Origin of the sequence: Streptosporangium sp. NBC_01469 (assembly GCF_036227305.1) — a bacterium.
In the GTDB taxonomy this organism is placed as follows: domain Bacteria; phylum Actinomycetota; class Actinomycetes; order Streptosporangiales; family Streptosporangiaceae; genus Streptosporangium.
The window spans coordinates 1264385-1322055 of the sequence record NZ_CP109465.1; the positions used below are offsets into that span (position 1 = coordinate 1264385).

At 70.2% G+C, this 57671-nt stretch carries 46 protein-coding genes and 1 riboswitch (2 of these 47 running past the window's edge); of the genes, 18 read left to right on the forward strand and 28 right to left on the reverse strand.

The features are described from left to right. The 3 genes from OG587_RS05705 to OG587_RS05715 form a co-directional block, all read right to left on the reverse strand. Window positions 1-927 carry the start of an L-aspartate oxidase gene (locus tag OG587_RS05705; protein ID WP_329087543.1) on the reverse strand. Its footprint begins 1626 nt before the window's first position, so the window shows 927 of its 2553 coding nt (coding positions 1-927); it begins with the start codon at window positions 925-927; its stop codon lies beyond the left edge, outside the window. A 732-nt stretch (window positions 928-1659) separates the two neighbouring features. Further along, window positions 1660-2487, reverse strand: coding sequence for a pantoate--beta-alanine ligase (panC, locus tag OG587_RS05710; RefSeq protein ID WP_443075608.1), 828 nt, complete (start codon window positions 2485-2487; stop codon window positions 1660-1662). 229 nt (window positions 2488-2716) lie between these two features. Beyond that, window positions 2717-3607 carry a Rossmann-like and DUF2520 domain-containing protein gene (locus tag OG587_RS05715; protein ID WP_329087545.1) on the reverse strand — a complete coding sequence of 297 codons (891 nt, stop codon included), beginning with the start codon at window positions 3605-3607 and terminating at the stop codon, window positions 2717-2719. A 322-nt stretch (window positions 3608-3929) separates the two neighbouring features. Here OG587_RS05715 and OG587_RS05720 point away from each other — a divergent pair, with 322 nt between their 5' ends. Then, window positions 3930-4895, forward strand: coding sequence for an SAM-dependent methyltransferase (locus OG587_RS05720; protein WP_329087547.1), 966 nt, complete (start codon window positions 3930-3932; stop codon window positions 4893-4895). Between the two features lie 155 nt (window positions 4896-5050). Here OG587_RS05720 and OG587_RS05725 read toward each other — a convergent pair whose 3' ends face one another. Continuing rightward, on the reverse strand, window positions 5051-6250 hold the full coding sequence (locus OG587_RS05725; protein ID WP_329087548.1) for a cytochrome P450: 1200 nt from the start codon (window positions 6248-6250) through the stop codon (window positions 5051-5053). Window positions 6251-6270: 20 nt separating this feature from the next. Then, a complete protein-coding gene (locus tag OG587_RS05730) occupies window positions 6271-7137 on the reverse strand; it encodes a TerC family protein (RefSeq protein WP_329087550.1) in 867 nt (288 codons plus the stop codon). 232 nt (window positions 7138-7369) lie between these two features. Further along, window positions 7370-7485: riboswitch (SAM riboswitch) on the forward strand. Window positions 7486-7537: 52 nt separating this feature from the next. Here OG587_RS05730 and OG587_RS05735 point away from each other — a divergent pair. From OG587_RS05735 to OG587_RS05745, 3 genes are all read left to right on the forward strand, one after another. Beyond that, complete coding sequence (locus OG587_RS05735; RefSeq protein ID WP_443075476.1) at window positions 7538-8881, forward strand: aminotransferase class V-fold PLP-dependent enzyme; 1344 nt, start codon at window positions 7538-7540, stop codon at window positions 8879-8881. 17 nt (window positions 8882-8898) lie between these two features. Further along, the gene (locus tag OG587_RS05740; protein WP_329087552.1) at window positions 8899-10083 is read left to right on the forward strand and encodes an NADH-quinone oxidoreductase subunit D; all 1185 of its coding nucleotides are present in this window, start codon (window positions 8899-8901) and stop codon (window positions 10081-10083) included. Between the two features lie 134 nt (window positions 10084-10217). Then, window positions 10218-11330 carry an acyltransferase family protein gene (locus OG587_RS05745; RefSeq protein ID WP_329087554.1) on the forward strand — a complete coding sequence of 371 codons (1113 nt, stop codon included), beginning with the start codon at window positions 10218-10220 and terminating at the stop codon, window positions 11328-11330. Between the two features lie 150 nt (window positions 11331-11480). Here the strand turns inward: OG587_RS05745 and OG587_RS05750 are convergent, their stop codons facing one another. The 11 genes from OG587_RS05750 to dacB form a co-directional block, all read right to left on the reverse strand. Continuing rightward, window positions 11481-11933, reverse strand: a complete 453-nt coding sequence (locus OG587_RS05750; protein ID WP_329087556.1) for a DUF3180 domain-containing protein — start codon at window positions 11931-11933, stop codon at window positions 11481-11483. Next, window positions 11930-12427 (reverse strand): 2-amino-4-hydroxy-6-hydroxymethyldihydropteridine diphosphokinase, encoded by a 498-nt coding sequence (gene folK, locus OG587_RS05755; protein ID WP_329087558.1) that lies wholly within the window; start codon window positions 12425-12427, stop codon window positions 11930-11932. The genes OG587_RS05750 and folK overlap by 4 nt, the downstream gene beginning before the upstream one ends. After that, window positions 12424-12837: a dihydroneopterin aldolase gene (gene folB / locus OG587_RS05760; protein WP_329093748.1), complete on the reverse strand. Its 414-nt coding sequence runs from the start codon at window positions 12835-12837 to the stop codon at window positions 12424-12426. Before folB ends, folK begins: the two co-directional genes overlap by 4 nt. A 260-nt stretch (window positions 12838-13097) precedes the next feature. Next, window positions 13098-13538, reverse strand: a complete 441-nt coding sequence (locus OG587_RS05765) for a nuclear transport factor 2 family protein (RefSeq protein WP_329087560.1) — start codon at window positions 13536-13538, stop codon at window positions 13098-13100. Beyond that, complete coding sequence (gene folP / locus OG587_RS05770; protein ID WP_329087562.1) at window positions 13535-14386, reverse strand: dihydropteroate synthase; 852 nt, start codon at window positions 14384-14386, stop codon at window positions 13535-13537. The genes OG587_RS05765 and folP overlap by 4 nt, the downstream gene beginning before the upstream one ends. A 560-nt stretch (window positions 14387-14946) precedes the next feature. Then, window positions 14947-15531 (reverse strand): GTP cyclohydrolase I FolE, encoded by a 585-nt coding sequence (folE, locus tag OG587_RS05775; protein WP_329087565.1) that lies wholly within the window; start codon window positions 15529-15531, stop codon window positions 14947-14949. A 2-nt stretch (window positions 15532-15533) separates the two neighbouring features. Beyond that, complete coding sequence (ftsH, locus tag OG587_RS05780; RefSeq protein ID WP_329087567.1) at window positions 15534-17540, reverse strand: ATP-dependent zinc metalloprotease FtsH; 2007 nt, start codon at window positions 17538-17540, stop codon at window positions 15534-15536. Window positions 17541-17820: 280 nt separating this feature from the next. Next, the gene (gene hpt / locus OG587_RS05785) at window positions 17821-18378 is read right to left on the reverse strand and encodes a hypoxanthine phosphoribosyltransferase (RefSeq protein WP_329087569.1); all 558 of its coding nucleotides are present in this window, start codon (window positions 18376-18378) and stop codon (window positions 17821-17823) included. A gap of 12 nt (window positions 18379-18390) precedes the next feature. Next, the gene (tilS, locus tag OG587_RS05790; protein ID WP_329087571.1) at window positions 18391-19404 is read right to left on the reverse strand and encodes a tRNA lysidine(34) synthetase TilS; all 1014 of its coding nucleotides are present in this window, start codon (window positions 19402-19404) and stop codon (window positions 18391-18393) included. 137 nt (window positions 19405-19541) lie between these two features. Continuing rightward, window positions 19542-20630 (reverse strand): zinc-dependent metalloprotease, encoded by a 1089-nt coding sequence (locus OG587_RS05795; RefSeq protein ID WP_329087572.1) that lies wholly within the window; start codon window positions 20628-20630, stop codon window positions 19542-19544. A gap of 51 nt (window positions 20631-20681) precedes the next feature. Then, a complete protein-coding gene (gene dacB / locus OG587_RS05800; protein WP_329087574.1) occupies window positions 20682-22049 on the reverse strand; it encodes a D-alanyl-D-alanine carboxypeptidase/D-alanyl-D-alanine endopeptidase in 1368 nt (455 codons plus the stop codon). Window positions 22050-22171: 122 nt separating this feature from the next. Between dacB and OG587_RS05805 the strand changes: the two genes are divergently transcribed. Continuing rightward, window positions 22172-22669 (forward strand): inorganic diphosphatase, encoded by a 498-nt coding sequence (locus OG587_RS05805; RefSeq protein WP_329087576.1) that lies wholly within the window; start codon window positions 22172-22174, stop codon window positions 22667-22669. Window positions 22670-22751: 82 nt separating this feature from the next. Here OG587_RS05805 and OG587_RS05810 read toward each other — a convergent pair whose 3' ends face one another. The 7 genes from OG587_RS05810 to OG587_RS05840 form a co-directional block, all read right to left on the reverse strand. After that, window positions 22752-24041, reverse strand: coding sequence for a C40 family peptidase (locus OG587_RS05810; protein WP_329087578.1), 1290 nt, complete (start codon window positions 24039-24041; stop codon window positions 22752-22754). Between the two features lie 723 nt (window positions 24042-24764). Then, on the reverse strand, window positions 24765-26609 hold the full coding sequence (locus OG587_RS05815) for a hypothetical protein (RefSeq protein WP_329087580.1): 1845 nt from the start codon (window positions 26607-26609) through the stop codon (window positions 24765-24767). A gap of 555 nt (window positions 26610-27164) precedes the next feature. Continuing rightward, window positions 27165-27983: a hypothetical protein gene (locus OG587_RS05820; protein ID WP_329087582.1), complete on the reverse strand. Its 819-nt coding sequence runs from the start codon at window positions 27981-27983 to the stop codon at window positions 27165-27167. 63 nt (window positions 27984-28046) lie between these two features. Beyond that, a complete protein-coding gene (locus tag OG587_RS05825; protein ID WP_329087583.1) occupies window positions 28047-29657 on the reverse strand; it encodes an ABC-F family ATP-binding cassette domain-containing protein in 1611 nt (536 codons plus the stop codon). 105 nt (window positions 29658-29762) lie between these two features. Continuing rightward, window positions 29763-30167: an AAA family ATPase gene (locus OG587_RS47045; protein ID WP_443075477.1), complete on the reverse strand. Its 405-nt coding sequence runs from the start codon at window positions 30165-30167 to the stop codon at window positions 29763-29765. Between the two features lie 73 nt (window positions 30168-30240). After that, window positions 30241-30753, reverse strand: a complete 513-nt coding sequence (locus OG587_RS05835; RefSeq protein WP_329087585.1) for a sigma factor-like helix-turn-helix DNA-binding protein — start codon at window positions 30751-30753, stop codon at window positions 30241-30243. A gap of 760 nt (window positions 30754-31513) precedes the next feature. Further along, complete coding sequence (locus tag OG587_RS05840; protein WP_329087587.1) at window positions 31514-32761, reverse strand: HAD-IA family hydrolase; 1248 nt, start codon at window positions 32759-32761, stop codon at window positions 31514-31516. Window positions 32762-33599: 838 nt separating this feature from the next. Between OG587_RS05840 and OG587_RS05845 the strand changes: the two genes are divergently transcribed. From OG587_RS05845 to OG587_RS05870, 6 genes are all read left to right on the forward strand, one after another. Continuing rightward, the gene (locus OG587_RS05845; protein ID WP_329087589.1) at window positions 33600-34193 is read left to right on the forward strand and encodes a hypothetical protein; all 594 of its coding nucleotides are present in this window, start codon (window positions 33600-33602) and stop codon (window positions 34191-34193) included. 5 nt (window positions 34194-34198) lie between these two features. After that, window positions 34199-34654 carry a hypothetical protein gene (locus tag OG587_RS05850; RefSeq protein WP_329087591.1) on the forward strand — a complete coding sequence of 152 codons (456 nt, stop codon included), beginning with the start codon at window positions 34199-34201 and terminating at the stop codon, window positions 34652-34654. 289 nt (window positions 34655-34943) lie between these two features. Then, window positions 34944-36797 carry an ABC transporter ATP-binding protein gene (locus OG587_RS05855; protein ID WP_329087593.1) on the forward strand — a complete coding sequence of 618 codons (1854 nt, stop codon included), beginning with the start codon at window positions 34944-34946 and terminating at the stop codon, window positions 36795-36797. Continuing rightward, the gene (locus OG587_RS05860) at window positions 36797-38623 is read left to right on the forward strand and encodes an ABC transporter ATP-binding protein (RefSeq protein WP_329087595.1); all 1827 of its coding nucleotides are present in this window, start codon (window positions 36797-36799) and stop codon (window positions 38621-38623) included. The genes OG587_RS05855 and OG587_RS05860 overlap by 1 nt, the downstream gene beginning before the upstream one ends. Window positions 38624-38821: 198 nt before the next feature. After that, entirely contained in the window at window positions 38822-39301 is a 480-nt protein-coding gene (locus OG587_RS05865; RefSeq protein WP_329087596.1) for a hypothetical protein, read from the forward strand. After that, window positions 39298-40224: an oxidoreductase gene (locus OG587_RS05870; protein ID WP_329087597.1), complete on the forward strand. Its 927-nt coding sequence runs from the start codon at window positions 39298-39300 to the stop codon at window positions 40222-40224. The genes OG587_RS05865 and OG587_RS05870 overlap by 4 nt, the downstream gene beginning before the upstream one ends. 259 nt (window positions 40225-40483) lie before the next feature. On the opposite strand, the gene OG587_RS05875 is transcribed toward OG587_RS05870, so the two are convergent. Both OG587_RS05875 and OG587_RS05880 read right to left on the reverse strand, forming a co-directional pair. Then, the gene (locus OG587_RS05875; RefSeq protein WP_329087600.1) at window positions 40484-40759 is read right to left on the reverse strand and encodes a GNAT family N-acetyltransferase; all 276 of its coding nucleotides are present in this window, start codon (window positions 40757-40759) and stop codon (window positions 40484-40486) included. A gap of 2 nt (window positions 40760-40761) precedes the next feature. Continuing rightward, window positions 40762-41319, reverse strand: coding sequence for a hypothetical protein (locus OG587_RS05880; RefSeq protein WP_329087602.1), 558 nt, complete (start codon window positions 41317-41319; stop codon window positions 40762-40764). Window positions 41320-41676: 357 nt separating this feature from the next. Between OG587_RS05880 and OG587_RS05885 the strand changes: the two genes are divergently transcribed. Further along, window positions 41677-45003 (forward strand): tetratricopeptide repeat protein, encoded by a 3327-nt coding sequence (locus OG587_RS05885; RefSeq protein WP_329087603.1) that lies wholly within the window; start codon window positions 41677-41679, stop codon window positions 45001-45003. Between the two features lie 239 nt (window positions 45004-45242). On the opposite strand, the gene OG587_RS05890 is transcribed toward OG587_RS05885, so the two are convergent. Next, window positions 45243-45563: a hypothetical protein gene (locus OG587_RS05890; RefSeq protein ID WP_329087605.1), complete on the reverse strand. Its 321-nt coding sequence runs from the start codon at window positions 45561-45563 to the stop codon at window positions 45243-45245. After that, entirely contained in the window at window positions 45560-46612 is a 1053-nt protein-coding gene (locus tag OG587_RS05895) for a hypothetical protein (RefSeq protein WP_329087607.1), read from the reverse strand. The genes OG587_RS05890 and OG587_RS05895 overlap by 4 nt, the downstream gene beginning before the upstream one ends. Window positions 46613-46784: 172 nt before the next feature. Here OG587_RS05895 and OG587_RS05900 point away from each other — a divergent pair, with 172 nt between their 5' ends. The 4 genes from OG587_RS05900 to OG587_RS05915 all read left to right on the forward strand — a co-directional run bounded on the left by OG587_RS05900 (window position 46785) and on the right by OG587_RS05915 (window position 48687). Next, window positions 46785-47039, forward strand: a complete 255-nt coding sequence (locus OG587_RS05900) for a winged helix-turn-helix domain-containing protein (RefSeq protein WP_329087609.1) — start codon at window positions 46785-46787, stop codon at window positions 47037-47039. A 249-nt stretch (window positions 47040-47288) separates the two neighbouring features. After that, entirely contained in the window at window positions 47289-48149 is an 861-nt protein-coding gene (locus OG587_RS05905) for a helix-turn-helix domain-containing protein (protein ID WP_329087610.1), read from the forward strand. Further along, complete coding sequence (locus OG587_RS05910; protein ID WP_329087611.1) at window positions 48136-48339, forward strand: DUF397 domain-containing protein; 204 nt, start codon at window positions 48136-48138, stop codon at window positions 48337-48339. Before OG587_RS05905 ends, OG587_RS05910 begins: the two co-directional genes overlap by 14 nt. A 144-nt stretch (window positions 48340-48483) precedes the next feature. Continuing rightward, on the forward strand, window positions 48484-48687 hold the full coding sequence (locus OG587_RS05915; protein WP_329087613.1) for a DUF397 domain-containing protein: 204 nt from the start codon (window positions 48484-48486) through the stop codon (window positions 48685-48687). A gap of 634 nt (window positions 48688-49321) precedes the next feature. Here the strand turns inward: OG587_RS05915 and OG587_RS05920 are convergent. Then, window positions 49322-51649, reverse strand: coding sequence for a transglycosylase domain-containing protein (locus OG587_RS05920; RefSeq protein ID WP_329087614.1), 2328 nt, complete (start codon window positions 51647-51649; stop codon window positions 49322-49324). A 291-nt stretch (window positions 51650-51940) separates the two neighbouring features. Between OG587_RS05920 and OG587_RS05925 the strand changes: the two genes are divergently transcribed. After that, on the forward strand, window positions 51941-55210 hold the full coding sequence (locus tag OG587_RS05925) for an AfsR/SARP family transcriptional regulator (RefSeq protein ID WP_329087617.1): 3270 nt from the start codon (window positions 51941-51943) through the stop codon (window positions 55208-55210). Between the two features lie 1552 nt (window positions 55211-56762). Then, window positions 56763-57671: the 5' portion of a hypothetical protein gene (locus OG587_RS05930; RefSeq protein WP_329087619.1), read on the forward strand. Its footprint extends 522 nt past the window's final position; only the first 909 of its 1431 coding nucleotides appear in the window; the start codon lies at window positions 56763-56765; its stop codon lies beyond the right edge, outside the window.

A 57671-nucleotide genomic window follows, 5' to 3' on the forward strand; every position in this document is an offset into this window, starting at 1 on the left:
CATGATCGCCTTGGCCACGACGTCGCGGGGGGCGAGGTCGGCGAGCTCGTGAACGTCCCGCATGAACCGGGTGCCGTCCGCGTCGACCAGCACGGCTCCCTCGCCCCTGACCGCCTCGGAGACCAGCGGCTGCTGGCCGGTGGAGTTCTCGCCGAGCCACAGGACGGTCGGGTGGAACTGAACGAACTCCAGGTCCCTGACGACGGCGCCCGCGCGCAGCGCGAGCGCCACCCCGTCGCCGGTGGAGACGACGGGGTTGGTGGTGGCGGCGTAGACCTGGCCCATGCCGCCGGTGGCCAGCACCACGGCCCCCGCCGTGACCGCGCCCACCCCGTCGCGCTCGCCCTCGCCCATGACGTGCAGGGTCACCCCCGCGGTACGGCCCTCGGCGTCCTTGAGGAGGTCGAGGACGAGCGCGTGCTCGATCACCTCGATGCCCGACTCCACGACGGCCTTGACGAGCGCCCTCTGCACCTCGGCCCCGGTGGCGTCGCCGCCCGCGTGCACGATGCGGTCGCGCCGGTGGCCGCCCTCCCTGGTGAGCTGGAGGGCCCCCGAGTCGTCGGTGTCGAACCGGGCGCCCACCGCGATCAGGCCGCGCAGCGCGTCGGGTCCCTCGGTCACCAGGATCCGGACGGCCTCCTCGTCGCAGAGGCCCACTCCGGCGACGAGCGTGTCGGAGAGGTGTTCCTCGGGGGTGTCCCGAGGGTCGAGCACGGCGGCGATCCCGCCCTGGGCCCAGCGGGTGGAGCCGGACGACAGGACGTCCTTGGTGACGACCAGGACCTTCGCCCCGGGGTCGAGGGCGGCGTAGCGCAGCGCCAGGGTGAGGCCGGCGACGCCGGAGCCCACCACGACCACGTCCGCCCGTACCGTCCAGCCCGGAGCGGGAGCGGTCAACCTCTGGGGAATGGCCGGGATGCTCATAGCCGCCTCCTCGCGGGGATCATTAGAGGCCGTTCATTTCGTCAGTGTGACGATAACGCCCTCCGGAAAGCGGCTGTTCCCCGGGGTGGGACATTTCACCCGAACCCTGAAATCACGGCAGTTCGGGGCCGTACATGGCGGCTCACCGCCGATCACCACCACCGGCCGCTCATCGATCACCGCTCGCCACCGGCCACTCATAGGTCGCCGCTCATCGGCCACCGCTCATGGGGCGCCGCTCATCGGCCACCGCTCATAGGTCGCCGCTCATCGATCACCGTTCATCGATCACCGCTCATGGGGCGCCGCTCATAGGTCGCCGCTCATCGGCCACCGCTCATAGGTCGCCGCTCATAGGTCGCCGCTCATCGATCGCCGCTCATCGATCACCGTTCATGGGGCGCCGCTCATAGGTCGCCGCTCATCGATCGCCGCTCATCGATCACCGTTCATGGGGCGCCGTTCATGGGGCGCCGTTCATGGGGCGCCGCTCATAGGTCGCCGCTCATCGATCGCCGCTCATCGATCACCGTTCATGGGGCGCCGTTCATGGGGCGCCGTTCATGGGGCGCCGTTCATGGGGCGCCGTTCATGGGGCGCCGTTCATGGGGCGCCGTTCATGGGGCGCCGTTCATGGGGCGCCGTTCATGGGGCGCCGTTCATGGGGCGCCGTTCACCACCGGCCGCTCGCCGCTCACCGGCTCCCGTCAGCGAGCGGCGAGCGGCCGGGAGTCAGCGGACGCCGAGCGTCACGTTGTCGATCAACCTGGTGGACCCCACCCTCGCGGCCACCGCGAGGATCGCCTCGCCCGCGTAGTCGTCGCCGACCTCCGCGAAGGTCGCGGGGTCGACCAGGACCAGGTAGTCGACCGCCAGCGACGGCTCGGCCTCCAGGACGGCGAGCGCGGCCCCGCGGATCTCCGCGGGCGCGCGCCGCCCGGACCCCGCCTCCAGGGCGCGGGACAGGGCCAGGGCCGCCACCCGGCCGTCCGGCGACAGGTAGCGGTTGCGGCTGGACAGCGCCAGGCCGTCCGGCTCGCGGACCGTGGGCCCCCCGACGATCGAGACCGGCAGGTTCAGGTCGGCGACCATCCGGCGGATCATCGCGAGTTGCTGGGCGTCCTTCTGCCCGAACACCGCCACGTCCGGCTGGACCAGGTTGAACAGCTTCAGCACCACGGTCAGCACGCCGTCGAGGTGGCCGGGCCTGAACTCCCCCTCGACGACCGAGCCCATCTCGCCCGCGGACACGCCGACCTGCCTGTCCGGCAGGTACATGTCCTTGACCGAGGGGGCGAACACCACGCCCACCCCCTCGGCCTCGCAGACTTCGAGGTCGGCGTCGAACGTCCGGGGATAGCGGGAGTAATCCTCGGTGGGCCCGAACTGGAGCGGGTTCACGAAGATGCTCACCGCCACGTGCGCGGCCCTCTCGCGGGCCAGCCGGATGAGCGAGCGGTGCCCCTCGTGCAGCGCGCCCATGGTCGGCACGAGCGCCAGCGCGCTCCCTCCCGAGGAGGCGCCCGCGCCGATCCCCAGGACCTCGCGGGCCTTGAGCAGCCCTGCGCGGTCGTCCGCCACGATCACTGGAACCTCCCGGGGGTGCTCCGGCTCCCGGGCCGGAGAGGAATGACGTTCATCGGAGTCCGCCGGTTCCCTTCGCCGGACGGACTCGGCTCATCGGATCAGCTAACCGGATCGGCTCGCCGGGGCGGGCACCGGGTCGGAACGGGAGCCCCGGGCCCGTGTGCCGCCGCCTCCCGGGCCGATCTCACAAGCCCCGGGTCCTTCAGGTCCATATGTTGCCGCCCAGGGCGTCCAGGAGGCGCTCGGCGGCCTCGGGCTTGAGCAGCCCGGCCGCCAGTGCCCGGTCGGCGGTGAGCCTGGCGAGCGCCACGTAGGCGTCCGCCGCCTCGGGAGCGGCGAGGATCAGCGCGTCCACGTGCCTGCGGACGGTTCCCGCGTCGCCGCGCACCACCGGGCCGGTCAGCCCGGCGATGCCGAGCCTCAGCACGTTCTCCAGGGCCGCGCCGAGCAGCGGGCCGAGCATCCTGCCCGGCTGCTCCACGCCGATCCTGCCCAGCAGCTCCGAGGACTCCGCGATGAGCGTCACCATGTGGTTGGCCGCCCCCGCCAGGGCCGCGTGGTAGAGCGGCCGGTCCTCGTCGGCGATCCAGACCGGCTCGCCCTCCATCTCGATGACGAGGGCCTCGGCCACCGGGCGGAGCGCGTCCGGAGCGGTCACCCCGTACGAGATCCCGGTGAGGCGGCGCAGGTCGTCGTCGCGGCCGGTGAAGGTCATCACGGGGTGCAGCGCGAGCGGCAGCGCCCCGGCCTTGATCGCCGGGTTCAGCACCGCCAGGCCGTACGCGCCGCTGGTGTGGGCCACCAGCCTGCCGCGGAGATCGGCGCCGGTCTCGACCAGGCCGGAGACCAGGCCGGGCAGCACGTCGTCGGGGACCGTCAGCAGGACGAGGTCCGCGCCGGCCACCACGTCCTCGGGCCGGGTGGGGACGAGCCCGAGCCGCTCGACCGCCCGCTCCCTGGAGGCGTCGGAGACGCCGCTCGTCGCGACCACCCGGTGCCCCGCCCTGACGAGCGCGGCGCCGAGCGCCGAACCGACCCTGCCCGCTCCAACCACTCCGACGGCCAGCCGTGCCGGGCGATCGACTGCGTCCATGACGTCCCGTCCTTCGACCATGTGGGGCTCCGTGCCCGATTGACCAGCGTAACGGGCCATGCCATCGCAACCACGGCAAGACGCGTGTTCGGTAACGGAGGCGGGGTTCTCCGCGAGATGCCCGGATCGGGCACACCGGGAGCGTACGGGACCCGCCGGAGAGCCCGCGGGCCCGGCCCGCACGGCGGTTCGGGCGGCGGCGCGCCGACGCGGCGTCGACAACGATCGTGCGAATCGGTGACAGAATGGAGTCATGTACTCACTCGAAGCGTCAGCGCGAGTTGATCTCGTTCCCCCGCCCCGGCGGGTAGCGTCTGAGAGCGTGTGGCTCACCTGGCGTGCCGCGATGGAGCAGGCGCTCTACGGCGAGAGCGGCTTCTATCTCCGGGAGCGGCCCTCCAGCCATTTCCGGACCTCGGTCGGCGCCTCCCCCGTCTTCGCCGAGGCCGTGCTGCGCGAGCTGACCGCGATCGACGAGGCGCTGGGCGGCCCCGAGGTGCTCGACCTGGTCGACATCGGCGCCGGCGAGGGCGGGCTGGCGGCCGGTGTGCTCGCCGCGGCGCCGCCCGCGCTCCGGTCGAGGCTGCGGGTGACCGCGGTCGACCTGGCGCCCCGGCCGCCGGCGCTGCCGGAGGAGATCGTCTGGGCGAGGGCCGCGCCGGACGGGATCCACGGGCTGGTGATCGCCAACGAGTGGCTCGACAACGTGCCCGTCGACATCGCGGAGCAGACGGCCGACGGCCCCCGGCTGGTCCTGGTCAACGTCACGGACGGTGAGGAGCGCCTCGGCGGCAGCCCCTCCGAGGCGGATCTCGCGTGGCTGGCCCGCTGGTGGCGGATGCGGGCCCCCGGCGAGCGGGCCGAGATCGGCAGGCCACGCGACAGGGCCTGGGCCTCGGTGATCCTGCGACTGGCGCGCGGCCGGGCGATCGCGATCGACTACGCCCACATCCTCGACGACCGGCCGCCGTACGGCACGCTGGCCGGATACCGCGACGGGGCGATGGTCGCGCCGGTGCCCGACGGCTCGTGCGACATCACCGCCCACGTGGCGCTCGACGCCTGCGCGGCCTCGGGCGAGAGCGCCGGGGCCGTCACGACGGCGCTGACCACGCAGCGCGAGGCGTTGCGCGCCCTCGGCGTCACCGGGAGCCGCCCGCCGGTCGAGCAGGCCGCAAGCGACCCTCGCGGCTACCTTCAGGCCCTCGCGAGGGCCTCGGAGGAGGCGGAGCTCATCGCCGCCGGAGGGCTCGGCGGGTTCGGCTGGCTCTCCCAGAGCCGTCCCTGACCCGCCGAACCGCTGACGTCGTTTCGGTGGGGCCCGCGTTCCGGTGACGTCGTTCCGGTGGGGCCCGCGATCCGGTGGGGCCCGCGATCCGGGCGGCGGGCCGTCCGGTCAGGTGTGACCTCCGGCCGGGCCGGTTCTCAGACCCGCATCCGTTCTCAGACCCGTATTTGGAGGGACTCCAGACCCCGGATGACGTAGCCCGGCCCCCAGGAGGGCTCGGCGACGAGCTCCATCTTCGGCGCCTTGCGCAGCAGGGCGCCGAACGACTCGATCAGCTCTACCCTGGCCAGCGGTGCCCCGAGGCAGAAGTGGATGCCGGCGCCGAAGGAGATGTGCGGGTTGTCGACCCGGCCCACGTCCAGGCGGGCGGGGTCGGCGAAGACCTCGGGGTCGCGGTTGGCCGAGCCGAACAGCAGCGCCACCTCGGTGCCGCGCGGGATGTCGATCCCGCCCACCGAGATGTCCTCCAGCACCCAGCGCTCGAACATCTGCAGCGGGGTGTCCCAGCGCATCAGCTCCTCGACCGCCGTGGGCAGCAGGGTGTGGTCGGCGCGGAGCCGGTCCAGCTCGGCCGGGTTGCGGAACAGCGACCACCAGCCGTTCCCGGTGACGTTGACGGTGGCCTCGTGCCCGGCGTTGAGCAGCAGCACGCAGGTGCCGACCAGCTCCTCCTCGGTGAGCGTGTCACCCTCGTCTGCCACCAGGGCGAGCGCGCTGATCAGGTCGTCACCGGGGTCGGCCCTGCGGGCGCGGGCCAGCTCGACGAGGTAGGCGGAGAACTCCTCGGCCGCCCGCACGGCCGTGCGCTGGGCCTCGACCGACGGCTGGAGCTCGTACATGCCGCAGATGTCGGCCGACCAGGGCCGCAGCAGGTGCCGGTCGGCCTCGGGCACGCCGAGCATCTCGGCGATCACGGTGACCGGGAGCGGCTCGGCGACCTCGGCGATCAGGTCTCCTCCGCCGCGCTCGACGAAGACGTCCACCAGTTCCTCGGCCATGCGGGCGACCTTGGGACGGAGCGCCTGGACCATGCGGGGGGTGAACGCCTTCGAGACCAGCCGCCGGAGCCTGGTGTGCACCGGCGGCTCGACGTCGAGCATCCCCGCCCTGATCACCCGCCAGAACGGGTCCTGGAACTCGGGGTCGTCCGGCCTGCCGAACTCCCGGTGCGAGGCCACGTGCAGGTAGGAACGGCCGAGCCTGCGGTCCCGCAGCAGCGCGTTGACGTCGGCGTGCCTGGCCACCAGCCACTGGCCGGTCGGCTCGAAGAAGCTGACCGGCCGCTCCCGCCTCAGCTCGTCGTAGACGTCATAGGGGTGGGCGACGAATTCCGGATTCCAAGGATCAAAGCGCACTTAAGCATCGTAATCCCGGCCTAGGAGTCGGCCCGCTTGTCCGGATTTCCCCTTTCAGCTGGTTCGTCCGCCTGGGTCGCCGAAGCTCCCCGGCCCACCGGGGGCTCCGGGGTCTCCGGGCTCTCGGAACCGGCCTTGTCCCCGGTCTCGTAGCGGGAACGCAGCTCGACCGGCTTCCGCCTGCCCGCCTTGCCCCGCACCCGGATGTTCAGCAGCTCCACCAGCAGCGAGAACGCCATCGCGAAGTAGATGTAGCCCTTGGAGATGTGCTGCTCGAATCCCTCGGCGATGAGCACGACGCCGACCAGCACCAGGAAGGACAGGGCGAGCATCTTGATGCTCGGGTGCCGGTCCACGAAGCGGCTGATCGGCCCGGAGGCGACCAGCATCACGATGACCGAGACGATGACGGCCGCGATCATGACGCCCAGCTCGTCGACCATGCCGACTGCGGTGATCACCGAGTCGAGCGAGAAGACGACGTCGAGGATCATGATCTGGATGATCACCGAGGTGAAGGACGAGGCGACCTTGCCCTCGGAGTGGTGGGACTCCCCCTCCAGGCTGCCGTGCATCTCGTGGACGCTCTTGCCCAGCAGGAACAGGCCGCCGAGTATCAGGATCAGGTCGCGCCCCGATATCCCCTGCCCGAAGACCTCGAACATCGGCTCCGTGAGCCTCACCACCCACGACAGCGCCAGCAGCAGGAGGAGGCGGCTGATCAGGGCGACGGCGAGGCCCAGCTTGCGGGCCCTGTCGCGCTGCGCGGGCGGGAGCTTGCCCACCAGGATCGAGATGAAGATGATGTTGTCGATTCCCAGGACGATCTCCAGGGCGACGAGGGTGAAGAACCCTATCCATATCTCCGGGTTGGTCACCCAGTCCATTGCTTTCTCCTTCGTCGGTCGGCGCTTGGACACACCGTCGGCCAACTGCCCGAACGCTTCTTCGGCTGACTGCCAGGACGACCGGGGGACGCTCCGAGTTCCTGCTCTCTCATCACGCTTCGCTTTCAATCCGCCGGGCGCTCCCGGGAGCGCCCGCTCCGGCCCCGATACCGGGTTGATCACGTTTCGGACTTGCGGGGCACCGCGGGGCGTCGGTTATAGTTCCCACGTAGGTCATGAGTGCCAGTGACAAGCCCCGGCTCGCTGGCCGGCAACCCTCGCGTCCGCGGCGGGGTGCCCCGGGTGAGGACCTGGTCCGGCACGAGGTGTGTCGGGCAAGCGCGGGCTCCAGGCACCTATGCCATGGGTTGGGGTCCGATGACCTCGAAGGAGCCATGGCGTGTCCACCCTGACGATCTTCTCCCCCGCGAACCCCGCGAACCCCGTCGCCCCGACCACCACCACCACCGCCGCCTCCGCCGTCCCGGTGACCGTCCCCGAGACCCGCGCGTCCGGTGACCGGCCGATCCCGGCCGTGCTCGGCTCGGACCTGGAGGTCCCGGTCAGGGGCGGCAGGCTCGTCCGCTACGCCAACCTCGACTACGCCGCGAGCGCCCCCTGTCTGGAGCCGGTGAGCGCCGCCGTCGCCGCCGCGCTCCCGGCCTACTCCAGCGTCCACCGCGGCGCCGGGTACGCGTCCCAGCTGACCACGGCCCGCTACGAGCAGGCCAGGCACACGGTGCGCGCCTTCGTCGGCGCCCGCCCCGACGACTCGGTGATCTTCACCCGCAACACCACGGACGCGACCAACCTGCTGGCCCGCAGCCTGCCCGAGGGCACCACCGCCGTGGTCTTCGACACCGAGCACCACGCCTCGCTGCTGCCCTGGGACAAGGTCGTGCGGCTGGCCGCCCCCGCCTTCCCCGGCGAGGCCGTCCGCGCCGTCGACGACGCCCTCACCTCGATCGACGGCCCCAAGCTGCTGGTCGTGACCGCCGCCTCCAACGTCACCGGGGAGCTCTGGCCGATCGCCGCTCTGGCCCACATCGCCCACCGGCACGGAGCCCGCGTCCTCGTCGACGCCGCGCAGCTCGTCCCGCACCGCCGCCTCAACCTGACGGCGCTCGACCTGGACTACGTGGTCTTCTCCGGCCACAAGCTCTACGCGCCGTTCGGCACGGGCGCGCTGATCGGCCGTTCCGACTGGCTGGCCGAAGCCGAGCCGTACCTGCGGGGCGGCGGCGCGGTGAAGGCCGTGAACGACGACGACACCGAGTGGCACGACGACCCCGAGGCGCGGCACGAGGCCGGAACCCCGAACGTGCTGGGCGCCGTCGCGCTCGCCGCGGCCTGCGACGCCCTGACCGCCACCGGCTGGACCCCGCTGGTCCGCGAGGAGGAGCGCCTCCTCGGACGCCTGCGCGCGGGCCTCGCCTCCGTCCCCGGCGTCCACGAGCTCTCCCTGTGGGGCCCGGACCACCCGCGCGTCGGCATCGTCTCCTTCGTGGTGGACGGCTTCACCGCCCGCGAGGTCGCCGAGGCCCTGTCCGGCGACTACGGCATCGGCGTCCGCGACGGCAAGTTCTGCGCCCACCCCTTCGTACGGCACCTGCTGGGCGCCAAGGACGGCGGCTGCGACGACGTCACCGCCTCCGCCGTCCGCGCCTCCATCGGCATCGGCACCACCTCCGAGCACGTCGACCGGCTGATCGGCGCCCTGCGGGATCTTGCCTCGCGCGGCTGACGTGACAGCATGGCCCTATGACTGAAGGCGCGCCCCGTGAGCTGAGCGTGGGGCTGGGGGCTGGAGCCGAAGCCGTGCGGGGGGCGGACGGCAAGGAGCTCGCGACCGAGGACATGATCCTCAACATCGGGCCGCAGCACCCGTCCACACACGGTGTGCTGCGGCTGCGGCTCACGCTGGACGGCGAACGGATCAGCTCGGCCGAGCCGATCGTGGGCTACATGCACCGGGGCGCCGAGAAGCTCTTCGAGGTGCGCGACTACCGGCAGATCATCGTGCTGGCCAACCGGCACGACTGGCTGTCGGCGTTCGCCAACGAGCTGGGCGTCGTGCTCGCGGTGGAGCGGATGCTCGGCATGGAGGTGCCGGTCAGGGCCGTCTGGACCCGCACGCTGATGGCCGAGCTCAACCGGGTGCTCAGCCACCTGATGTTCCTCGGGTCCTACCCGCTGGAGCTCGGCGCGATCACCCCGGTCTTCTACGCGTTCCGGGAGCGCGAGACCCTCCAGGCCGTGATGGAGGAGATCTCCGGCGGGCGCATGCACTACATGTTCAACCGGGTCGGCGGCCTGAAGGAGGAGCTCCCCGAGGGGTGGACGGGCCGGGTCGCCCAGGCCGTGGCCGACGTGCGGCGACGGCTGCCCGACATCGAGAACCTGATCGCCGGGAACGAGATCTTCCTCGCCCGCACGCGCGGGGTGGGCGTCCTCGACCGCGAGACGATCATGCAGTACGGCGTGAGCGGCCCGATCGCCCGCGCCTCCGGCGTCGACGTCGACCTGCGCAGGGACGAGCCGTACCTCGCCTACGGGGAGCTGCCGGTGAAGGTCGTCACCCGGTCCGCGGGAGACTGCCACGCCCGGTTCGAGGTGCTGCTGGAACAGGTGAAGGTCTCCCTCGACCTGGCCGACGCCTGCGTGGAACGGCTCCTCGAACTACCCCCTGGGCCGATCAACCAGCGCCTGCCCAAGGTGCTGAAGGTTCCCGAGGGCCACACCTACGCCTGGACGGAGAGCCCGCTGGGCCTCAACGGCTACTACCTGGTCTCGCGCGGGGAGAAGACGCCGTGGCGGATGAAGCTCCGCTCGGCCTCCTTCAACAACGTCCAGGTGCTGCGTGAGATGCTTCCCGGCCACCTGGTCTCGGACATGGTGGCCATCCTGGGCTCGATGTTCTTCGTCGTCGGCGACATCGACAAGTAAGGCACGGTTGGAACCGCATGATCGAACCCGGTGGAGACCAGGAGAGGGCGACCCCCTCGGCGCTCCCCACACCCCCCACACCCCCCGCACCCCCCTCCCCGGAAACCTCCGGGCCCCCCGCCGAAGCGGATTCCGTGCCGTCCGAGGCTCCTCCGGTCGCGAGCGGGGCACAGCGGGACCGGTACGTCGACTGGCTGCGCGCGTTCAGCCTGATCGTCGTGGTCGTCTGGCACTGGGCGTTCACGATCCTGCAGTGGGGGCCGGGCGGCCCCTCGCCGACGAGCCCGCTGGGCTTCACCTCGGGACTGTGGATCCTGACGTGGCTGCTGCAGGTGCTGCCGCTCTTCTTCTACGTGGGCGGGTACGTCCACCTGCTGTCGTGGAACCGGGCCCGCGAGCGCGGGGTCGGCATCGGCACCTTCGTGTCGCGGCGCATCCGGAGCCTCGCGATCCCCGCGCTGGCGCTGGCCGGGACCTGGATCGTGTTCGGCGTGATCGTGACGCGGGCGTTCGGGGTCGACTGGATGGACCGCGTGGTCCTGCTCGTCATCAGCCCGCTCTGGTTCATCGGCGTCTACCTCGTGCTGATCGCCCTGCTGCCGATCTCGCTCTGGCTGCACCGGCACTACGACGTGCTGGCCCTGATCTGGCTGGCGGGGGCGGCGCTCGTCGTCGACGTGCTGCGGCTGCGCTACGGGTACGAGGCCGCGGGCTGGCTCAACATGATCATCGTCTGGGGACTGGCCCACCAGGCCGGATTCTTCTACGACCGGGTGGTGGCGCTTCCCCGCCGCTTCGACGTCGCCATCCTGTGGACCGGGCTGTTCGCCCTCTTCGGCCTGGTCTACTCGGGCATCTACCCGGGCTCGATGGTGGGCGTTCCCGGCGACAAGCTGTCCAACATGGCGCCGCCCACCTTCGTCATCGTGGCGCTGCTGATCTTCCAGATCGGCCTGGTGGAGGTGCTGAGGCCGTCCATGGAACGCCTGCTCGCACGCCCCAGGTGGCAGCGCGTGAACGAGACGGTGAACCGGTTCGCGCTCCCGCTGTTCCTGTTTCACACGACCGGCATGGCGATCTGGGTGGCGCTGACCTGGTGGCTGGCGGGCGGCGGGCCCGGCGAGAGGGTGCGGCCTGACCTGTTCTGGTGGCTGGAGCGCCCCCTGGCCGTCGCCGGGGCGCTGGTCTGCACGCTCCCGGTCATCATGCTCTTCGGACGCCAGTGGACGGTGAGGCGGCGACGCTAGCGCGGCGGCACCTCGGCGGGGGACGCCGAAGGCCGATGAACGCCGAGAGCCGTGCACCCCGAGAGCCGTGGACCCCCGAGGCGGCCGACATCGGGCGCGCGCCTCGGCGACGGACGGCGAGGGCGTGACGCCGCCGCGGGGCGCGGCGCCTCAGCGATCGTCGTCCGCGGAGTCCTTGGGCACCTTGCAGCAGTGCTCCAGGTACAGGGCCGAGCAGATCAGCAGCACGCACACCATCAACGACCCGCCGGTGATGAAGAAGTCGCGGCGGGGGACCTCCTGCTCCAGAAGCTCCGCCGTGTAGAGGGTGAACCCGGCGAAGATCCCGCCGAAGACCGCCCCGCCGTACGCGGAGGCCTTGGCCAGGGCGGCCAGGCGGGCCACGGCCAGGGGCTCGACGGGCTTGGTGTCGGGCCTGCGCTCGATCCTGGCCTTCGTCATCCAGCCGCTGTAGAACTCGCCGATCGCCAGCAGCAGCACCGTCGGGATCGCCGTCCACGGCACGGTCGGCAGGGACGAGTAGAGCGGCTTGAGCATCGCCCAGGTGAGGATCCCGGCCACGACGAGGAGCCCGATGAGAACACCGGGACGGGTTGGCTTCACGCGGGCCTCTGGAGGGTCAGGTCGGGGCGCGGCCGTACGTAGCCCTGGTCGAGACCGGCCAGCAGGTCGGCCACCCGACGCCCGGAGAGGACGGCCTCGGGGTCGGCCCGCACCCAGGGGACCAGCACGAACGCGCGCTCGTGCGCCCTGGGGTGCGGCAGGGTGAGGTCGGGGTCGTCCATGACGACATCCCCCACGGTGATCAGGTCGACGTCCAGCGTGCGCGCTCCCCAGCGCTCCACCCGGACCCTGCCGAAGGCGTTCTCCACACCTTGAGCACGATCGAGGAGCTCCCGGGGTTCCAGCGCGCTCTCGGCGATCACCACCGCGTTGAGATAGGCGCCCTGCTCGGGGCCGCCGACCGGATCGGTCTCGTAGACCGGCGACACCGCGACGAACGTGAGTTCCGGCTTCTCGAAGAGGGTGTCGAGCGCGCCCCGCAGGGTGTCGAACCGGTCGCCCAGATTGCTGCCGAGCGCCAGGACCACCCTCATGCCCGACGCCGGGTGATCGTCACGATCACGTCGTCGAACGGCAGCGGGATCGGCGCGGCGGGCTTGTGCACGCTCACCTCCGCCACCTGGACGAGCTCGCGGGCCAGGCAGACGTCGGCCAGGCGCTGGGCCAGGGTCTCGATCAGGTCGACCGGCTCGCCCCCCACGACCCCCGCCAGCTCCTCGGCGAGCTCGCCGTAGTGAACGGTCCTGGTGAGGTCGTCCCCGGCCGCCGCCGGCGCCGTGTCGAGGAACAGGGTGACGTCGACGACGAACTCCTGGCCGAGCTCCCGCTCCGCCGCCAGCACGCCGTGCCGCCCGCGCACCCGCAGCCCCTTCAGGCTGATCCGGTCGGCCGTGCCCGGTGGCGGGCCGTACGCCGCGTCCCCGGACGAGCCCGGGGCCTCCAGCGGATCCCGGAGCGAGCCCCCGGCCGGGCCGCCGACCGGCTCGTCGGCCGGATCGCCGATCAGGTCGCTGACGCCGTCGTCGATCCGCAGGGGCGTCTCGGCGTGGATCCGGGACGCGCCACCGGGCCGCCCCCCGCCCGCCACGGAATCGTCACGCCCACCGGACCGTCCGTCCGCCACGGAGCCGACGCCCCCACCGGGCCGTTCGCCGGCCGCCGGGAGACCGCCGCCCCCGCCGGACCGTTCACCGGTGCGTTCGCTCACGCGGTTTCCTCTTCCTCGTCCTCGTCGTCACCCTGCAGCACGGGCGAGCCGTGGTGCAGCCAGAGCCGCCACCCCGCCGACGTCCGCACGAAGGTGTTGCTCGCGACCACCTTGCCCGCCGCGAAGCTGGAATCACCTTCGTCGCCCGCGGTGAGGATGTTCTCCTCGCAGGTGAGGATGGCGACGTCGCCCAGGACCATGACGCGGACGTCGGTCAGCACGAACTGGATGTAGGGCGTGTTGGCCATGATGAGCGCCCACGAGCGCAGCACCTCCTGCCGGCCGTTCACGATCGGCCAGCCGGGGTGGACGCAGCTCACCTGCTCGCCCTCGATGTCCTCGGCCCAGATCTCGGTCATCCGGTCGAGGTCGGCGTCCTCGATGGCGGTGTAGAACGCCTGATTGACCGTCTCGACGGCGGTGGTGTCGACGCTCATGATCTCGCTCCCTGAACTGCGGCAGCCACACGGACGGCGTCCGCGTTCGGGCGGACGTCGTGCACGCGCACACACCAGGCCCCCGCCTGCGCGGCGAGCGCCGTCACGGCGAGCGTGGCATCGTCACTACGACTGAAAGGGCGCGGCGCGCCGTCCGGGCCGGCCAGGAGGCGACCCAGGAAGCGTTTCCGCGAGGCCCCGACGAGCAGCGGGTAGCCCAGCTCTCCGAGCCGGTCGATACCCGCGATCAGAGCCCAGTTGTGTTCGGGGTTCTTGGAGAAGCCCAGCCCCGGGTCGAGCACGATCTGCTCCTCCGACACCCCCTCGGCCAGCACGGAGGCGACCCGCTTGGCGAGCTCCTCGCGCACCTCGGTCACCACGTCGCCGTACACGGCCCTGCGGTCCATGGCGTGACTGTGCCCCCGCCAGTGCATCACCACGTACGGCACCCCGGAGGCGGCCACGACCCTCGGCATCGCCGGGTCGGCCAGCCCTCCGCTGACGTCGTTGACCAGTTTCGCCCCGGCCTCCACGGCCATCTGGGCGACCTCGGCCCGCATGGTGTCGACGCTGACGATGACGCCCTCGCGGCTCAGCTCCCGGATGACCGGCTCGACCCTGGCCAGCTCCTCCTCCAGCGGCACCCGCGCGGCGCCGGGCCTGGTGGACTCGCCGCCCACGTCGACGATGTCGGCGCCCTGCTCGACCAGCTCCAGGCCGTGACGCACGGCCACCGCCGGGTCGAACCACCGGCCGCCGTCGGAGAAGGAGTCGGGAGTCACGTTGACCACGCCCATCACGAGGCACCGGCCCGCGTCCGGCAACCCGGGCACACTCCACGTAGTCATGGCGACAAGCCTAGGCGTTGTGCACCGTACGCCCGTCTCGTGGGTCCGGCTTGCGCCATAACGAATCCGCACACCCGTCACAGGGCGGACGGCCTTCGGTCGGTGTCCCGCCCGGGACGTCTGGCTGGCATGCGTTCTCCTCCACTCGGAGTCGGCGGCTCCGCGGGCCCCTCGGGCGTGCCCGCCGCGATCCGAGAACCGGAGAGAACCCGGTCGGGGCTCCCGGCCCCGCCGGGTGTGGCGATATTAGCCCGGCCAAGGTCACCCCGGGGGACTTTCCCCGCGCCACAGCCCTTTCCGGCCACAGGCCCGGTCACAGGCCCGGTCACGGATCCGACTGCGGGCCATGTCACAGCCCCCCTGTCACAGGTCCGGCCACAGGTCCGGCCACAGGTCCGGCCACGGACTCGGTCACAGGTCCGGTCATGGATCCGACCGCGGGCCCGGTCATGGGCCCGGTCATCACCCTCCAGAACGCGGAAACCCCGTCCGGGCCGCCGATGGGCGGTCCGGGCGGGGTGCGGGCCCGTACGGGCTCTCGAAGGCACGCGAGAGGACGATCAGCGGATGATGAGGGCCATCGCCTCGGCGCGGGTCCTGTCACTGTTGCGGAAGTCTCCGCGCACGGCCGAGGTGATCGTCTTGGCACCGGGCTTGCGGACGCCCCGCATGGTCATGCAGAGGTGCTCGCACTCGATCACGACGATGACCCCCCGCGGCTCCAGCACGTTCATGAGCGCGTCGGCGATCTGGGAGGTCATCCTCTCCTGCACCTGGGGACGCCTGGCGTACACGTCGACGAGGCGGGCGAGCTTGGACAGGCCGGTGACCTGCCCCTTCGCGTTCGGGATGTAGCCGACGTGGGCGACGCCGTGGAACGGCACGAGGTGGTGCTCGCAGGTCGAGTAGACCTCGATGTCGCGGACGAGCACCATCTCGTCGTGGTCCACGTCGAAGACCGTGGTCAGGACCTCCTCCGGGGTCTGCCCCAGCCCGGCGAACTGCTCTGCGTAGGCTCGGGCGACCCTGGCCGGGGTGGCCTGGAGGCCGTCGCGGTCGGGATCCTCACCGATGGCGATGAGGATCTCGCGGACGGCGTTCTCCAGCCGGACCGTGTCGACCTGGAGCGGCTTGGCACCCGCCACGCTCAGTTCACGTCCTTGGGCGAGACGTCGGGGTGACCCGTGCCCGCCGGAAGGGCGCCGTTGCCACCGGCCTGCTCGCCCGTGGGGAGCGCGCCGTTGCCGGACTGCTCCTTGCGGGACAGGATCGGCGGGCGGTTGGAGGGCAGCCGCTTGCCGTAGCCGGAGTAGGAGGGCCTCTTCTCCTTGACGACGACCGGGGCGAAGATCTGCAGGACCTGGTCGCGGGAGAGGGTTTCCTTCTCCATCAGCTCCAGCACCAGGTTGTCGAGCACGTCGCGGTACTCGACGAGGATCTCCCAGGCCTGGTCGTGGCCGGACTCGATGAGGCGGCGGACCTCCTCGTCGATCGTGGAGGCGATCTTCTCGGAGTAGTCGCGCTCGTGGCCCATCTCGCGGCCGAGGAAGACCTCGCCGTTGCCGCTGCCGAACTTTCGGGCGCCGAGCTGCTCGCTCATGCCGTACTCGGTGACCATGCGGCGGGCGATGGAGGTGGCCTTCTCGATGTCGTTGGAGGCGCCGGTGGTGGGCTCGTGGAAGACGAGCTCCTCCGCCGTACGGCCGCCGAGGAGCATCGCGAGCTGGTCCAGCATCTCCGAGCGGGTCGCGAGGAACTTGTCCTCCATCGGCAGCGTCATCGTGTAACCGAGGGCGCGTCCGCGGGACAGGATCGTGATCTTGTGGACCGGGTCGGAGTTGGGCAGCGCGTGCGCGACCAGGGCGTGCCCGCCCTCGTGGTACGCGATGATCTTCTTTTCCTGGTCCGACATGACGCGCGACTTGCGCTCGGGACCGGCCATCACGCGGTCGATGGACTCCTCGAGCAGCTCCATCGTGATCAGCTTCTGGTCGGCCCGCGCGGTGAGCAGCGCGGCCTCGTTGATCACGTTGGCCAGGTCGGCACCGGTGAAACCGGGCGTCCGGCGGGCGATGATGTCGAGGTCGACGCCCTCGGCGAAGGGCTTGCCGCGGCCGTGCACCTTGAGGATGCCCTTGCGGCCCTCCAGGTCGGGGCGGTCGACGGTGACCTGGCGGTCGAAACGACCGGGACGCAGCAGCGCCGGGTCGAGGATGTCGGGCCGGTTGGTCGCGGCGATCAGGATCACGCCGCCCTTGACGTCGAAGCCGTCCATCTCGACGAGGAGCTGGTTCAGCGTCTGCTCGCGCTCGTCGTGACCGCCGCCGAGACCGGCGCCGCGGTGGCGGCCCACCGCGTCGATCTCGTCGATGAAGATGATCGCCGGAGCGTTCGCCTTGGCCTGCTCGAACAGGTCGCGGACCCGGGAGGCGCCGACGCCGACGAACATCTCGACGAAGTCGGAACCGGAGATGGAGTAGAACGGCACCCCGGCCTCACCGGCGACGGCCCTGGCGAGCAGGGTCTTGCCGGTTCCGGGCGGGCCGTAGAGCAGGACGCCCTTGGGGATCTTGGCGCCGATCGCCTGGAACTTCGCCGGGGCCTGTAGGAACTCCTTGATCTCCTGGAGCTCCTCGATGGCCTCGTCGGCACCCGCGACGTCGGCGAAAGTGGTCTTCGGGGTGTCCTTGGTGATGAGTTTGGCCTTCGACTTACCGAAGTTCATCACCCGGGAGCCGCCGCCCTGCATCTGATTCATGATGAACAGGAAGATCAGCACGATGATGACGATCGGCAGGAAGCTCACCAGGAGCCCGAGAAGGAAGTTCTCCTTGGGAACGTCGACGTTGTATCCGCCGGGCAGCTTGTTGGCCGCCTTGGCCGCCTGGAGTTTGTCGGCGAGCTGCACGCCCTGACCCGTCACCCACGAGGAGTAGTAGAGCTTCTTGTCGGTCAGAGTGACCTCGATGCGCTGATCCTTGTCGATGATCTTTGCATTGGAGACCTTGCCCTCGTCGATCCAGCTGACGATCTGGGAGGTGTCTCGCCTCTCGAAGTTGCCCTCACCGCCCCACATGGTGGTGACGAGAAGGAGCAGAACGACGATGCCCAGGATCCACAGCAGTGGCCCACGTGTAAATCGCTTGAGATCCATCCGATGCGGAACCCCGGCGGGCCCGTCCCTTCCTGACCAGAGCCTGGCAACCCCGGGCGAACCCGGGGTTCGCGGTATCCCTAACCGCTCCAACTGACTACCCAGAGACGGCGAGAGGCCACCTCTTCGGTTGTCCGAAGGTACACCGGCGTGGCGCACGGGGTCACCGCGCGGACAGACCGGCTTTGCCCTACCAACGTACGTCAGGTAGGTCCGTGTTCCCCGCCGCTATGGGCAATGTCGCGTTTGTGAATGACACACTTCGCGCAGGGCGTACTTTTCAGCCCGCTCCGTATACGTGGGGGGCGAGAGTCCCGATGAAGGGAAGGTTGCGGTAGCGCTCGGCGTAGTCGAGGCCGTAACCGATCACGAACTCGTTGGGGATGTCGAAGCCGACGTACTTCACGTCGATCGGCACCTTGATCGCGTCCGGCTTGCGCAGCGCGGCGCAGATCTCCACCGAGGCGGGGCTGCGCGACTTCAGGTTGTGGACCAGCCACGACAGGGTCAGGCCCGAGTCGATGATGTCCTCGACGACCAGCACGTGGCGTCCGGCGATGTCGGTGTCGAGGTCCTTGAGAACGCGCACGACGCCCGACGACCTGGTGCCCGCCCCGTAGGACGAGACGGCCATCCAGTCCATCTGCACGGGCAGGTGGAGGGCTCTCGCCAGGTCCGCCATCACCATGACCGCGCCCTTGAGCACGCCCACGATCAGCAGGTCCTTGCCCGCGTAGTCCTCGTCGATCCGGCTCGCGAGCTCCTTGATCTTGGCTTGGAGCTCATCCTCGGGAATGAGGACCTTCGAGAGGTCCCGGCCCATGTCGGCTGCGTCCACCTGGGATTTTCCTTACGAAACGGGGCTGGCTGGCTGTCTGGCGAGTATCAGGGTGCCATACCGACGAACCGCACCCACCCCCCCGGGCACCTCTACGCGCCGCTGCCCCCGCCACGCCGTGACCAGACGGTCGACCTGGAGGACGTGCGAGGCCGCGAGCGTGCCCGGCGGCGCCCCCGCGTCGATCGCCGCCCTCCGCAACACCCGCCGCCGCACGGCGGCGGGAAGATCCTCCAGGTCCCGTACGGCCACCGTCACCGTCGTGATATCGCTAAGAGCGCAATCCCTGACGGCGACGCGGGTGTAGACCTCCCCGGCCCAGGCGTCGAGCGCGTCGGCGTCGTCGCGGCACAGGGACGCGGTCCTGGCGAGCGCCTCGGCGACACCGGGGCCGAGCTCGCCCTCCAGGGCGGGCAGCAGCCGCTCTCGGACCCGGACCCGGGTGTACCTCGGGTCGAGATTGTGCGGGTCGTCCCACGGGACCAGGCCGAGCGCCGCGCAGGCCGCCACGGTCGTCGCGCGGCCGAGTTCGAGCAGCGGCCGCCGGTAGATCCCGGCCCGCGCGGGCATCCCGGCCAGCGACCGGGTGCCGCTCCCCCTGGCCAGCCCGAGCAGCACGGTCTCCGCCTGGTCGTCCCTGGTGTGCCCGAGCAGCACGGCCGCCGCCCCGAGGCGCTCCGCCGCCTCGGACAGGGCCGCGTACCTGGCCTGCCTGGCCGCCGCCTCAGGCCCGCCCGAGACGCCGACGGAGACGGGCAGCGCCTCGGCGAGGTCGAGCCCCAGTCCGGTCGCGAGTCGCACGACGTCACCCGCGCGGTCGCCGGAACCCTCCTGCAGGCCGTGGTCGACGCTGAGCAGGCCGGCGCGGAGCCCGGCGCGGGGCGCCGTGAAGCCCAGCGCGGCGGCCAGGGCCAGGGAGTCGGCGCCGCCGCTGCACGCGGCCAGCACGAGAGCGCCCGGCTCCAGGTCGCCCAGCGCGAGGCGTACGGCGCGTCGGACATCGGCGACGGCGGGATGCGGACCCATGCCCGCCATTGTCCGGCCTCGAACGGGACGGCGGCGCGACCGCCTCGGCGGGACCGGCCGGAACGGCAGGGGCGGGGCCGGAACGGCGGGGGCGGCCAGGGCGGGGGCGGCCCGGCCGATCGGGCCGCCCTGCCCGGTCAGCCGGTGGTGCCGCTGGGGATGGCCGGGGTGCCGGTCACCCTGGCGATCCAGCGCGCGGGCTTGGCGATCTCATCCTGGGTGGGGAGCGTCTCCGGCGAGGTCCAGACCTTGTTGAAGCCGTCGATGCCCACCTGCCCCACGACCGTGCGGACGAAGGCCGAGCCCTCGGCGTACTGCTTCATCTTGAGGTCGAGACCGAGCAGCCTGCGGATCGTGCGGTCGAGACGGGAACCGCCCTCGCGGCGGTGGTGGAACTTGGCGCGGATGTCGGCGACCGAGGGGACCACCGAGGGGCCGACCGCGTCCATGACGTAGTCGCCGTGCCCCTCGACCAGGGTCATCACCGCGGTGAGCCGGTCGAGGATCACCTTCTGCTCGGGCGTCTGGATCGCGTCGATCAGGTTGCCCTCACCGCCCCTGACGACGTCGGTGAACGTGCCGGCGGCCGAGCGGAGCCGCTCGAGCAGCGCGGGCAGGTCGATGTCGGAGGCGAGCAGGAAGTCGGTCGTCTGCGAGCTGACGTACTCGCGCAGCCAGGGGACGCCGGTGAACTGCACGCGGTGGGTCTCCTCGTGCAGGCAGACCCAGAGGCGGAAGTCACGCGGGTTGACGTTGAGCTCCTGCTCGGTGTTGACGATGTTGGGCGCGACCAGGGTGAGGCGTCCCGTGGGCGCCTGGCCGGTCGGGTCGGGCGGCAGGAACAGCTCGTACTGCCCCAGGACGCGGGAGGCGAGGAAGGCCAGCACCGCGCCCACCTCGACCCCGGTGACGCGCGAGCCCACGGCGCTCACGATCGCCGGCGTCTGGCTCCCCCGGGCGGCCATCCGCTCGGTGAGCGGCTCCAGCACCACCCGGAACCCGTCGACGTTGGCCTTGATCCAGCCGGGCCTGTCGACGATGGTCGCGGGTTGCGGCGCGGTCTCGGTGTCGATTCGGGTGAACTCGCGGACGTGCCCCTCGGCCTCGCGCGAGAGCCGCCGCAAATCGGTGACGGCCTGCCGGGCCTCCTCTCGGCTCACTTGCGGCCCGGGGCGCACCAGGCGCGTTCCGGTCGCTACGGCAAGATCCCAATCGATCACCTGCATACCGTCCACCGTACGTGCTCTCCCCCCGAGTCGCGCACCCGGAACCCGTGATCAGCCGATGGCGACCGCGGCGGCGAGCCTGTCGAGGGCCGCCTCCGCCTTGCCCCAGCCCGGCGGGACCTTGTCCGCCATGAAGGCGAAGGTCACCAGGCGTCCGCCCCGCGTGGTGGTCATGCCCGCCAGGGTGTTGACCCCGTCAAGGGTGCCCGTCTTGGCGCGGATCAGCCCGTAGGCGGAGTGGAGCTTGTCGAACCTGTGCCCGAGGGTGCCGCTGAAGCCGGCGACCGGCATGCCGCTGGCGATCTGGTGCAGGGCGGGGTTCGCCGGGGAGGCCGCCACCGCGACCAGGCGGGCGAGCGCCTCGGGGGCGATGCGGTTCTTCGGCGACAGCCCGCTGCCGTCGAACACCCGCACGCCCTTCGCCGCGCCGAGCCTGGTCAGCACCTTGCCGACGGCCGCGGCGCCGCCGTCGAAGGAGGCCGGCTCCCCCTCCTTGATCGCCACGTGCCTGGCCAGCGCCTCCGACAGGTCGTTGTCGCTGAGCGTGAGGGCCCGCTCGACCAGGGCGTAGACCGGCGCGGAGTCGACCCGGGCGATCTCCTGCGCACCGGCCGGGGCCTTGGACCGCCTGGCGGACCTGACGACCGTGATCCCGTACTTCGACAGCAGCGACACGAACGCGCCGTGCGCCGCGCGGGAGGGGTCGGGGACCCGCTGGTCACTGCCCCGCGAGCTCCTGCCCTCGTCGATCATGAGCGCCGTGACAGGGGCGACGCTGCCCTCGGGTACGTAGCCGGGCTTCCACGTCGCGGCGGTGCGCGGCCCCGTGTAGAGGGAGTCGTCGTAGGCCACCGTCACCTTGGACACCCCGGCCTCCTTGAGCGCCCTGGCGGTGCGCGAGGCGAGGCCGGCGAGGGAGGCGGGCCGGGGGTAGACCGGGCTCGCCGCCGTCCTGGGGCTCGCCAGGGTGGGGTCGCCGCCCCCGACGAGGATGATCGAGCCTGGCGAGGAGCCCCGCACCACGCGGGTGCTCAGCCTCGCGTCGGGTCCCAGCGAGGCCATCGAGGCGACCGCGGTGACGACCTTGGTGGTGGAGGCGGGGGTGATGCCCATGGCCGCGCCGCTGCCGAACAGCAGGGCGCCCGTCTCCGCGTCGAGGACCGCGGCCCCGACACTCTCCCCCAGGGCGGGGTCACCCAACGCCTCGGTCAACCGCTGCGCCAAAGTACCCTTGGCGGGAAGAGGGCCGTTCCCCCCCGCTGCCAGCACCGGACCCGCGGTGATGACCGGGACGGGGGGCGGCTCGGCCGACGCGACGATCGTCTCGGGCTCACTCTCGACCAGCACACCGCTGGTGAGCAGGTGTGCCCCGGCCGCGACGACGAAAATCTGCAGCAGGACGAGAGTGACCAATGCCACCCACCGCTCACGCCGCATTATCGTCGCCGTCCTCTCATCATCGGTATCCAAAAGGCATAAAACGCCTACGAGACATTAACGCCCAACCGGGGGTGCCCGGGGGCCTGAGTGGAGGAAACGCGGTGGAGTTCGACGTTCTCGTTGAGATTCCCAAGGGGCAACGGAACAAGTACGAGGTGGACCACGAGTCAGGCCGCATCAGGCTCGACCGCATGCTCTTCACCTCCACGCAGTACCCCGCCGACTACGGCTTCATCGAAGACACGCTCGGCGAGGACGGTGATCCACTCGACGCCCTGGTGCTGCTCCAGGAGCCGACCTTCCCCGGCTGCCTGATCAAGTGCCGGGCAGTCGGCATGTTCCGCATGACCGACGAGAAGGGCGGCGACGACAAGGTCCTGTGTGTCCCCGCCACCGATCCCCGGATGGAACACATTCGCGACATCCACCACGTTCCCGAGTTCGACCGCCTGGAGATCCAGCACTTCTTCGAGGTCTACAAGGATCTGGAGCCCGGCAAGTCGGTCGAGGGTGCCAACTGGGTCGGCAGGGTGGAGGCCGAAGAGGAGATCGTCCGCTCCATCAAGCGCGCCAAGGACGAGGTTCACGGAAAGCACTGATTCGTGACCGGATCATTACCCGGTCCTCAGCCGGTCGCCCTTTGGCCGGTCGCTCTTCGGTCGATCGCCCTCTGGCCGGTCGTCACGCGGGACGGGTCGCGCCGATGAGGTCGCTGCGCCACATCGGCGCGACCCTGACCACGTCCCCCGTCTGCGGGGCGTGCACCATCAGCCCCCGGCCGATGTAGATCCCCACGTGGTGGATGTCGCCGGGGTTCTGGGTGATCTGCCCGTAGAAGAGCAGGTCACCCCGCTGAAGCTCGCTGAGCCGCACGTGCGGGCCCGCGGTCCACTGGGTGCCGGTCCAGTGGTCCATGGCGATCCCGACCCGCTCCCAGGCCCGCATGGTCAGCCCCGAGCAGTCGTAGGCGGCCGGCCCGGCGGCCGCCCACACGTACGGCTTGTCGAGCTGGGTGAGCGCCCAGTCTGCGGCGATGTCGCCCCTGGCCGAGCCGGCCGTCACGTTGAGCGCCCAGCGCGACGCGGGCTCCCCCGAGGCCACCGCCGTCCGCGCCGCCTCGCGGCGCATCGCGGCGGCCTGGTATCGGGCGCGTTCGGCGTTCTCCCTGGCGATCCTGGCCTGCTCCAGGGCCTCCTCGCGCTTTCTGGCGAGCAGATCGGCGGCACCGCGCGCCTCGTCGGCCAGCTTCTCCAGCCTCGCCTGCTCCTCCTTGATCCGCCGAGTCTCGTCGACCTGCTCGGCGACCGCCTCCTCTGCGGCGAGCTTCGCCTCCTCGGCCCTCGCCTGGGCCTCCCGCTGTCCGGCGTAGGCGTCGTCCGCCTGCGCCTGCAGGATGGCGAAGACCTCCTGGGCCTCCCGCAGCTGCTTGAGCGTCTCCGCCTGCCCCCCGCCCATGTGGGCCAGAATGCTGGCCCGGCGCAGGTAGCCGTCGTCCGTGGGACCGCCGCTGTCGGCCATCATGGCCATCATGGGCTGGGCGATGTCCAGTCCGCCGTAGTTCTGGGTGGTGATCGCGGCCACCGCCTGCCGGGCCTCCCCGACCTCGGAACCCGCCACCTCGGCCCGCTCGGCCGCCTGCTCGGCGAGCTCCTTGGCGCGAGCCGTCTTGACCAGCTCCCCGTTGTACGACTCGACGAGCCGCTCCGCCTGGGCGACCAGCCCCTCCAGCCTGGCCTGCGCCTCGGCGACCTGCACCGTCGTCGCACCGAGCCTCTCACCGCGCTCGCGGGCCAGGGCCCGCGCGTCGGCGACCTCACCTGCCGACGGACCCGACACACCGCCCGGTACGGCGTCGTCGGCCGGTCCCGGCCGGCCGGGAACAGCGCCGGCGGGGAGCCCCGGCCCGGCGATCAGGCAACAGGCGAGGCCCGCCACCGCGGCGGCATGACGGCGCCGTCTGACTGAATGCATGCGTCTCCCCCCGGAGTCCCCCTTGGATACCGCGTGTCGCGGTCTCACCGCGCAGCGCGGTGCGTCGCCGCGTGCCAGGCGGCGGCCTACCTCAGCATTCCCGCTCGTCACTCTCCGCACACATGTCACTCACGCCCCGTAGTCACCGTCCGCCACAATACTCCCGCCGACGGGGGTCCCGATCCCAGAACCTCCACGACCGGCCCCCGATACGGCGCGCGACGGCTTTCTCCCCGGCGGACGGCGGCGGGTTTCTTCTCGGGCAGCGGTACGGCCCGGACATCCGGACGACCCGCCTGGCAGAGGCCGGGGCCGAGAGCCGAGCAGGCCGGGCGGGGCGGGCGGAGCGGGCGGAGCGGGGTAGGGCGGGCAAGCCGGGGCCGGGGTCGGCCGGGGCGGGCCGGACAGGCCGGGCAGGGTAGGGCGGGCGAGCCGGACAGGGCGGGCCGGGCGAGGCGGCCGGACAGGGGCCGGGGCCGGGCGGGGCCGAGAGCCGGGCGGGCGGGGAAACAGAGGGAGGCGGGGGCAGGCCGGTCAGAGGTCGGACCGGTCAGACCGATGTGGCGGGCGGCCTGGAGAGGGCGGGAGACTCCGGTCACGAGGGCGGCGAGGGCGGCGCGGCGAGGTTCGCGGCGGAGTTCGCAGCGGTGGAAGCCGACGGGAAACCTCCCGGAGACCGCCCCTGACCCGGACCGTCCGAAGACCGCCCCCGGCCCCTGCCGTTCAGGGCCTGTCCGTGCCCCCGCCGTCCGGAGTCTGTCCGTGACCCGCGCTGTCCGGGGTCCGCCCATGGCCCGCACCGTCCGAGGCCTGTCCATGGCCCGCACCATTCGAGGTCCGTCCGCGATCCGCGCTGTTCGGGATCCGTTCCGGGCCCGCCTCGCCCTGGGTCCGCCTCGGACCGGTGGAGGCCGGTCGAGAATCGTCAGGGACCTGTCTTGGGCCGGACCTCGGGTGGCCGGGGTCGGCACGCGGGCGTCGCGGATCCGCGTACGGCGGCCGGGGGTTCGCCCGCGGAGGCCTCGGATCGGCCCGCGGGGGCCGAGGGGCCGCGCGCGGGGGCCGGTGTTCTCCTCTCGGGCCCGTCGCGTCTCTCGGGGGCCTCGGATTCGCCCGGGGAGGTGCCGGGTCCGCCTGCGGGGAGCCCGGGGTCACCCGCGGGGGCACGGGATTCGCCGGTCGATGGGTGGTCCGGCAGCGGCGGGAGGAGTGTCCGTGGTGGTCGCGGGACGGGTGCCTGTCCGGCGTACCGATCCCGGGGGATCCCGGCGGCACAGGTGACACGGGTGACACGGGTGGGCGGGGTGGGGCCGGGTCCTCCGCCGGAGCGGCCGGACGGTCGGACGGCCCGTCACCGGCCGGACCGGCCGGTCCTTCGCCGGACGGCTCGTCACCCGGCCGCCGAGGCGGGACCTCCGCCTCGGGGCCGATCGGGCCCGGCACCCCCGGCCGGTCGCTCCCGAAGTCGGGTCCGGTGGCGCTGACCGGCTCCGTCGCCCCGAGCGAACCGATCCGCCCGACGGCCACCCCCTCCCCGACGGGCTCCGGCGTCACGGGCGCGTCCTCCCTCCGGGGCTCCCCGGGTCTCGGTGCGTCCGAAGGCTTCGCCGCCGCCGGGAACGTGCCCGAGGCGACGCCGGAACCCGCGCCTCCCGGCTCGGCCACCGTCTGGGCGAGGACCAGGGCGAGCGCCGTCGCCGCGGCGACCGCGGCCACCGCACCGGCCAGCGCGTAGGGCCTGCGACGGCTCCCGCGAACCCTGCCGACGGGGAACCCGGCATCGTCGAGGGGGCCGGCCCGGTGGGCGACGTCGCGCCGGTAGGGGACCCGCTCGGGGTCGGTGAAGTGGCTCATCACCCACGCGCGCAGCGTGGGCGGCAGCGCGACCAGGGGGAGCAGGTCGAAGACCTTGGCCGCGGAGACCTGCCTGACCCGGTGCGGGGCGCAGGTGTCGCAGCGGTTCACGTGGCGGATGACCCGCTCGCGCGCCTCCGGCGTGAGCTCGCCGTTGAAGCCGGCCAACATGCGGGCCCGGCTCGCGCAGTCGTAGGGCCCCTTGCGGATGAGGACCTCCGCGGTGACGACGTCGCGCAGGCGCTCCCTCGCCGACTCGTACAGCGCGCCGGCGACCTTGGGGGTGACGCCCAGGACCGCAGCGAGGTCGATGGGCCCGAAGCCGTGCCGGCAGCTCAGGTCGAGGACCTCCCGGTCGTCGGGCGACAGGCTCCGGGTGGCGTTCCACGCCATCACCCGCAGGTCCGCGTCGTCTCCGGCGGTGACCACCGGGACGGGGGCCCGCGGGTCGGGCTCCTCGGCGAGATCGCGCCGTACGCACTCCCCCCGAGCGAGTGCGTACAGCCACGCCTCCAGCCGACGGGAGTCGGTGAGCGCGTGAACATGGGCCTCGGCGGCGACGAAGGTGTCGAGGAGCGCCGACTCCGCGGCGTCGGAGGTGGTGAGCATTGAACAGCAGTATCGGTAGACGCTTTCCGCGTATGAGTCGTAGAGATCGGCGAGGGCTCCGGGACTCCTCGCGCACAGCGCTGCGACCAGGACACTGTCAGTCATGTAATCGAAGTTAAACGCTGGGTAACCACAAATACAGCAGTTCACGGGCGGTGACTTCGACTGTCTTTACCGTGTCAATGAGTCGAGTAAAAACTCGACGCCAATAGCAATAATAAATATTGATGAATGACTATTTAACTGAATTAATCGTGCATATCGGTGCGCCGAGAGGTCTCCCGGTCGCGGGCGCCCGACCGTGAGCGGACGGTCGCGAGCGGACGGTCGCGAGCGTCAAGACCACGGACGAACGGTCGCGAGCATCCGGCGGGCGCGGAAGGATGACCGTGGGGACGGTCACAAACGAAACGGACGGTCGCGAGCATCCGGCGGGCGCGAAGGGACGACCACCGGCAGACGGTCACGAACGTCCGGCGATCACAAACGACGGGCGCGAACGTCCGACGGGCGCGAACGTCCGACGGGCGCGAACGTCCGACGGGCGCGAACGTCCGACGGGCGCGAACGTCCGACGGGCGCGAACGTCCGACGGGCGCGAACGTCCGACGGGCGCGAACGTCCGACGGTCACGAACGTCCGGCGGGCGCGAAGGGACGATCAGGGGCGGTCGGCTCCCGCGAGGGGTGCCTGCCTGCCCCGGTCCTTGGCGAACGGGGGCATCTTCGGCTTGACCGTGTTCAGGGGCAGGGAACCGCCGAGGGCGAGCTGCTCGAAGGGGCGGCTGCTCGATCCCCAGGTGCGCGCGGTCACCTCGGCGGAGGCGATGTCGCCGGTGTTCTGGACGCTCTTGATCTGCAGGATGAACCGGCGCTTCTGGCCCGCCTGGACGTTGTCCACGAACGTGCTCCCGCCACCGAGCAGCTTGCCCCGCTTGTCGCGCAGGAGCGCGGTGACGGCCAGGCTGCGGGCCGGTATCACGTACGGGGTGCCGACGTAGCCGGTGACGAGATAGTCGCCGTCGGCCGTGCGGTCGGTCAGCACCTCGCGGACCGGGAAGGGCTGGAAGGCCGAGACGATCCGGCCCGCCTGGTGCCAGCGCGCCGGGCGGTACGCGATGCTCACGGCGGCGGGCTTGTCCTGGGTCACCACCTGGCCGGTGAAGGGCAGCGTCCCGGCGGGGGGCACGGCGTCCAGCGGCTGTTCCAGCCGGACGACCTCCTTGCCCTCGGAGTTCTTGGCCACCACTGTGGCCACGACGTGCTCGCCGAAGTGCCACGGGTTGGTGTTGGCCAGCACTCCAGCCCAATTCACCACGTACCCGTCATCGCCCTTGACGATGGAAGAGGCCTGCTCTCTGACCGCGATCGGCTGGAGCGCGGCGGCCTGCTTCGTCTCCTCGTCGTCGTCAGTGCATCCGGCGCATCCGACAAGGAGGAGGAGGGCGAGGGCGCCGACGATTCGGGTGCTGTGCGTCACCTAGCCGTGATAACCGGTGACGACCTCCCGCCCACCTGGACACGCCGGAAACGGCCCGAGTCTTTACCTCTGCCGGACCACCCTGGCCTCATCCCACACCGGTTCGGATGATTCGTAGACCTTTCCATCGGTCCCGAAGACCAGATACCGGTCGAAGTCATCGGCGAACCAGCGGTCGTGGGTGACGGCGACCACGGTCCCGTCGAAGGCGTCCAGCCCCTCCTGGAGAGCCTCGGCACTGGCCAGGTCGAGGTTGTCGGTCGGCTCGTCCAGCAGCAACAGGGTGGTGCCCGACAGTTCGAGCAGCAGGATCTGCAGCCTGGCCTGCTGGCCGCCGGACAGCGTCTCGAAGCGCTGCTCGGCGATGGTCCCGGCCAGCTCGTAGCGGGACAACACCTTCATCGCCTCGTTCTTGAGCCGGGCGTGCTCGGTCATGACGATCTCGCAGGGCGTCCGGCCGATGAGCTCGGGGCGGGCGTGCGTCTGGGCGAAGTGGCCGGGGACGACCCGGGCACCGAGCCTGGCCACGCCGGTGTGCCGGACCTCCTCCCCGGCGACCAGACGCAGGAAGTGCGACTTGCCCGAGCCGTTGGAACCCAGCACCGCGACCCGCTCGCCGTACCAGATCTCCAGGTCGAACGGCTTCATCAGGCCGGTGAGCTCCAGCTTCTCGCAGATGACCGCCCGCTTGGCGGTCCGGCCGCCCTTGAGCCGCATGCTGATGAACTGCTCCTTGGGCGCCGCCTCGGGCGGCCCGGCCTCCTCGAACCTGCGCAGCCGGGTCTGGGCCGAGTGGTAAGCGGCGGCCATGGTGTCCATGTACTTGGCCTTCTGCTTCAGCATGAGGACCAGACGCTTGATCTTGGCGTGCTCCTCGTCCCAGCGCTTCTTCAGCTCGTCGAGGCGCTCGTTGCGCTCCCTGCGCGCCTGGGCGTACGAGCGGAAGCCCCCGCCGTGGACCCAGATGTTGCCGGACTCGACGGTGATGATCCGGTCGGCCGCGTTGGCCAGGAGCTCCCTGTCGTGGCTGACCAGCAGCACCGTCTTGGCCGTCTCGCGCAGCGCCCGCTCCAGCCAGAGCTTGCCCGGCACGTCCAGGTAGTTGTCCGGCTCGTCGAGCAGCAGCGTCTGGTCGGGCCCCCGCAGCAGCGCCTCCAGCACCAGCCGCTTCTGCTCACCACCCGACAGCGTGTTGACCTCGCGGTACTTGCAGTCGTCGTACGGCATGCCGAGGGCGGCCATGGCGCAGGTGTCCCAGAGCACCTCGATGTCGTAGCCACCCGCGTCGGTGTAGTCGGTGATGGCCTGCGCGTAGCGCATCTGCGCCTTCTCGTCCTCGCGCTCCATCATCACGAGCTCGGCGGCGTCGAGGTGCTCGGCCGCCTGCCGAACGCGCTGCGGGGCGACGCTGACCAGCAGGTCGTGCACGGACCTGCCGTCGCGGATGCTGCCGATGAACTGCCGCATGATGCCCAGGCCGCCGGAGCTGGCGACGCTCCCGTCGACCGGCTGCAGGTCACCCGCGATCAGCCGCATCAACGTCGTCTTGCCCGCCCCGTTGGGCCCGACGAGTGCCGCCTTGACCCCCTCGCCGACCCGGAAGGACACGTCGTCCAGCAACGGCCGCCCGTCCGGCAGAACGTATGTCAGATGACCAACCTCAACGTGCGCCACCGCGATTCCCCTCCAAAGGTCCTCGCGCAGGTTACCTGCGAACCGGTATTCCGGACATTTCGATTTCCGCCGTCCCGGCGCCGTCCGCTCGCACGGGGCCGGACCTCACAGCCGGTGGGGCGCTGAGAACTCCCGGCAGGCCCGCGGTCGACTCAGCCTCTGGCGCCGCAATCGGCTTCGGTGACCGAACGAGATCAGGCCTCTCCCACGCCCTGGAGCAGGTCGGCCTTCACCACGCCTTCGACCGCGTGACAGATGAATCTCGTCGATCATCATCGGACGCGCCCCATCGGCGATGAAGACAGCGGAATCGGCCTGCGCCGCCGATCTCAACGAGCCGTCATCCAGGGTGAGATACGTCCCCTCTCTTCCCCCATTGAGCTGCCGAAGCAGGGTGGTCTTGCCCGACTGCCTCGGTCCGTTGACGATCACTATCCTGAAGGCGTCGAGGAACTCCTCGGCATGACCGGTTACACGACGTGAGACCAGCTCGGGCACTGCGGCTCCCATCTGCGGCGGTTGAGCCCCGCATAAATCCAAACCGACATTTGGCGGCGCTTAAAACCGACAGATCGCACACCAGTCACCGACATTTGGCGGGATTAAAAACCAGCAGACTACGGACCCGTAACCGACATCCGAGTAGACACCCCGGTCGGCGGCCAGCAGGAAGCGAGGACCGGGCGGACCTTCCGTCGTGGGCCGTACCGGAACCGAACCACGCAACCCGGCCGCGACGGCAACACTCATCGCCACGACGGCCAGAGCAGCCAGCAGCGGAGCCATGCGAAGAGATCCGCGAAGGCGACGAAGGACCTTCGGCCGCACAGCCTGGTCGGCGGGGCGCAGGGTCTCGGCGCCCACCAGTCCCGCGCCAGCGGTAAAGGCGTCGCGGAGCCGGTCTTCGATCTGCGAAGTCTCGGCTCTCCTCCAGTTTCGCAGCGAGCGTCTTGAGAGCTCGGGACGTGGTCGACTTCACCGTTCCACGGCTGACACGCATGACCTCGGCGATGTCCCCCTCCGACAGGTCGAGGTAGTAGCGCGGCACCACCGCCTCACGCTGACGGCGTGGCAGAGCGCGAACGGCCAGAAACACCTCGCGACGGGTCTCCCCCAGCAGGACCTCCGCCTCCGCGGACCAGAACGGCGCTTTCCGTTTTCACTCACCGGCATCCCGACTTCCGCCGGGTACGGCGCGGCTCAGTGTCCCGGCAGGAGAGTGAACGCCGGGACATGGGCCGGACACGCACCACCGAGAAGTCTCGCGTGTCGAGTGTGAGCACCTCTGTGACATGCAGGCGTTCCGCAACGACGACCACGGAAGCATCCGCAGCACCCAGAGGAAGATTCGGATACCGCTCCACGAGCGCCGCGACGCGTGCCAGGTCAGTCCGGGTCAGACCAATCTGAGCAAACCGTTCAGACATTGCGCCCTCTTCCGTTCCAGCCGTAACGGCGCCACCCCTCCCAGATCCTTGAGCCGCTACGCCCGTCTATGGGTTACGCGGTGCCGTCCGGTGCTGGTCTTCGAGAAGCGGACGTACGCCTCAATGCCGCCTACGGATACCAGTGCTAATCCCGATGTTCTACCTACTTATCCCTAGTAGTACTTCTCACCCCCACCGGCTGGGGCCGTTCTTGAGTTAGCTCGGGAGCGGTTGACGAGATCCCGTCCGATCGGCTTGATCGGGCGGGATCGGGATCTCGCTGTTTTCCGGGTTGACGTGATCGCTTGGCGGGCTCTCGGGAACGCGTCGGGTGGCTGCGGAGACGGTGCCGACGGTGATCGATGGCTGCGGACGCGCGAGAGTCCGGCCGTGGGGCGTGCTGGATCTTACGGTCGGGATCTGGCGGGATCACTGCAGCTGTAGGGCTATGAAGGTCCAGTGGACGTCCTGGCGGCCGAGGGGGTCTTTGCGTTCGCTGCGATGGAGGGCGTGGAGTCCGGTGGCGGCGGCCAGGTGGATCGTCTCGTCTGCCGACACCTCGAACATGCGTCGTCCTGTGGGGACTGGTCCGTGCCGCAGTGACAGGATGATTCGTCCGTGCGGTACCAGCAGGCCGGTGAGGTGCTTCATCGCCTCCGACCGTTCCTGTTCGTCCAGGTGCATCCAGACTGCGGTGAGCAGGATCAGGTCGTACCGCTCAGGACGTCGGCGCAGGGTGGTCAACTCGGGCAGATGGTCGTCGACCCATTCAATGCCGGTCGCCGGGTGAAGTCGCTGTCCATGGGCGCGGAGTTCGGCGGTGGGCTCGACCGCGACCACCGTGTGTCCCAGCCGGGACAGGGCGGCGGCGTCGCGTCCTGTTCCCGCGCCGAGGTCCAGGACCCGGCTGGGCTGTGCGGGGAACAGGTGCAGCACTTCGCGGTGAACCTCGGCGAAGGTGACGCTCTCGTACTGGTCTGCGAGGAGATCGGATACCTCGCCGTATCCGGCTGTTCCCGCGATCCCGCGAGGTTCGGTGAGCAGAGCGGGTAGTTCGCGCATGTCGTCGAAGACCACTGTGTCCGGGCCTTCCAGCCAGTGTGCCGGCCTGAGACCGCCGCAGTAGCCGAAGACGCGCATGCCGGCGGCGCGAGCCGCCTGGACGCCGTACCGGCTGTCCTCGACCACCACGCAGGCCGCGGGGTCGGCGCCCATCCGCTCCGCGGCATGCAGGAACAGGTCGGGGGCCGGCTTGCCGTGCGTGACTTCGGTGGCGCTGAAGATACGGCCTTCGAACCGCTGGTAAAGACCGGTGCGGCCGAGGGTGTGGCGCATCTTGTCATGGCTGCCGCCGGAGGCCACACAGGTACGCAAGGTGATCGCATCCAGGGCCTCGACGATGCCGTCGACCGGGGTGAGCTCGGCGTCAACGGCCTCCCGGTGCAGCCGGTGGAACCGCTCGGCCGCCTCCACCGTCAGCAGGCGGCCGAGGTGGGCCTCGATCTCCTCGTCAATGGACTTGCTGGATCGGCCCACGAACCGTTCGGTCACCTCGGCCTCGGTCAGCGGCCAGCCGAGATCGGTCAGCACGGCGGAGTGCACCCGCACGGCGATGTGCTCACTGTCGACCAGCACACCATCGCAGTCGAAAATAACAAGCTCAATCGGGTTGATCACCCGATAAGCATAGAGATAACCGTTACATGCTTGATCGCCCCTTTCTGGCGATTTAAGGTCGCAGGCCTGGGCTTGATCGCGGTTGGGCAACAGGGGTCCCCATGAGAACGGCCGTCTGTGCATGATCCAGTTCGACCAAGAACGAATCATCGGCAAACGGCCGTGAGGATCATTGTGCACCGTGCGTCGGCTCGCCGTGAAGCGGCGGCACCTGAGGAGCTGCGAACCTTCCGCGCCGAGGTGTACTCGGTGTTCGGGAACTGGGCGGATGCGCTGTTTGAGTTGGTGGACGCGCTGGCGGGGACGGCTCGGCCGATCCGCAGTGTGGCGGAGTTGATGTTCCCCGGCCTGCCGCCGCGGCTGGGGCAGCCTGTACCAGGCGCTGGAGGATGGTGAGGTCGTGGTCGAGCAGGCGCGCGACGTGCTGGCCCGCTACGTGCGGCCGGTCGGCGGCGTGCTGATGTTCGCCATCGACTCCCGCGGAGGGCGTTAAAGATCACAGCTAGCACATGGGCTGCCCGACCTCTACGCTGCCGCAACGATAGTCGCAGGTCAACGCCCAGGAGAAGAACGACGACCTCGCAGGGACAAGGGGGTCATGGCTTGCACGTGGGCTGACCAACCTCAATGTGCGCCACCGCGATTCCCCTCCAAAGGTCCTCGCGCAGGGTACCCGCCGGTTTCGCCTATGGCGCCCGGATTTTCCGCTGGTACGGCACGGCATCGCGATCGGTGTCACCGCATGGCAGCCGATCTCACTTCCAAAACAGGAGCGCTTCGAAGTCGATCGACTACACAAGGTGACAGACATGCCATAAATGCATAGTACTATTCATCTATGAGGGAAACTCCGCCGTTGCTACTTCCCCTGTTCCGGTCCAATGCCGTCGGTGAGCTGCTCGCCTGGCTGTACCTTCACCCGGAGAAGGAGTACTCGACGACCGATCTGGCCAGGCAGGCAGGCGTATCCCAGCCGACCGTGAGCCGTGAGATGGACCGGTTCGCCGCCGCCGGACTGACCAAGGAGAGACGGCACGGCAACCTCCGTCTCATCCGCGCCGACACCGATACGATCGTCGCCAAGCCGCTCACCGACCTGCTGGCGGTGACCTTCGGCCCGGCAGCCATCCTGCCATCTCTCCTCCAGTCGATCCCTGGCGTCAACGAGGCGTACATCTACGGCTCCTGGGCCGCCCGGCACGCGAACCAGACCGGGCCACCCCCGCGTGACATCGACGTCCTCGTGGTGGGCTCTCCGGACGAGGACGAACTGTACGACGCGGCACGGTCGGCGGAACGCGTCCTCGGCCGAGAAGTGAACATCAGCCGGATCTCGCCGACGTCGTGGAATTCCGACCAGGGCGACCCGTTCGTGATGTCCCTGCGGAGCAAGCCCCTTCACCCCCTGATTCAGAACCGGAGAACATCGTGAGATGGATGCAAGGACGTGATCAGATCGACACGATGCTGACCGCCGGCCAGTTGGAACGGGTGCCGCCGAGCCGAGATCACGCCGATACCATGCTCACCCAGGCCGAGCGGCACATCGCTCTCGCCCGTAGCGGTGTTGGGACGGATCCCACAGGGGCCTACCAACTCGTCTACGACGCCTCGCGGAAAGCTCTCGCGTCGATCCTGGAAAATCAGGGGTTGCGTGCCACGAGCCGAGGCGGGCACCTAGCGGTGCTGGACGTGGTGACGGCTCAACTGGATCCCCCGCTCGGGCAGGCACTCCGCTCCTTCGACCGGATGCGCCGCCGTCGCAACAGCGCTGAATACCCGCGCCCCGACACCCCGGAGATCACTCCCGATGACGTCATGCAGGACATGGAGAAAGCCGAGCAGTTCATAGCACTCGCCGCCAAGGTACTGGACCAGATGAGCCCGTACTGAGGTGCCCCTGCGAGAGTTTCAACCACCGTCCAAGGGGGTCCGACACTTACATCAGATGACCAACCTCAATGTGCCCCACGACGATTTCCCTCCAGAGTTCCCCGCGCAGGGGACACGCCGGTTTCCGGGTCGGGCATCCCGGTATCGGGGGCGGCCCCGGCTCCCGCGGCTCCCGTCCCGTCCCCGGCCGGCCCCGGGGAGCCCGCGGAAAATGCGATGGGAAACCGTCGGTGCCCGGTGATAGAAAACAGGTTCGACCTTCATCCTCGATCTGCTCGGGAGCGAGCTTGTGGCCACCAGCAGTTCGGAGTTCTCCGTATCCGGTCGCCCGTACGACGGGCGGGGGCCGGTGCGCTGGCTCTGGTCCCATGTTCGCCGCCATCCGCTCCAGCTGACCGGATTCCTCGGCGCGTCGCTGATCATGATCGTGTTCAACGCCATGGTCCCCGGGCTCACCGGCGCGGCCTTCGACGCCGTGCTGGGCGGCGGCGGTGCGGGGGCACTGGGCGCGATCTCCCTGGGGCTGCTGGGGATCGTGCTGGCCCGCGGCGCCTTCGACGTCGTCGCGCGCCTGTCCAGCGAGGTCCTGGCCAAGCGGCTGGAGCGGGACGCCAGGGACGAGCTCTACGTCAGCCTGCTCGGCAAGAGCCAGACCTTCCACAACAGGCAGCGGGTCGGCGACCTGATGGCGCGGGCGGCCAACGACGTCCGGCAGCTCTCCATCATGATCAGTCCGGGCGTCGACCTGATCGTCGACTCCGGGCTGAACGGCCTCGTGCCCCTGGTCTTCATCGCCGCGATCGACCCGCGGCTGCTGCTGGTGCCCGGCGTCTTCGTGGTCGCCTTCGTCGTCGCGCTCCGGCACTACATGCGACGGCTCAACCCCGTGGCGACCCGCATGCGGGAGCAGTTCGGCGACCTCAACGCCGGGCTGAACGAGGCCGTCCGCGGCATCGAGGTCATCAAGGTGACCGCGCAGGAGGACCAGGAGCGACGGCGGTTCAGGACCCTGGCGCGGCACTACCGCGACTCCTTCGCCCACAACGGCCTGGTCCAGGCCCGCTACCTGCCGACCCTGCTCTTCGCCTTCGCGATGGCCGGCGCGCTCTGGCACGGTCTCCACCTGCACGCCGCGGGTGCCGTCACGATCGGCGAGCTGGTCGCCTTCATGGGCCTGATGGGCATGCTGGGCTTCCCGACCACCATCTCGATCTTCACTTTCTCGCTGGTCCAGATCGGCCTGGTGTCCTCCCGCCGGATCCTGAGCATCATGAACACCGAGACCGAACTCGGGCAGCGTGACGACGGCCACGCCGCGCCGATCAGCGGGGAGATCGTCTTCGAGAACGTGACGTTCGGCTACGGGGAGGACGATCAGGTGCTGCGCGGGGTGACGTTCGCCGTACGGCCGGGCGAGACCGTGGCGATCGTCGGCGAGACCGGCTCGGGCAAGAGCACCCTGGCGAAGCTGGTCCCCCGGATCTACGACGTCACCGCGGGCCGGATCCTGGTCGACGGCGTGGACGTGCGCGAGTGGGACCTCGACTCGCTGCGCTCCCAGATCTCCACCATCGAGCAGGACATCGTGCTGTTCTCCCGCTCGGTGGCCGAGAACATCGCCTTCGGGCTGGGCCGGCGAGGAGAGCGGGACGCCGTGGTCCGGGCGGCCGAGGAGGCCCAGGCCGCCGAGTTCATCGGCGAGCTCGACGACGGCTACGACACGGTCATCGGCGAGCGCGGCGTCACCCTCTCCGGCGGCCAGCGCCAGCGCCTGGCCATCGCACGGGCGCTGCTGACGGATCCGGCGATCCTCGTGCTCGACGACTCGACGAGCGCGATCGACTCCGCCACGGAGGACAGGATCCAGCAGGCCATCGGCCGCGTTCTCGACGGGCGCACCACCCTGCTGATCACCCACCGGCTCTCCCAGATCCGCTGGGCGGACAAGGTCCTGCTGCTGCGACGAGGTGAGCTGGTCGACTACGGCACGCACGACGAGTTGCTCACCCGGAGCCACCTCTACCGGCGGATCTTCGCCCACTACGACGAGGTCGACGTGGCCGAAGGCGCCGGCGGCGCCGTGGCCGGCGACACCACCGATCCGGCCGTGGTCCTCACGGGCGAGCAGGGAGCGCGGGGCTGATGGGCTTCGTCATGGACGGCCTCGACGCCGAGGACTACGACCGCACCTACAGCGATCGCGACCTCCTCCGCCGGATCCTGTCCTATTTCCGGCCGAAGCTGGGATCGATGATCCTGGTCGCGGTCATGATCGTGCTGTTCTCGCTGAGCCAGGCGGCCATGCCGTTGCTGGTCAGCTGGGGTGTGGACGGCATCGAGGACGGCACGATCGCCGATGTGGGCTGGCAGCTCACCGCCGGCCTGCTGCTCGCCGGGGTGCTCGGCTGGCTGTTCAACTTCATCCGCCAGTGGTACAGCGCGAGGGTCACCGGCGACGTCGTCCTACACCTCCGCCAGGACGCGTTCGACGCCGTGCTCGAACGTGACCTGTCGTTCTACGACGAGAACCCGTCGGGAAAGATCGTCAGCCGGGTCACCTCCGACACCGACGACTTCGCCACCGTCTCCACCCTGACGATGGACCTGATCAGCCAGGTGCTGATGGTCGGCTTCATCACGGTCATGCTCTTCCTGCGCAGCGTCGAGCTCGCCCTGCTGACCCTGCTCGTGGCGCCGATCGTGATGGGCATCGCCCTGCTGTTCCGCCGGGTCGCCCGCAGCAGCACCCGCAGGGCGCAACGCTCGCTGAGCCGGGTGAACGCCACCCTGCAGGAGACCATGGGCGGGATCACCGTCGCCAAGAACTTCCGCCAGGAGCAGCGGATCTACGACGAGTTCCGCCCCATCAACCGGCAGAGCTACCAGGTGACGCTCAGGCAGGGTTTCATCTTCTCCGGCATCTTCCCCGTGCTCTTCCTCGTCGCCGGGCTGGCCACGGTCGCGCTCGTCCAGCTGGGCGGCACCGCCGTGCTCGGCGGCGGCCTGTCCGGCGGCGACTGGTTCCTCTTCCTCCAGAGCGTCGCGCTCTTCTGGCTCCCGCTCACCTCCATCGCCGCGTTCTGGTCCCAGTTCCAGCAGGGCCTGTCCGCGTCGGAGCGGGTCTTCGCCCTGATCGACGCGCCCCCGCGGGTCGTGCAGATCGATCCCCAGCCGGTCGGCAGGCTGGCGGGCCGCATCGAGTTCCGCGACGTCACGTTCGGCTACGAGGCCAAGAGCCCCGTCCTGCGGGGCTTCGACCTCACCATCGAGGCGGGTGAGAGCGTCGCACTGGTCGGCCACACCGGTGCGGGAAAGTCGACGCTCAGCAAGCTGATCACCCGGTTCTACGAGTTCCAGGACGGCCGGTTGTCGATCGACGACCGTGACGTCCGCACGCTGGACCTGGCCGGATACCGGCGGCAGATCGGCGCGGTCCCGCAGGTTCCGTTCCTGTTCAGCGGCACCGTCGCCGACAACATCCGCTACCCGAGGCCGGAGGCGGGCGACGAGGAGGTGCTCGCCGCCGCGGCGGCGGTCGGCGGGGGCGACTGGGTCGACGCCCTGCCCGACGGCCTGCGGACCGACGTCGGCGAACACGGCCGCGCCCTGTCCATGGGCCAGCGCCAGCTCGTCGCGCTGGCCCGCCTGCTCATCCAGGATCCGGCGATCGTGGTCCTGGACGAGGCCACCGCCAGTGTCGATCCGCTGACCGAGGCCCAGATCCAGGAAGGCCTGGACCGGGTGCTGGCCGACCGTACCTCCATCGTCATCGCACACCGGCTGTCCACGATCGAGCACGTGGATCGCATCATCGTGCTGGATCACGGCCGGATCGTCGAGGAAGGCGACCACACCACGCTGCTGGCTCGCGGCGGTCACTACTGCCAGGTCTACAACACCTACTTCCGGCACCAGTCTCCTGACTACCGTCCTGGTTCCGGGTTCGTCTCCGTCGCCGGCTCCGCGTGATCGAGGCGGCTCGAATCGCGGGTCTCCGGGCACCGGCCCGCAGACCCGCGATTCGAGCCGCCGACTCGCGTCGTCGAGAACGGCGTGCCGGGTAGCCCCTGATCTCCGTCACTCGACGGATGACACTTGACGTTCAACATCAAGTAGTTGATGCTGATCACCAGTACTTGACGTCCGACGTCAAGTAGGGGAGGAAGCATGAACACCTGGACGGAGGCGCGCGACGCGCTCGCGAACGATCTGGAGAGGGTCGTCGGCAGCCGGCTGCTCGATCCGCTCGACATCCTCTTCGGCACGGCGGACCTGATGCGAGACCGGCTGGCGGCGGAGGCCCGCGCCTGGGCCGAGACACTGCTGGGCCAGGACGACCAGGCCGCGATGCACACCGCGATCCGCCTGGTGAGCGCCCTGTATCCAGGCGACGCCCCGTTCGACCCACCGGCCGGGTGGTGGGGCACTCCCTTCGGCCAGGCCGTGATCCGGCGGGCGGGGCATCCCAGCGCCGTCGCCGTCTCCGTGTCCGTGGCCGCGGGCATGCTCGGCATCACCCGCCAGGGCGTTCACGACCTGGCCAACCGCGGCAAGCTCGAACGGCATCCTCCCGGCATCACCGTCGCCTCCATCCGCGTCCGGCTCGCCACCCGCGCACCGGACCCCGTAAAGGGAGATCACACATGACCAGCGACCACGCCGCTCCCGGCGGCCTCCTCCCGCTCAGTGACGGGCCCGCCGTCAGCCGTCTCGGCTTCGGAGCCATGCAGCTGCCGGGGGCCGGGGCCTGGGGACCGCCCGAGGACCCCGCGGCAGCCCGCGCCGTCCTGCGCCGGGCGGTCGAACTCGGTGTCACCCACATCGACACCAGCGACTTCTACGGCCCGCACGTGGCCAACGACCTCATCCGCGAGGCACTTCACCCCTATCCCGACAACCTGGTGATCGCCACCAAGGTCGGGGTGGTCCGCGACGAATGGCGCGGCTGGAACCCCGCCGCCACACCGGCCGAGCTGCGCGAGCAGGTCGAGGAGAACCTCTCCCGGCTCGGCAGGGCCCGCCTCGACCTGGTCTACCTGCGTGTCGGCGGCGACGGCCTGCTCTTCCCCGACGAGACCCCCTTCCTGGAGTCCTTCGCCACGCTCGTCGAACTGCGGGAGCGCGGTCTCATCCGGCATCTCGGGCTCAGCGGAGCCACCACCGCCCAGCTGGCCGAGGCCCGCGAGCTGGCCGCCGTGGCCGCGGTGCAGAACCGCTTCCACCTCCTCGACCGGGGGAGCTCCGACGTCCTCGCCGCCTGCGAGGAGCACGGGATCGCCTTCGTCCCGTACTTCCCTCTCTCCGCGGGGATGCTGAGGCCCGGCCTGGACACGTCACAGGCTCCTCCTGGCATGGCCCCCACCCGGGAGCAGGAGCTGACGCTGGACGACGTCGCCGGGCGTCATGGCGCGAGCCGCGCTCAGGTGATACTCGCCTGGCTGCTGTCCCGCTCCCCGGTCACCTTCGCCATCCCCGGGACCTCCTCCGTCGCCCACCTGGAGGAGAACGTCGCCGCGACCGGCCTGCGACTGACCGAGGACGACATCGCCCGGTTGGACAAGCTCGCCTGACTCTCCTCCGTCCGGCGGTTCGCCATCGGCGGACGCCGACCTGCGGGAAGACCAGCCGACGGGGACATCGGTCGGCGGGGACGTCGATCGACAGAGGAACCGACCGGCGGGAACGCCGACCTGCGGGGACTCCGACCTGCGGTGAGACCGACCGACAGAGAGACGCCGACCGGCGGGAACGCCGACAGGTGAGAACGCCGACAGGTGAGAACGCCGACAGGTGAGAACGCCGACAGGTGAGAACGCCGACAGGTGGGATCTAACCGGCGGGCTCGGCGATCAGTGCCGTGCCGACGCGGCGGAAACCGAGCCTGGCGTAGATCCGGGCGACATCCTCGTCTCCCGCCGACAGGAAGACGGTCTTCACACCCCGGGAGCGGGCGTCGGCGATCAACACCGCGGTGACCGCGAGCGCGAGGCCCCGACGGCGGGCGGCGGGCAGCGTGCCGACCCCGACGATCTCGCTGACCTCCCCGACCTGGTTGTGCTGGCCCGCGCACAGCGCCGTACCGTCCTCGACGGCCGCGGCGACCACCGTCAGTCCCGCCCGAACCCGTGCGGCGCCGCGTTCCAGCGAGCCGTCATCGGCGCGGGCCAGGACCGCCTCCGCCAGGTCCGCCGTGCCCGCCGCGCGACACGGGTGCCGGGCTCGGCGAAGGCGAGGTGGGGAACCACCAGCGCGGAGGGCAGCGCCGGGTCGTCCGCCCCCAGGACCCGCACCGCCGGGTACCCGGGCGCGCCCTCCGGAGCGACCGTCGCGGCGTCCGTTCCAAGCACCATCAGCGGGTGCTCGTGGACCGCGAGCCCCGCCCCCTCGATCGCGGCGCGGAGCGCGGGCGTGGTCTCGGCGACCCACTCGAAACTCTCCGGGATCCCGAGCTCGCGCTGCCGGTCGCGGACCCTCGCCACGTCGTCGGCCCGCACCGGGCCGGACCACCCGGAAGCCGGGCGCGCGTAGAAGGGCCACCCCTCACCCTCCCGGACGAACAGAGTGAGCGGTCCGTGGTCCTCAGCCCTGGCCTCGCGTCGCGGAACCGCGTCGTAGTAGTGCTCGATCAGGTCCAGCAGGGCCCCGGGGCCTTCGGTGGAAGTCATGACCGGTATCCAAACAGTGGCTCACCGGCCGATGCCACCCGATTACGCGCCGGCCTTCCCGGCGGGCGCCTGTCCGCCAAGGAGGGCCGATGGAGCCCTCGGACTCGCACACCAAGCCCGTAAATATCCCCTGAACCTGCATTAAAAATGTCTGAATACCCATTATCGGTTCATACAGCGAAAAGCAGCCTTTCCCGTTCGGCAGCCCCCATCGGGGGCTACCACTCCGAGCATCCGGCAGCGGGAAAGCGAGCTCTGACTTGCGACGGAAGCATCTTTGTCACCTTCTTATTTCTTATTTCTATCTTTCACAGGCTGCACGGCGAGCGATGATGTTGCGATGAGTGGCGATAAGAGATGAAGAACGGCGATGAAAGCAGCGGTCAGGTGCGGCGGCGATCGCCCCTGATCATCCGCCCGCAGATCCCTCCCGGACCGCTGCGTGATCTCAAGGACCTGCTGTACGAGCTGTATCTGGAAGCCGGCGCCCCCACTCTCGACGGCATCGCCGTGGGGATCGCCGACGACCTCCCCGGCCCGGGTACTCCCGGACGCGACACCGTCCGCCGGATACTCACCTCGGCGGAGATGCCCGCCGACCAGACCGACCTGACGGCCGTCATCACCGTGCTGGCCCGGCTGGCCCGGCGAGATCCCGCCGACGCCGCCGACCGGGGCCGCGAGCTGTGGAGGAGGGCCCGCCTGAGCTCGGCGGCCGGGTCGTCGGTCCGCTCGCCGGCCGACCCGTTCTCACTGGGGGTGCACCGGGCGATCGACGCGGGCGCGGAGGCCGCCGGCATGGCCGGCCTGCCGACCTACGTGCCGCGCCCCCACGACAATCACCTGGCCGCCGTCGTACGGCGAGCGGTGACCGGGCACAGCACGGTCGCGATGCTGGTCGGCGACTCGTCCACCGGCAAGACCCGGGCCTGCTGGGAGGCCGTTCGGCTCCTGCCCCGCGGGTGGCGGCTGTGGCACCCGGCCGATGCCGGCCCTCCCGAGGCGGCCGCCGTGGCCCTGGGCTCCCTCGCGCCGCGGACCGTCGTGTGGCTCGACGAGTCGCAGTCCTATCTGCTCACCCCGGCGGACGGCCTGGGCGAGCGCGTCGCCGCCGGGCTGCGGGCCCTGGTGAGCGACCCGGAGCGCGGCCCGGTGCTGGTCCTGGGCACCCTGTGGCCTGAGTACTGGGCCGCCCTCACCGCGGCTCCCGCCATGGGCGCCGACTCCCGTACCCAGGCGCGGGCGCTGGTGACCGGCGCGGCCATCCACGTCCCCGACCGTTTCACCGGCTCCCCCCTGGAGGCGGTGCGCGGCGCGGCGCGCGGCGACCCACGTCTGGAGCGCGCGTACACCGGGGCCCGCGACGGCCGGATCACCCAGTACCTGACCGGCGTGCCCGGCATGGTGGAGCGCTACCGCAACGCGCCCGCCCCGGCCAAGGCCGTGATCGAGGCCGCGATGGACGCCAGGCGCGCGGGGCACGGCCCCGTCCTTTCCCACGCCCTCCTGAAGACCGCCGCGTTCGACTACCTGACCGGCTACGAGTACGGCGCCCTGCCCCGGGACTGGTTCGAACGGGCCCTGGCCTACGCCTGCGATGCCCGCGGCCCCCTCACGCGCGTCCGCCCCCGCCACGACGAGCCGTCCGCGTCCCCCCGCTACCGGCTGGCGGACCACCTGGAACAGCTCGGTCGCGCCGAGCGCCGTACGCGTCCCGTCCCCGCGGCCATGTGGGACGCGCTGATCTCCCACGCCGCCCCCGAGGACCGGGCGCGCCTCGCCGCCCAGGCTCGGGCCCGCGGCCTCTACCACCAGGCTCTCCTGCTGTACGGGGCCGCCGCCACGGCCGGTGACCCCGACGCCCCGCGGCAGGCGATCGCCCTGCTGCGGGAGACGGGACGTACCGAGGAGGCACTCACCTGGCTGCGGGTCCACAGCGAGCAGGACGACGCCCGAGCCCTCGGCTGGAGCGCCGCCGTCCTCAACGGGGCCGGACACCGCGAGAGGGCGATCGCCGCCTACCGGCGCGCCGCCGAAGCGGGGAACGCCGATGCCCCGAGGGAGGTGATCGCCCTGCTCGTGGACGCGGGAAGGGCCGGGGAGGCGATCACCTGGCTGTGGGCCCACAACTGGTTCGGCGACGCCGGCCTTCCCGTCTGGACCGCGGCCCTCCTCGACAGGACGGGACACCACGAGGAGGCCCTCACCGCCTACCGGCGCGCCGCGAAGACGGGGAACATCGACGCCCCGGAGTGGCTGGCGTCCCTGCTGTACAGGACGGGCCACCGGGAGGAGGCGATCATCGCCTGCCGTCGCGCCGCGAGCACCGGCGACGGCCACGTCCTCAAGCAGGCCGTCGCCCTGCTGCGGGAGATGGGACGAACCGAGGAGGCGATCACCGGGCTGCGCATCCGCTCCGAGACCGGCGACGCCGAAGCCCTGTGGGAGGCGGTCGAGCTGCTGCGGGAGTCGGAACGGACCGAAGAGGCGATCACCTGGCTCAGGGCCCGTGCCGAGACGGGCGACCACCGCGCGATCGCGAGGATGGTCGAGCTGCTCCGGTACACGGGACGGGCCAAGGAGGCGCTCACCTGGCTGAGCACCCGCGCCGAGACCGGCGACACCTACGCCTACTGGCGATCGATCGGCCTCCTGCGGCGGACGGGACAGACCGAGGAGGCGATCGTCCGGCTACGAGCCCGCGCCGAGACCGGCGACCGCCTCGCCCTCGAAGAGGCGGTCGAGCTGCTGCGGGAGTCGAACCGGTCCGGGGAGGCGATCACCTGGTTGAGCGCCCGCGCGGAGACCGGCGACCGCCTCGCCCTCGATCTGCTCCCCCGCCTTCTGGAGAGGGCGGGACGGACCGAGGAGGCCCTGGCCGCATACCGGCGCGCCGCCGAAGCGGGAAACGCCGGCTCACACTGGCCGATGGCCGTCCTGCTGCACCGCGAGGGCCGCCTGGAGGAGGCTCTGGCCGCGTACCGGCGCGCCACCGAGACCGGACACGTCGGCGACGGCTGGCGGATGGTCGAACTGCTCCAGGAGACGGGCCGGACCGAGGAGGCCCTGACCGCGTACCGGCGCGCCGCCGAGGCGGGCAACACCGATGCCGTCTGGCGGATGGTCGAGCTGCTCCAGCGGGCGGGCCGCACCGAGGAGGCGATCACCTCGCTCAGGGTCCGCGCCGAGACCGGCGACACCGACGCCCTGTGGAAGGCGGTCGAACTGCTCCAGGAGTCGGGGCGCGCCGAGGAGGCACTCACCTGGCTGCGCGCCCGCGCCGAGACCGGCGACACCGAGGCCCTCCGGCGGTTCACCACTCTGCTCTACCAGATGGACCGTTCCGAAGAGGCGATCACCTGGCTCAGGGCCCGCGCCGAGACCGGCGACACCGACGCCCTGGACCACGCGGTCGACCTGATGTACGAGACGGGCAGAACGGCGGAAGCGGTCACCTGGCTGAGCGCCCGCGTCGAGGCGGGCGACACCGGAGCCCTGACCTGGATCGCCGTCCTGCTGCGCGAGACCGGCCATCCGGAGAGAGCGGTCCGCGCCCACCTGCGCGCCGCCGAACTGGGCATGCCCGGCGCCCTACGCCAGGCGATCGGCCTGCTGAAACAGCTGGGCCACGTCAGCGAGGCCGAACGGCTCCGGAGGTACGGGATCACCCCCGCCAGGACGTGACCCCCGCATCGGGCGGGCGCAGCCGCAGAACTGAGGCCAACTGAGAATCGTCGTTCAGATACCACTTCTCAGTTGTCCTCAGTGATGACCCGTCCTGCGGCGGACCCGAGCGCGCGCGATGCTCTCCGTCGCGGATCCGCCCCCGTCACGCACCACGCGGGCGTCTTGTCGCTTCGCGCAGTATGTCTTCGACGGACGGCGGTCCCGAACCAGGGAAGGGAGGGGGCCGCCGTGCCCGCTCAGAGGCGGCCGGTGACGGCCGAGGGGGAGGCGGGTGCCCAGCGGTGGACGAGCGCGGTCATCTCCGCCTCGCGCATCTGTGCCTTGAGGCCCTCGACCGTACGGTCACAGATGAGCAGTGGCTCAGGGGTGGGCCAGGTGGCGATGGCGTGGAAGAGCCGGCTGCCGGTGCCGTAAAGGATGGACCAGCCGGGCCAGGTGATCTCCAGCGTCGCCGCCTCGGCGCGGGCCTCGTGGTCCCAGGTGTAGTGGGGTACGGGGAGGGCGGCCTGGCCGTCGCGGTGGCGTCCGCGAGGGCGGGTGGGCCGTCGCCGGATCATGAGATCACCTGCCCGGCGGCCTGTCCCCGCGTCTGCCCGGCGGCGGTCTCCGCAACGGCGGCCTGGGCGTCGGCCTCGCCGGCGATGGCCTCCTGCCTGTCGGTCTCGGCCCGGAGGGCGTCGAGACTGTCGGCGTCGACGGTCCGTTCGGCTCCGGCGTCGAAGGCGTCCGGGGAGAAGGGCTTCTCCCGGCTGGCCCAGAGGCGTCCGGCGTCGCTGAGGATCAGCCGCCAGCCGGGAATGATGGTGGGCTCGGGGGTGGTGGACCTACCATCGTCCATTGATTGGACCTCCATCCGATCAAGGGCCCGTCTGGTCGTTGGTAGCGGTGGACGGGCCCGCTTCATGGGTTGGGGAAAGACGTGGAGGGGTGTGCCGTACGGGCCGGGTGGCCGGTACGGGGATAAGGGAGGCAGCGCCCGGTACGGGGTACGGGTGCTCGTTCGCCTGGTCCGGGGAGCGCGATGGCGCCCGGCGCCGAGCCGGGACGGCCCGGTGCGGGCGGCACCGGCCGGGAGCGGGGGACGGGGACGGCAGCGCACCGGCCGGAGCAGCGAGGCCGGTACGACAGGCAGGGCCGGTATGACGGGCGGGGCCGGTATGACGGGCGGGGCCGGTATGACGGGCGGGGCCGGTATGACGGGCGGGGCTTGATCGGGACGGCGCGGACCGGGAACCGGAGGGGCCACCTCGGCCGGGACCCACTCGGCGGGCCATTGAGCGATGACCGGCGCGACCGCTTCCACCGGGACCTGCCGGGCAGACCGCTGGGCGGGCACCAGCGGGGTCATCTCGGCCGGGGCCGCGAGGGCGGGCGGCTCGAAGCAGGACAGCGAGCGGTCCCCGGTCCGGCGGACCCGCAGACGGGTGTCCATCAGCGCGGCGGAGGGCTGGACGTACTCGTGGTCGGCGGCCTGGCCGGGACAGCCGTGCGCGTAGGGGGCGTGCCCGCAGGCGGCACAGCCCATCGGCATCGGCGCCGCATCGGCGAAACAGCCGCAACCACCGACCGCCTGCCTGTCGAGAACGGGAGCACTAGGGTTGCTCACGGGTCAGGAGTCCCTTCCTGATCGAGGACCCGTCACGGTGTTCCAGCACCGGGCGGGTCCGCTTTGTTTGCCTTGGGGCGGATTCTGAGCCTTCGCAGCCCTTTTCTAAATGTGCTCGTCCATGGTCGTACACACATGAGTGACCATGAGTATGGCCGTCTATCGTCTTCTCATGATCGAGTTCGAGCGCGATCGGCCGATATGGATCCAGGTCGCGGAGACCCTCACCGAGAGGATCGAAAGCGGCCAGTACCCGCCGCGTCATCTGATCCCCTCCGAGGTGCAGATGGTGCAGGAGTTCGGTATCGCCCGGGGCACGGCCAGGAAGGTGGTCGCCTACCTCCGCGAACAGGGGGTGGTCTACACCGTCCCGCAGATCGGATCGTTCGTCAGCCCGGCGAGGACACCCACTGACGAGAAGGACTGAGCCCACCGTCGCGACTTTCTTGAACAGGTGGAACCGTTGCATGGATCGGTCCGCAAGTGTCATGGCGCCCTCACCTTGAGTTAGCAAACCAGGCCGTAGGCAACCAACAATGACTGCGGCACCAGCCGGACACCCTTGCAATGCCATCACTCTTAGTAGCTGTACGACTCCTTGCAGTGTGTCGTGCAACTTACATGATCACAAGTACCTTGTATAAATTTGCTCGGCGCACGACGACGGTGATCAGGCATGCTGGTCGGCATGGCTTCTGCGAGTCCTACCGTTCGACACCGCCGCCTTGGTCGTGAGCTGCGAAGACTTCGGGAGAAGGCAGATCTCACGCTGGAAGAGGTGGCCACACCGCTCCGCTGGTCCACGGCCAAGTTAAGCCGCATCGAGAACGCTCGGACCATGCCCAGTGGCACGGACGTTGCCGACCTCTGTGATCTGTACGCTGTGGACCCGCCGACAAAAGCTGGGCTGATCCAACTCGGTCAAGATGCGGGTCAGCGTGGCTGGTGGACCGCCTACAGCGATGTGTTCGCCGGCGCCTACGTCGGCTTGGAATCCGAGGCCACGACCATCCGCACCTGGGAACCGCTGCTGGTGCCGGGACTTCTGCAGAACGAGGTCTACGCGCGCGAACTTATCCGCACGTCACGTCCGGGACTGGTCGCCACAGAGCTGAAGCGGTATGTGGCAGCTCGGATGGCACGCAAAATCAGCCTTCTCAGCTCACAGGCACCCGTGCTGCACGTACTCATGGACGAATGCGCTCTGCGCCGCCCTGTCGGCTCGCCCGGCATCATGGCCCACCAGCTCGGAGACATCCTTCAGGTCATGGACTGGCCCAACATCACCGTTCAGGTTCTTCCGCTTCGGATCGGTGCGCACTGTGGCCTGGAGGGCGCCTTCTCTCTACTGGCGTTCGATACTGAAGATCCAGAGGTGGGCTACACCGGCTGCCCAGGCGGAGACGTCTATGTAGAGGCGACGGATCAGGTGGAGAACCTTAAGCTGACGTTCGAGCGCCTTGCTGGTGCGTGCTTGTCCCCCGAGGAGTCTGCGGCGTTCATTGCTGCGGTAAGGAGTGACCATGCCCCCCTCTGACCTGAATGGCGCCGTATGGCGTAAAAGCAGCTACAGCGGCGGAAGCAGCGACAACTGCGTGGAAGTAGCCATGAACCTGCCTGGCATCGTCGCCGTCCGCGACAGCAAGGACCCATCCGGCCCCGCACTGGCCTTCTCCCCCACAGCCTGGAACGACTTCCTGACGGGCATCCGCAGCGGAGAAATCTGACCAGACCACGGGTACTGCGCGACCAGAGTCACTTGAAAAGCTGCCCTGTCGCGCGGAAGCTTGTGCTGACGTTCGAGCGCCTTGCTGGTGTGTGCCTGTCCCCCGAGAAGTCCGCGGCGCTCATCGCCGCGGTGAGGAACAGCCATGATCTCCCCTGACCTGTCCGGCGCCGCATGGCGTAAAAGCAGCTACAGCGGCCCCAATGGAGACGACTGCGTGGAGGTAGCCATCAACCTTCCGGGTCTCATCGCCGTACGCGACAGCAAGGACCCATCCGGCCCGATGCTGACCTTCTCCCCCACAACCTGGAACAACTTCCTGATGGGCATCCGCAGCGGAGAAATCTGACCAGACCACGAACGCCGCGCGGTCAGAATCCCTGAAAAGCCATCTGGCCGTGCGGCAATTTATGCTGAAATTCGAGCGCCTTTCTGCTGCGGCCCGATCCCCCAAACCGTCTGCGGCATCCAGCCGTGCTGAAAGGTTGGACGGGACCGACCGTCAAGAAGTTCGACGCCCAGCTCGTCCAGCACCGCGCCCGGGTCCGGGGCGCGGACGGGAAGATCATCTCTGACCTGTGAAGGACCCTGGCCATCGCCCCCCGCCAGGTGAGCGAGGAGGAGGCCAAAATGATCAAACAGTGGTACGGCCTCCCCTGCCGAGGCCATCGCCGACCCGTACATCAGCACCGACCTGAACGCGTCCCGGCCGCCCACCGACCATCGCGCCCGGCTGTCCTGCGGCTGTCAAGGCTGCCCTGTTTGGTCAAAGTTGCCAGAAACGGCGAGTTGCCAGAACTGGGCAACTCGCCGTTTCTGGCAACTCGGCGTGGATTCCTGTCAATCTCCTGAGCTGGAGCGGGACGATGTGCGGCCACAGGCGATCGACCAGGCCGGTCCGCAGCGCCCGCTGACGCCGCGCTGACTCCCCGTCAGCCGTCGCCCTCGCCTAGGGGTTGTTCGGACCGCCACGATCGTCGCCGTTAGTTCCTGCCAGGACCGTTGTTCCCGCCGGGGCCGTTGCCTCCGCCGGGACCGTTGTTCCCACCAGGACCGTTGCCTCCGCCAGGGCCGTTGCCTCCGCCAGGGCCGTTGCCTCCACCAGGGCCGTTGCCTCCACCGGGACCGGTGTTCCCACCAGGACCGTCGAAGCCGCCGGGATCGTCGGGACCGACGACCTCGGTACCGCCACCCTCCTCGTCGTCCCGCGGGGACGGCGCGGGCTGGCAGCTCTGGCCGCAACCGCCGAACCGCTCCGTGTTGAGCGGGGTGAACGACGTCGGCGGGACGTTCTTCAGCGCCGCCAGCATCGTGTCCTTCCAGATCGGACCCGGGATGCTGGCGCCGAACACCGAGGGGTAGTACCGCCCGCCGATCGTGATGCCGTTCAGCTTGTGGTCCTGCGAGCCGCGTGGGTCGCCGATGCTGACCGCGCCGGCCAGGTCCGGGGTGAATCCGGCGAACCACGCGGTGGCGGAGCTGTCGGTGGTGCCGGTCTTGCCGGCCGCGTCGCGGCCGATGCCGCCGACGTTCTTCATCGTGCCCTTGGTGAACACCCCCGACAGCACGTCGGCCGCCGCGTCGGCGACCTCGGGGTCGAGCTCCTGGCGGCACTTGGGCTTGTAGGCGGTGGTCTTGCCGTCGCGGTCGGTGATCCGGGTGATCGCCATCGGCGCGCAGTACTTGCCCCGGGCGCCGATCGAGGCGTAGGCGTTGGCCACGGTCACCGGGTCCATCTCGTTGGTGCCCAGCGTGAACGTCGAGAACTCCAGGAGCTTGAGCCCGTCGGAGCGGTGGATGCCCAGCGATCTCGCGGTCTTGATCGTCTCACAGAGCCCGACGCGCTGCTCCAGCTCCATGAAGAACGTGTTCACCGACCCCCAGGTGCCGGTCTGCAGGGTCTTCCACCCCGGAGCGCCCTCGTCGTTGGTGACCGTCCAGCCCGGGTCGCCGATGTTCTCGCCCTTGCAGTTCTTGAACGCCGAGTACCCCGAGGCACGGAAACCCGCCCCGGCGGTGAACCCGTCGTTGACCTTCATACCCTGCTTCAACGCGGTGAGCAACGTGAACGTCTTGAACGTCGAGCCCGCCTGGAAACCGACACCACCACCGTGCGCGGCATCCGCGACCAGGTTGTAGGACATCTCGTTCCTGTCCTCGTCATCACCGTACTTCCGGCTGGCCGCCATCGCCTTGATCGCCCCGGTACCCGGCTGGACCAGCGCCTCGGCCGCCGCCGGGTTGTCGGAGGGGTGGACCCACTTCCTGATCGCCCGATCCGCCGCCGCCTGCATGGCCGGATCCAGCGTGGTCCTGATCGTCAGGCCGCCGCGGTTGAGGAACTTCTCGCGGGCCTTGGCCGTCTTGCCGAAGTCGGGATTGTTCAACACCTCGTTGCGGGCGTAGATGCAGAAGTACGGGTACTTGCTGGACTCACACCCGCCGACCTGCTTCGTGCCCCTGTAGCCGAGCTTGGCCGCCTTCGCCTTCGCCGCCTCGGCCGGGGTGATCTTGCCCAGCTCCGCCATCCGGTCCAGCACCACGTTGCGCCGCTTCAGCAACCGATCCCGATGCTTCTTGCCCAGGTTGGGGTCGGTGGCGTTGGGGTCCTGCACCGCGCCCGCCAGCGTCGCCGCCTGCGGCAGGGTGAGGTCGGCCGCGGGCACACCGAAGAACCGCTTGGCCGCCGCCTCCACCCCATAGGCACTCGCCCCGAAATAGGCGATGTTCAGATACTTCTCCAAGATCTCGTCCTTGGAGTACTTCTCCTCCACCGCCATCGCGTGCCGCAACTCGTTCAGCTTGCGCGCGTAGCTGGCCTCCAGCGCCTTGTCCTTCTCCTCGTCGCTGGAGGCGGAGTTGAGCAGGACCTGCTTGACGTACTGCTGGGTGATACTGGAGCCGCCCTGGCTCACCCCGCCCGCGCTCAGGTTCTTGGCGAACGCGCGGATCGTCCCCTCAAGATCGATCGCACCGTGCTGGTAGAACCGGTAGTCCTCGATCGAGATGATCGCCGTCTTCATGATCTCGGCGACCTCGTCGAGTTTGACGACCTTGCGGTACTCATCGTAGAACCGCGCGATCTCGTTGCCCTTGGCGTCCTGCATGATCGTGACCTCCGCCGGCGGCGGCTCGGTGAGATCCTCGGCCCTGAGATTCAGCTCATTGGTCGCCGACATGATCCCCAGGCCCGCGCCCCCCACGGCCGGCAACGCGATCCCGGCGACCAGCAGGCCCGCCGCCACTCCGATGGCGGCGAGGCGCCCGATCTTGGACGCGGCCCCTGACTGCCCTTCACCCCGTTCAGACATAAGCCATAGATTATGGGGTTTTCCAGGTGCTCCTTGCACGTATGCGCAACGTCCGGCCATCCTCTGAAGCGGCTTGGACACCATGGCGGGAAGAATCGGCACGGGTTTCAGCGATCAGTTCATGACAAACCGCGAGTCTGACCTCATGAGAGGCCCTGTTCCGCAAAGCGGGACGAACTGTACACGGACGGTGGTAAATGTCATGATCACGCCTCATGGACACGGCGCCTTGCGGGAGGCGACCGGGGCAGTCGGACCGGAAGCCCGGTACAGGGAGCGAGGTGGCCGTTGATGGAGTTCCAGGTGCTGGGGCCGCTTGAGGTGACGCGGGACGGCGAGGAGGTTTTCGTCGGCGCCGCGTACAAGCCACGGCTGGTGCTCGCCGTTCTGTTGGCCGGCGGAGCCGGGCAGACGGTGTCGGTCGACCGGCTCGTCACCACCGTCTGGAACGACACCCCTCCGGCCTCCGCGCGGCGCAACATCCAGTTGTACGTGCACCGGCTGCGGAGCGTGCTCGGTACCGATCGCATCATCCGGCAGCCGGGGGGATACACGATCGTCACCGGCGACGGGCTGGACTCCGCCCGCTTCCGGAGGCTCGCCGCGGAGGGAAGCCGGACGCTCGACGACGATCCCGCGCGGGCCGGCCGTACCCTGCGCGACGCCATCGATCTGTGGCGGGGCCCGGCGTTCGCCGAATTCGGCGACTGCGAGCCGATCGCCGAGGAGGCGGCGCAACTGGAGCAACTCCGGCTCGTCACCTACGAGCGGTGGGCGGAGGCGGAACTGGCCCTGGGCAGGCACCGGGAACTGGTCGGCGTGCTGGCCCAGCTGGCGCGGGCGCACCCGTACCACGAGGGACTGCGGGCTCACCTCATGGTCGCGCTGAACCGCAGTGGCCGCCAGGCCGAGGCACTGGAGCTCTTCCAGCAGACGCGCGCTCTGCTCGACGAGCAGCTCGGTGTGGAGCCGGGCCCCGCGCTCCAGCGGCTGCACCAGGACATCCTTCGCGGCGACGACGAGCCCCCGGCTCCCGAGCGCGCCGCGCCCAGAACGGCGGCCACGGTGTCGGACGTCGTCCGTACGACACTGCCGGTGCCCCGGGAGCTGCCCACGAACATCCCCGGCTTCATCGGGCGCGAGGACGCGTTCGAGGCGCTGGACAAAATGGTCCCCGGGAAACCTGGCGTCGCCGACCCGATCACGATCTCGGCCATCACGGGGATGGGGGGCGTCGGCAAGACCGCGCTCGCGGTGCGGTGGGCGCACCGGGTGGCCGACAGGTTCCCCGACGGGCAGCTCTACCTCAACCTGCGGGGTTACTCGCCCGGAGCCCCGGTGCATCCCGCGGACGCGCTCGCGGGTTTCCTCCGGGCGCTGGGTGTCTCGCCGGAACAGGTGCCCGTCGAGACGACGGAGGCCGCCGCGCGCTACCGCTCGCTCATGGCGGGACGGCGGATCCTCATCCTGCTGGACAACGCGAGCTCGGCCGAGCAGGTCCGGCCCCTGGTGCCGGGCAACGCCGACTGCGCGGTGCTGGTCACCAGCCGCGACCGGCTCACCGGGCTGGTCGTCCGCGAGGGCGCTCAGCGCATCACCCTCGACGCGCTCGTCCCGGCCGAGGCCAAGGCCCTGTTCAGCCATCTTCTCGGCACGGACCGCGTACGGGCGGAACCCGAGGCCGTCACCAAGCTGGCCGAGGTGTGCGCCCACCTGCCCCTCGCGCTGCGTATAGCGGCGGCGCGTCTGCTGGACCGTCCGCACTTCCCGATCGAGGACTACGTCACGGAGCTGAGCAGCGGCAGCCCGGTGAGCGCGCTCACGATCGAGGGCGACGAGGAGACCGCCGTCCGCGCCGCCTTCGACCTGTCGTACCGGCTCCTGCCCGAGCACGTGCAGCGGGTCTTCCGGCGGCTCGGGCTGGTCGCGTGCCCCGACTTCACCCCGGCCGCGGCGGCGGCCCTGGCGGGCGTGTCCGAGCAGGAGGCGGCGCTGGCGCTGGACCGGCTCGCCGGCGTCCACCTGGTCGACCAGCACGGGCCCGACCGCTTCACCGTGCACGACCTGCTCCGCCGGTACGCCGGCGACCTCTCGGCCGCCGAGGACGGCGAGGAGGAGCGGGCGGAGGCGACGAACAGGCTGTTCGAGTGGTACCTGTCCGTGGCCGGCGACGCCGCGAGAGTGCTCTACCCCGACATGCTCCAGCTGCCCGCGCCCCCCGAGGTCACGACGCGGACGGTGGACATCGACAACCCGGCCGCCGCCATGGCGTGGCTTAGCGCCGAACACCACAATGTGGTCGCGGCGATCAGTCACGCGGTCTGGTACGGCCCCAGGCCCATGGCGTGGCTCCTGGCCGACAGGCTCCGCGGCTACCACAACTTCTCCAGGCGCATGGTCGACTGGCTCGCCACCGCGCGCGCCGCCCTGGCCGCGGCCCACGCGGAACGGAACCGGCAGGCGATGGCGGCCGCGTTCCTGAACCTCGCCCACGCGTACCACTGCCTCGCCCGCTACAACCGTTCGATCACCTACCTGAACAGGGCGATCGCCCTCAGCCACGAGACGGGGTGGACGCAGGGCGAGGCGAGTGCCCTGAGCAATCTGAGCACCACGTTCATGTTCGTCGGGCTTCCCGACGAGGCCACCCGCCCCCTGTCCAGGGCACTCGAACTCCACAGCCGTCTCGGCTCCGAGCAGGGACGCGCCAAGATCCTGAACAACCTCGCGAACGCCTGCAGACAGTCCGGCCGGCTCCGCGAGGGGCTCGACCACGCCGTCCAGGCGTTGACGCTGATCCGCGAGACCTCGGCGCCGAGGGCCGAGGCGGTCGCGATGACCACCATCGGTGAGCTCCACCACCAGCTCGGCCACCTCGCCGCCTCCTCCGACCACCTGACCACCGCGCTGGCCCGTCACCGGGAACTCGGCGATCGGTATCTCGAGGCCGACACGCTGGCGTGGCTGGCCCTGGTACGCCGCGACTCCGGCCACCTGGAGCAGGCCCACGACACCGCCGAGGCCGCGCTGAGGATAGCGGCGGACATCGGCGACCGATTCACCGAGGTCCAGGCACTGAACACGCTGGCCTCCATACGTGACCACTCCGGGGACCTCGACGATGCCCTCCGTCTCCACCGGACCGCGCTGGACATCGCCAGGGAGATCAACGCCCGCCACCTCGTGAGTGAGGCGCTCCTCGCGCTGGGCACGACCCACCACCGCGCCGGCGACCACATTGCCGCCGCCGACCTCGCCGAGCAGGCGCTGGAACTGGTCGGCGAACCCCATTTCCGCGTCGTCGAAGGGCGGGCGCTCACCCTGCTCGCCTACACCTGCCACCGGCGAGGGCTACTGGCCGACGCCGAGGGGTACGGCCGCCGAGCCCTGGACAACCACCGGGCGACCGGGCACCGGATGGGCGAGGCCCAGACCTGGGTCGTCCTCTCCAGGATCTCGCGCGACAACGGCGACACCGCCACCGCGGAGACCCAGGAACGCCTGGCGGGGGAACTGTACGCGGAGATCGGCGCTCCCTTCTCGGAGGAGCTGACCGGCTGATTCCGGCGTCCCCGGCCCCTGTACGGGAGACGGCGCGCTCCCGGCGTCGGCGAGCGCGTCGGAACCGCACCGCGGATGGTTCTCCCATCCGGAGAACGACGGGTTCTCCTCTCAGGGACAGACAGGGTTGAAGGAGCAGGGGTCATCAGCAGGCGGTTCGTCAGGAGGAGTGGGCCTGAACCAGTCGAAGGGCACAATGTCGACGGGGGGGTCTTCTCTAGGAGGAGGCGCGCTGTAGGCGGGCGAACTGTGAACGGCGGTGGCCAGCGATGTGGCTAATACGGTCATCATCGCGAGCAGCGCCAAACGCTTACGCAACATTGATGAGAGATCTCCTTCTCGACGCACCTCCGGACCTTTTGCCGAGATGCTGCGCCGATGCTATCCACCACATGTATAGCGACTGTATATCACCTGATCAGGCAGGGTTTTCCGGATACCCGTCCCTCGATGCCACCTCCCAGGGAAGGGCTCGCGGCGGCTTTTCCCCGGTAGGGTCCCGGCTCCGGGACCAGGGGACGAAAGCCGTTCGGAAGAAACGGCTCCGACCTGCCGGTAAACGACGAAAATTCGCAATAGACGGCCGCTATACCACAGATATACCGAACCGCCGCAGGATCATCCACGGCACCGGCGTTCCGGACGGGTTCCATACGGAATCCGAGCCGGCATCGGAACACGGCCGATTTTCAACGGGGCCGTCAAGCGGCCGTGTTCCGCCGCGTGCCTACTCGTCCGGGGAAGAAAACAAAAGAAAGGTCGTCATAACGCCACGGCTCTGAAACAGAGTGATCCGATGGGCCATCGCCGCGGTGACGGCGATGCCGCCCTCGGCGGAGATCCTCGCGGTGGCCCGCGCGACCGACCTGGGCCGGGAGCCGTTCGAGGGAGAGCTCGCACGGTCTCCGCCGGCGTGGGAAAGCCGCACACGGATCACACGTTCGTCTTCGACCGCTGAACGACTTTTCCACGAGGACCCCAGTGGCTCGGCTGACATCGCGGTTGGGGGCGATGCGAGCCACTGGCTCCGGAAGAACCGACGGACACCGGCCCGCCTCGGGTCCTTCATCGAACTCGTCCAGAATCTCACCGCTCGGTTCACGATCGCCCGGCGTCTCCATGAGTGCGCGAACACATGGAGACGCGGATACCTGGAGACGCGGACGCATAGGGGCGCGAACGCATGAAGACGTGAATACCCAGGGGCGCGTACCGCTCCGACGAGCACAACCCTTCTCATCTCACCGTTCCCCGATTCGTGCCCCGCGCCCGAGATGGGACGCGAAAGCGCTCCGGGCAGCTCACGCGGCAGGTTGAGCGGCGCCGCCACGGGCGCGGCGCGGCGGACTCGTCCACGCACCCGGTTTCCGAACGACCCATGCCGAGGGATCGCGGCGAGCCTCCCTCCCCACACCATTCGAACCTCCCGCTTCCTTCGAACCTTCCACCCCCTTCGAGCACCTCCCACCCCCTCAGAACCCGGCCGGCCGCCGGCACCCCCGTCGCCGACGGCCCCTTCCGGTGGCCCCCACCCCCTTCTGGAGAGACTCCGATGAACCGCAGACTCCTCTCACACGCCGCCCTGGCGGCGATGACCGTCATGGTCTCGGCAGGACTGATCGCCGGTCCCGCGCATGCCGCGGAACCGAGCCCCACCCCGGTCCCGCACGCGAGCGACGTGAACGTGGCCAGAGCCCTCGCCGCGTGCGACCCCCGGGGCACCACCCCGTCCGACGCCTCGGTGGCCACCCAGCTCAACGGCACGCTGCGGGCCAAGATGCGCGGCTACATGTCGGCCTACCGTGTCTCCTGCGCCCGCATGGTGATCAAGGCGGTCCACGACCGGGGCCTGAACCCGCGGGCCGCGGTCATCGCGATCACGACGACGATCGTCGAGACGAGCATCGACAACATCAGCGAGGAACTCGACCACGACAGCCTGGGCCTGTTCCAGCAGCGCGCCTCCTGGGGATCCAGGGACCAGCGGCTCAACCCCACCTGGGCGGCCAACGCGTTCCTGAACAAGATGATCTCGAAGTATCCGAACAACGGCTGGATGACGGCGCAGATCGGCCAGGTGTGCCAGGCGGTGCAGGTGTCGGCGTACCCCGACCGCTACCAGCCGCAGGCCGCCGACGCGCAGCTCATCGTGAACGCGATCTGGCCCATGATCTCCGCGCCGGTGGAGGGTCGTCTGTACCGGGAACCCAGCGGGACGATCGCCGTCGTCGCGGGCGGCGCACCCGTCCGCTTCTCCAGCATGGAGGAACTCAACGCCTCCGGCTACGAAGGCGCCCCCTTCACCAACGTCCCGGCCGGCTGGCTCAACACCCTGCCCCAAAGCCCCCGAGACGGCACCTACCTACGCAACGCCGCAGACGGCGGCATCTCCGTCATCGCCGGAGGCGCCAAATACGGCCTCAGCCACCCCGAATGGACCGCCCTCGGACAACCCGCCTCC

Coding starts and splice junctions, on each gene's coding strand:
- OG587_RS05715 (WP_329087545.1), bottom strand. CDS start 3,607: ATGGACGCAGTCGATCGCCCGGCACGGCTGGCCGTCGGAGTGGTTGGA.
- OG587_RS05730 (WP_329087550.1), bottom strand. CDS start 7,137: ATGGACTGGGTGACCAACCCGGAGATATGGATAGGGTTCTTCACCCTC.
- OG587_RS05740 (WP_329087552.1), top strand. CDS start 8,899: ATGACTGAAGGCGCGCCCCGTGAGCTGAGCGTGGGGCTGGGGGCTGGA.
- folK (WP_329087558.1), bottom strand. CDS start 12,427: ATGAGGGTGGTCCTGGCGCTCGGCAGCAATCTGGGCGACCGGTTCGAC.
- OG587_RS05765 (WP_329087560.1), bottom strand. CDS start 13,538: ATGAGCGTCGACACCACCGCCGTCGAGACGGTCAATCAGGCGTTCTAC.
- folP (WP_329087562.1), bottom strand. CDS start 14,386: ATGACTACGTGGAGTGTGCCCGGGTTGCCGGACGCGGGCCGGTGCCTC.
- ftsH (WP_329087567.1), bottom strand. CDS start 17,540: ATGGATCTCAAGCGATTTACACGTGGGCCACTGCTGTGGATCCTGGGC.
- tilS (WP_329087571.1), bottom strand. CDS start 19,404: ATGGGTCCGCATCCCGCCGTCGCCGATGTCCGACGCGCCGTACGCCTC.
- OG587_RS05795 (WP_329087572.1), bottom strand. CDS start 20,630: ATGCAGGTGATCGATTGGGATCTTGCCGTAGCGACCGGAACGCGCCTG.
- OG587_RS05810 (WP_329087578.1), bottom strand. CDS start 24,041: ATGCATTCAGTCAGACGGCGCCGTCATGCCGCCGCGGTGGCGGGCCTC.
- OG587_RS05815 (WP_329087580.1), bottom strand. CDS start 26,609: ATGACTGACAGTGTCCTGGTCGCAGCGCTGTGCGCGAGGAGTCCCGGA.
- OG587_RS47045 (WP_443075477.1), bottom strand. CDS start 30,167: ATGGGAGCCGCAGTGCCCGAGCTGGTCTCACGTCGTGTAACCGGTCAT.
- OG587_RS05845 (WP_329087589.1), top strand. CDS start 33,600: ATGAGGGAAACTCCGCCGTTGCTACTTCCCCTGTTCCGGTCCAATGCC.
- OG587_RS05850 (WP_329087591.1), top strand. CDS start 34,199: ATGCAAGGACGTGATCAGATCGACACGATGCTGACCGCCGGCCAGTTG.
- OG587_RS05860 (WP_329087595.1), top strand. CDS start 36,797: ATGGGCTTCGTCATGGACGGCCTCGACGCCGAGGACTACGACCGCACC.
- OG587_RS05865 (WP_329087596.1), top strand. CDS start 38,822: ATGAACACCTGGACGGAGGCGCGCGACGCGCTCGCGAACGATCTGGAG.
- OG587_RS05870 (WP_329087597.1), top strand. CDS start 39,298: ATGACCAGCGACCACGCCGCTCCCGGCGGCCTCCTCCCGCTCAGTGAC.
- OG587_RS05880 (WP_329087602.1), bottom strand. CDS start 41,319: ATGACTTCCACCGAAGGCCCCGGGGCCCTGCTGGACCTGATCGAGCAC.
- OG587_RS05885 (WP_329087603.1), top strand. CDS start 41,677: ATGAAGAACGGCGATGAAAGCAGCGGTCAGGTGCGGCGGCGATCGCCC.
- OG587_RS05890 (WP_329087605.1), bottom strand. CDS start 45,563: ATGATCCGGCGACGGCCCACCCGCCCTCGCGGACGCCACCGCGACGGC.
- OG587_RS05900 (WP_329087609.1), top strand. CDS start 46,785: ATGATCGAGTTCGAGCGCGATCGGCCGATATGGATCCAGGTCGCGGAG.
- OG587_RS05905 (WP_329087610.1), top strand. CDS start 47,289: ATGCTGGTCGGCATGGCTTCTGCGAGTCCTACCGTTCGACACCGCCGC.
- OG587_RS05910 (WP_329087611.1), top strand. CDS start 48,136: ATGCCCCCCTCTGACCTGAATGGCGCCGTATGGCGTAAAAGCAGCTAC.
- OG587_RS05915 (WP_329087613.1), top strand. CDS start 48,484: ATGATCTCCCCTGACCTGTCCGGCGCCGCATGGCGTAAAAGCAGCTAC.
- OG587_RS05920 (WP_329087614.1), bottom strand. CDS start 51,649: ATGTCTGAACGGGGTGAAGGGCAGTCAGGGGCCGCGTCCAAGATCGGG.
- OG587_RS05925 (WP_329087617.1), top strand. CDS start 51,941: ATGGAGTTCCAGGTGCTGGGGCCGCTTGAGGTGACGCGGGACGGCGAG.